At 46.4% G+C, this 57,671-nt stretch carries 54 protein-coding genes (2 of these 54 cut by a window edge); 30 read left to right on the forward strand and 24 right to left on the reverse strand.

The features are described from left to right. Both M2470_RS02340 and M2470_RS02345 read right to left on the reverse strand, forming a co-directional pair. Window positions 1-258: the 5' portion of a SufE family protein gene (locus M2470_RS02340; protein WP_280743579.1), read on the reverse strand. Its footprint begins 171 nt before the window's first position; 258 of the gene's 429 nt are visible here — the first part of the coding sequence; its start codon is at window positions 256-258; its stop codon lies beyond the left edge, outside the window. A 4-nt stretch (window positions 259-262) separates the two neighbouring features. Further along, window positions 263-1,249, reverse strand: coding sequence for a M28 family peptidase (locus M2470_RS02345; protein ID WP_280743662.1), 987 nt, complete (start codon window positions 1,247-1,249; stop codon window positions 263-265). 414 nt (window positions 1,250-1,663) lie between these two features. Between M2470_RS02345 and ilvD the strand changes: the two genes are divergently transcribed. From ilvD to leuB, 13 genes are all read left to right on the forward strand, one after another. After that, window positions 1,664-3,493 (forward strand): dihydroxy-acid dehydratase, encoded by a 1,830-nt coding sequence (gene ilvD / locus M2470_RS02350; protein ID WP_280743578.1) that lies wholly within the window; start codon window positions 1,664-1,666, stop codon window positions 3,491-3,493. Window positions 3,494-3,520: 27 nt separating this feature from the next. Further along, window positions 3,521-5,218: a biosynthetic-type acetolactate synthase large subunit gene (ilvB, locus tag M2470_RS02355; protein ID WP_280743577.1), complete on the forward strand. Its 1,698-nt coding sequence runs from the start codon at window positions 3,521-3,523 to the stop codon at window positions 5,216-5,218. A 27-nt stretch (window positions 5,219-5,245) separates the two neighbouring features. Beyond that, window positions 5,246-5,812, forward strand: coding sequence for an acetolactate synthase small subunit (ilvN, locus tag M2470_RS02360; protein ID WP_280743576.1), 567 nt, complete (start codon window positions 5,246-5,248; stop codon window positions 5,810-5,812). Continuing rightward, window positions 5,793-6,530: an acyl-ACP thioesterase domain-containing protein gene (locus tag M2470_RS02365; protein ID WP_280743575.1), complete on the forward strand. Its 738-nt coding sequence runs from the start codon at window positions 5,793-5,795 to the stop codon at window positions 6,528-6,530. Before ilvN ends, M2470_RS02365 begins: the two co-directional genes overlap by 20 nt. Before the next feature lie 21 nt (window positions 6,531-6,551). Continuing rightward, entirely contained in the window at window positions 6,552-7,598 is a 1,047-nt protein-coding gene (gene ilvC, locus M2470_RS02370) for a ketol-acid reductoisomerase (RefSeq protein ID WP_280743574.1), read from the forward strand. Between the two features lie 139 nt (window positions 7,599-7,737). Beyond that, the gene (locus M2470_RS02375; protein ID WP_280743573.1) at window positions 7,738-8,427 is read left to right on the forward strand and encodes an AIM24 family protein; all 690 of its coding nucleotides are present in this window, start codon (window positions 7,738-7,740) and stop codon (window positions 8,425-8,427) included. Between the two features lie 10 nt (window positions 8,428-8,437). After that, window positions 8,438-10,267: a formylglycine-generating enzyme family protein gene (locus M2470_RS02380; protein WP_280743572.1), complete on the forward strand. Its 1,830-nt coding sequence runs from the start codon at window positions 8,438-8,440 to the stop codon at window positions 10,265-10,267. 307 nt (window positions 10,268-10,574) lie between these two features. Then, entirely contained in the window at window positions 10,575-12,071 is a 1,497-nt protein-coding gene (locus tag M2470_RS02385) for a 2-isopropylmalate synthase (RefSeq protein ID WP_280743571.1), read from the forward strand. Further along, on the forward strand, window positions 12,072-13,472 hold the full coding sequence (leuC, locus tag M2470_RS02390) for a 3-isopropylmalate dehydratase large subunit (protein WP_280743570.1): 1,401 nt from the start codon (window positions 12,072-12,074) through the stop codon (window positions 13,470-13,472). A gap of 6 nt (window positions 13,473-13,478) precedes the next feature. Further along, a complete protein-coding gene (leuD, locus tag M2470_RS02395; RefSeq protein WP_280743569.1) occupies window positions 13,479-14,072 on the forward strand; it encodes a 3-isopropylmalate dehydratase small subunit in 594 nt (197 codons plus the stop codon). A 15-nt stretch (window positions 14,073-14,087) separates the two neighbouring features. Beyond that, window positions 14,088-15,605 carry an alpha-isopropylmalate synthase regulatory domain-containing protein gene (locus tag M2470_RS02400; protein ID WP_280743568.1) on the forward strand — a complete coding sequence of 506 codons (1,518 nt, stop codon included), beginning with the start codon at window positions 14,088-14,090 and terminating at the stop codon, window positions 15,603-15,605. A gap of 2 nt (window positions 15,606-15,607) precedes the next feature. After that, window positions 15,608-16,060 (forward strand): methylglyoxal synthase, encoded by a 453-nt coding sequence (locus M2470_RS02405; RefSeq protein ID WP_280743567.1) that lies wholly within the window; start codon window positions 15,608-15,610, stop codon window positions 16,058-16,060. Between the two features lie 12 nt (window positions 16,061-16,072). Further along, window positions 16,073-17,140, forward strand: a complete 1,068-nt coding sequence (leuB, locus tag M2470_RS02410) for a 3-isopropylmalate dehydrogenase (protein WP_280743566.1) — start codon at window positions 16,073-16,075, stop codon at window positions 17,138-17,140. Here the strand turns inward: leuB and M2470_RS02415 are convergent. The 6 genes from M2470_RS02415 to M2470_RS02440 all read right to left on the reverse strand — a co-directional run bounded on the left by M2470_RS02415 (window position 17,125) and on the right by M2470_RS02440 (window position 23,317). Beyond that, window positions 17,125-18,150 (reverse strand): Gfo/Idh/MocA family oxidoreductase, encoded by a 1,026-nt coding sequence (locus tag M2470_RS02415; protein ID WP_280743565.1) that lies wholly within the window; start codon window positions 18,148-18,150, stop codon window positions 17,125-17,127. The genes leuB and M2470_RS02415 overlap by 16 nt on opposite strands. Window position 18,151: 1 nt before the next feature. Next, a complete protein-coding gene (gene nagB, locus M2470_RS02420; RefSeq protein ID WP_280743564.1) occupies window positions 18,152-18,961 on the reverse strand; it encodes a glucosamine-6-phosphate deaminase in 810 nt (269 codons plus the stop codon). Between the two features lie 45 nt (window positions 18,962-19,006). Continuing rightward, window positions 19,007-20,203 carry an FprA family A-type flavoprotein gene (locus M2470_RS02425; protein WP_280743563.1) on the reverse strand — a complete coding sequence of 399 codons (1,197 nt, stop codon included), beginning with the start codon at window positions 20,201-20,203 and terminating at the stop codon, window positions 19,007-19,009. 15 nt (window positions 20,204-20,218) lie between these two features. Then, window positions 20,219-21,037, reverse strand: coding sequence for a prolipoprotein diacylglyceryl transferase (gene lgt / locus M2470_RS02430; RefSeq protein ID WP_280743562.1), 819 nt, complete (start codon window positions 21,035-21,037; stop codon window positions 20,219-20,221). A gap of 75 nt (window positions 21,038-21,112) precedes the next feature. After that, window positions 21,113-22,009 carry a diaminopimelate dehydrogenase gene (locus M2470_RS02435; RefSeq protein WP_280743561.1) on the reverse strand — a complete coding sequence of 299 codons (897 nt, stop codon included), beginning with the start codon at window positions 22,007-22,009 and terminating at the stop codon, window positions 21,113-21,115. A 315-nt stretch (window positions 22,010-22,324) separates the two neighbouring features. Beyond that, window positions 22,325-23,317 (reverse strand): sugar phosphate isomerase/epimerase family protein, encoded by a 993-nt coding sequence (locus M2470_RS02440; protein ID WP_280743560.1) that lies wholly within the window; start codon window positions 23,315-23,317, stop codon window positions 22,325-22,327. Window positions 23,318-23,601: 284 nt separating this feature from the next. On the opposite strand from M2470_RS02440, the gene pfkA reads away from it, so the two are divergent. The 8 genes from pfkA (at window position 23,602) to M2470_RS02480 (ending at window position 31,245) form a co-directional block, all read left to right on the forward strand. Beyond that, entirely contained in the window at window positions 23,602-24,582 is a 981-nt protein-coding gene (pfkA, locus tag M2470_RS02445) for a 6-phosphofructokinase (RefSeq protein WP_280743559.1), read from the forward strand. Between the two features lie 11 nt (window positions 24,583-24,593). Next, window positions 24,594-25,625 (forward strand): iron ABC transporter permease, encoded by a 1,032-nt coding sequence (locus M2470_RS02450; RefSeq protein ID WP_280743558.1) that lies wholly within the window; start codon window positions 24,594-24,596, stop codon window positions 25,623-25,625. 8 nt (window positions 25,626-25,633) lie between these two features. Next, window positions 25,634-26,650 (forward strand): ABC transporter ATP-binding protein, encoded by a 1,017-nt coding sequence (locus M2470_RS02455; protein ID WP_280743557.1) that lies wholly within the window; start codon window positions 25,634-25,636, stop codon window positions 26,648-26,650. Further along, the gene (locus M2470_RS02460) at window positions 26,647-27,990 is read left to right on the forward strand and encodes an MATE family efflux transporter (RefSeq protein ID WP_280743556.1); all 1,344 of its coding nucleotides are present in this window, start codon (window positions 26,647-26,649) and stop codon (window positions 27,988-27,990) included. Before M2470_RS02455 ends, M2470_RS02460 begins: the two co-directional genes overlap by 4 nt. A gap of 101 nt (window positions 27,991-28,091) precedes the next feature. Beyond that, window positions 28,092-28,475 carry a co-chaperone GroES family protein gene (locus M2470_RS02465; protein ID WP_280743555.1) on the forward strand — a complete coding sequence of 128 codons (384 nt, stop codon included), beginning with the start codon at window positions 28,092-28,094 and terminating at the stop codon, window positions 28,473-28,475. 48 nt (window positions 28,476-28,523) lie between these two features. Further along, window positions 28,524-29,318 (forward strand): sulfide/dihydroorotate dehydrogenase-like FAD/NAD-binding protein, encoded by a 795-nt coding sequence (locus tag M2470_RS02470; protein ID WP_280743554.1) that lies wholly within the window; start codon window positions 28,524-28,526, stop codon window positions 29,316-29,318. Window position 29,319: 1 nt separating this feature from the next. Further along, the gene (gene gltA / locus M2470_RS02475; protein ID WP_280743553.1) at window positions 29,320-30,783 is read left to right on the forward strand and encodes an NADPH-dependent glutamate synthase; all 1,464 of its coding nucleotides are present in this window, start codon (window positions 29,320-29,322) and stop codon (window positions 30,781-30,783) included. A 168-nt stretch (window positions 30,784-30,951) separates the two neighbouring features. Then, window positions 30,952-31,245, forward strand: coding sequence for a hypothetical protein (locus M2470_RS02480; RefSeq protein ID WP_280743552.1), 294 nt, complete (start codon window positions 30,952-30,954; stop codon window positions 31,243-31,245). A 78-nt stretch (window positions 31,246-31,323) separates the two neighbouring features. On the opposite strand, the gene sufD is transcribed toward M2470_RS02480, so the two are convergent. From sufD to M2470_RS02520, 8 genes are all read right to left on the reverse strand, one after another. Next, window positions 31,324-32,667: a Fe-S cluster assembly protein SufD gene (gene sufD / locus M2470_RS02485; RefSeq protein ID WP_280743551.1), complete on the reverse strand. Its 1,344-nt coding sequence runs from the start codon at window positions 32,665-32,667 to the stop codon at window positions 31,324-31,326. A 1-nt stretch (window position 32,668) separates the two neighbouring features. Continuing rightward, window positions 32,669-33,421 carry a Fe-S cluster assembly ATPase SufC gene (sufC, locus tag M2470_RS02490; protein ID WP_280743550.1) on the reverse strand — a complete coding sequence of 251 codons (753 nt, stop codon included), beginning with the start codon at window positions 33,419-33,421 and terminating at the stop codon, window positions 32,669-32,671. 11 nt (window positions 33,422-33,432) lie between these two features. Beyond that, window positions 33,433-34,878: a Fe-S cluster assembly protein SufB gene (gene sufB, locus M2470_RS02495; RefSeq protein WP_280743549.1), complete on the reverse strand. Its 1,446-nt coding sequence runs from the start codon at window positions 34,876-34,878 to the stop codon at window positions 33,433-33,435. Between the two features lie 26 nt (window positions 34,879-34,904). Then, on the reverse strand, window positions 34,905-35,396 hold the full coding sequence (locus tag M2470_RS02500) for a CvpA family protein (protein WP_348524201.1): 492 nt from the start codon (window positions 35,394-35,396) through the stop codon (window positions 34,905-34,907). Window positions 35,397-35,404: 8 nt separating this feature from the next. Next, window positions 35,405-38,326, reverse strand: a complete 2,922-nt coding sequence (gene infB, locus M2470_RS02505; protein WP_280743547.1) for a translation initiation factor IF-2 — start codon at window positions 38,324-38,326, stop codon at window positions 35,405-35,407. A 24-nt stretch (window positions 38,327-38,350) separates the two neighbouring features. Next, the gene (gene nusA, locus M2470_RS02510; protein ID WP_280743546.1) at window positions 38,351-39,622 is read right to left on the reverse strand and encodes a transcription termination factor NusA; all 1,272 of its coding nucleotides are present in this window, start codon (window positions 39,620-39,622) and stop codon (window positions 38,351-38,353) included. A gap of 7 nt (window positions 39,623-39,629) precedes the next feature. Beyond that, window positions 39,630-40,097, reverse strand: a complete 468-nt coding sequence (gene rimP, locus M2470_RS02515) for a ribosome assembly cofactor RimP (RefSeq protein WP_280743545.1) — start codon at window positions 40,095-40,097, stop codon at window positions 39,630-39,632. A gap of 338 nt (window positions 40,098-40,435) precedes the next feature. Next, entirely contained in the window at window positions 40,436-42,091 is a 1,656-nt protein-coding gene (locus M2470_RS02520; protein WP_280743544.1) for an RNA-binding domain-containing protein, read from the reverse strand. A 285-nt stretch (window positions 42,092-42,376) separates the two neighbouring features. Here M2470_RS02520 and M2470_RS02525 point away from each other — a divergent pair, with 285 nt between their 5' ends. The 6 genes from M2470_RS02525 (at window position 42,377) to trpS (ending at window position 47,537) form a co-directional block, all read left to right on the forward strand. Then, window positions 42,377-42,979, forward strand: a complete 603-nt coding sequence (locus M2470_RS02525) for an HU family DNA-binding protein (protein WP_280743543.1) — start codon at window positions 42,377-42,379, stop codon at window positions 42,977-42,979. A 57-nt stretch (window positions 42,980-43,036) separates the two neighbouring features. Further along, the gene (locus tag M2470_RS02530; protein ID WP_280743542.1) at window positions 43,037-43,768 is read left to right on the forward strand and encodes a DUF1080 domain-containing protein; all 732 of its coding nucleotides are present in this window, start codon (window positions 43,037-43,039) and stop codon (window positions 43,766-43,768) included. Between the two features lie 14 nt (window positions 43,769-43,782). Continuing rightward, a complete protein-coding gene (locus tag M2470_RS02535) occupies window positions 43,783-44,652 on the forward strand; it encodes a nitroreductase family protein (protein WP_280743541.1) in 870 nt (289 codons plus the stop codon). A 38-nt stretch (window positions 44,653-44,690) separates the two neighbouring features. Beyond that, the gene (locus M2470_RS02540) at window positions 44,691-45,575 is read left to right on the forward strand and encodes a TIM barrel protein (protein ID WP_280743540.1); all 885 of its coding nucleotides are present in this window, start codon (window positions 44,691-44,693) and stop codon (window positions 45,573-45,575) included. Between the two features lie 13 nt (window positions 45,576-45,588). Next, window positions 45,589-46,437, forward strand: coding sequence for a sugar phosphate isomerase/epimerase family protein (locus M2470_RS02545; protein ID WP_280743539.1), 849 nt, complete (start codon window positions 45,589-45,591; stop codon window positions 46,435-46,437). 113 nt (window positions 46,438-46,550) lie between these two features. Further along, window positions 46,551-47,537, forward strand: coding sequence for a tryptophan--tRNA ligase (gene trpS / locus M2470_RS02550; RefSeq protein ID WP_280743538.1), 987 nt, complete (start codon window positions 46,551-46,553; stop codon window positions 47,535-47,537). 18 nt (window positions 47,538-47,555) lie between these two features. Here the strand turns inward: trpS and M2470_RS02555 are convergent, their stop codons facing one another. From M2470_RS02555 to M2470_RS02590, 8 genes are all read right to left on the reverse strand, one after another. Next, window positions 47,556-49,343, reverse strand: a complete 1,788-nt coding sequence (locus M2470_RS02555) for a 4-hydroxy-3-methylbut-2-en-1-yl diphosphate synthase (RefSeq protein ID WP_280743537.1) — start codon at window positions 49,341-49,343, stop codon at window positions 47,556-47,558. Continuing rightward, on the reverse strand, window positions 49,343-49,849 hold the full coding sequence (purE, locus tag M2470_RS02560) for a 5-(carboxyamino)imidazole ribonucleotide mutase (protein ID WP_280743536.1): 507 nt from the start codon (window positions 49,847-49,849) through the stop codon (window positions 49,343-49,345). The genes M2470_RS02555 and purE overlap by 1 nt, the downstream gene beginning before the upstream one ends. Before the next feature lie 86 nt (window positions 49,850-49,935). Continuing rightward, on the reverse strand, window positions 49,936-50,316 hold the full coding sequence (gene gcvH / locus M2470_RS02565) for a glycine cleavage system protein GcvH (protein ID WP_280743535.1): 381 nt from the start codon (window positions 50,314-50,316) through the stop codon (window positions 49,936-49,938). A gap of 16 nt (window positions 50,317-50,332) precedes the next feature. Continuing rightward, complete coding sequence (locus tag M2470_RS02570; RefSeq protein ID WP_280743534.1) at window positions 50,333-50,953, reverse strand: hypothetical protein; 621 nt, start codon at window positions 50,951-50,953, stop codon at window positions 50,333-50,335. Between the two features lie 12 nt (window positions 50,954-50,965). Beyond that, window positions 50,966-52,423: an RNA polymerase factor sigma-54 gene (gene rpoN, locus M2470_RS02575; protein ID WP_280743533.1), complete on the reverse strand. Its 1,458-nt coding sequence runs from the start codon at window positions 52,421-52,423 to the stop codon at window positions 50,966-50,968. An 81-nt stretch (window positions 52,424-52,504) separates the two neighbouring features. Beyond that, a complete protein-coding gene (locus M2470_RS02580) occupies window positions 52,505-53,194 on the reverse strand; it encodes an ATP-binding cassette domain-containing protein (protein WP_280743532.1) in 690 nt (229 codons plus the stop codon). Beyond that, window positions 53,181-54,113 (reverse strand): hypothetical protein, encoded by a 933-nt coding sequence (locus M2470_RS02585; RefSeq protein WP_280743531.1) that lies wholly within the window; start codon window positions 54,111-54,113, stop codon window positions 53,181-53,183. The genes M2470_RS02580 and M2470_RS02585 overlap by 14 nt, the downstream gene beginning before the upstream one ends. Before the next feature lie 340 nt (window positions 54,114-54,453). Continuing rightward, the gene (locus M2470_RS02590) at window positions 54,454-54,702 is read right to left on the reverse strand and encodes a hypothetical protein (RefSeq protein WP_280743530.1); all 249 of its coding nucleotides are present in this window, start codon (window positions 54,700-54,702) and stop codon (window positions 54,454-54,456) included. 130 nt (window positions 54,703-54,832) lie between these two features. On the opposite strand from M2470_RS02590, the gene ruvB reads away from it, so the two are divergent. The 3 genes in view from ruvB to M2470_RS02605 are tightly spaced (at most 40 nt apart) and all read left to right on the forward strand, a layout consistent with a single transcriptional unit that may run on beyond the window. Next, window positions 54,833-55,858, forward strand: coding sequence for a Holliday junction branch migration DNA helicase RuvB (gene ruvB, locus M2470_RS02595; protein ID WP_280743661.1), 1,026 nt, complete (start codon window positions 54,833-54,835; stop codon window positions 55,856-55,858). Between the two features lie 3 nt (window positions 55,859-55,861). Further along, window positions 55,862-57,361 (forward strand): oligosaccharide flippase family protein, encoded by a 1,500-nt coding sequence (locus tag M2470_RS02600; protein ID WP_280743529.1) that lies wholly within the window; start codon window positions 55,862-55,864, stop codon window positions 57,359-57,361. A 40-nt stretch (window positions 57,362-57,401) separates the two neighbouring features. Then, window positions 57,402-57,671, forward strand: partial view of a S46 family peptidase gene (locus tag M2470_RS02605; RefSeq protein ID WP_348524181.1) — the beginning only. 1,863 nt of this gene lie beyond the right edge of the window; only the first 270 of its 2,133 coding nucleotides appear in the window; it begins with the start codon at window positions 57,402-57,404; its stop codon lies off the right edge, out of view.

Raw genomic sequence — 57,671 nt, forward strand, 5'->3', positions numbered from 1 at the left:
CAGCAGAGATACGATGCCCTTAACGATCAAGGCGTCGCTTTCCGCCTGGAAGTACACCAGCCCGTCTGTGTAGTCGGCTTGCAGCCACACCCGGCTTTGGCAGCCTTCAATCAGGTTGCTCTCGGTTTTGTACTTGTCGTCGAGGTCGGGCAGCATGTTTCCCAGATCTATCAGGAGGGCGTACTTGTCCATCCAGTCCTCGAAGGTAGAAAACTCCTCTATTATCTCGTCTTGCAGTTGCTTGATTGTTTGTGTCATGATGTTACTTTGAATAGATTACTTCCAGCACCGTTTGGCCAACGGCTTGTAGTGTCTCGCGGTTGATATTCTCCATTGTATCGTTATGCGTATGCCAATAAGAGCCGAAACCATGCGTGTTGTCGAGGTTGGTATGGATGATGTCGATGCAAGGAATGTTTCGTCCGGCAATCACAGGACCGTGATCATCGGTAATATAGCTTCCGTTGGCATTGATGAAGAACTTGCCGTAGCCCAGATCGCGTGCGGTGCTCCAAACTTTCTCTACGATATGGGGAGCATATTGCATGGAGAAGCCTTCTTTGTAGAAACTGGCTCCCTTGGCGCCTACCATGTCCAGGAGGATGCCGTATTCTGCCTTATAGTTGGGAACGTGCGGCTTTTTTGCCCAGAATTGAGAGCCCAAACACCATGAGTTCTGCACGTATTGGTGCTCTTTATCGAAGGTGGGGACGCCATAGTCCTCAGCATCGAAGAAAATAATGTCGATACCTTTGTCCGGGGCGTTTTCTCCCAACAGGCGAGCAATCTCGAGCAGGACGCCCACTCCGCTGGCTCCGTCGTCAGCTCCGTCGATAGGCATACGCTGCCTGGCAGGGTCGGGATCATAGTCGGCGTACGGACGGCTATCCCAATGGGCGAAAAGAAGAATGCGCTTACTGCTCTCCGGCTTATAAGATCCGATGATGTTACGGGCCTGCAGGCGCTCGCCGTTGTAAGCCGTCAGCGTCATTTCCTGTACGTAGAGCTCGGCGCCCATTCGCTTCAGCTCGGCAGCCAGATAGTCGCCACACGCCTGGTGAGGTTTCGAGTTGGGAACTCTCGGGCCAAACGCCACCTGAGCGGCAACGTACGCGTACGCACTGTCGGCATTAAAATGAGGTGTAGTACTGCTTGCATTCACTGCTGCTTTGCTTTCCGTCTCTACCGCCCCCTTGTTTCCGCAGGAAAAAAGGATCAGCGACAAGATCGTCAGGGTAATCTTAAACATCTCCATACATTGTATATAGGTAAGAACCCCACAAAGATAATGGAAAATAATAAAAGAGGCATGGTGAACGATGAATGATAAATGTGGGATGAGGAATTTTCCCTTTGTTACGGCCTATGCGTCTTACAACCTTTAAGCCGGCAAGGTGAATTTATGTGTAATTGAAAGTTTTTTCATGCTTTTTCTATCAAATGTTTTGGTGATTTGGAATATTGTTCTACATTTGCAGCCAAATAATAGAGAACAAGACGTATTTATGACAAACAACAACTTACATATCATCATTTCTGTGGTCCTTCTAGTCATTGGCTGGTAAGCGGAGAAGGTGTGTAAGAAGTTAATAGGTCGAAATGATATTTCTGAAGCCCCTTTCTCCCGCGAGAAGGGGGCTTTTCTATTTACAACACGGAATATATGAAGCACGAATTACGAAGTTTAAGCAGTACACAGGGAAGAAGGATGGCCGGAGCACGTGCCCTATGGCGCGCCAACGGTATGAAGGATGAACAAATGGGCAAACCCATCATCGCCATAGTTAATTCCTTTACCCAATTTGTCCCCGGACATGTTCACCTGCACGAAATAGGTCAACTGGTGAAGGCAGAGGTAGAACGCTTTGGTTGTTTTGCCGCCGAGTTCAACACCATCGCGATCGACGACGGGATTGCCATGGGGCACGACGGGATGCTATATTCCCTGCCCTCGCGCGACCTGATAGCCGACAGCGTGGAGTATATGGTGAATGCCCACAAGGCCGATGCGATGATATGCATCAGTAATTGTGACAAAATCACGCCGGGCATGCTGATGGCTGCCATGCGCCTGAACATCCCCGCCGTGTTTGTATCCGGTGGCCCGATGGAGGCCGGGAAGTTAGGCGAGCGCTCGCTCGATTTGATCGACGCCATGATAGAATCGGCAGATGATAGCATCAGCGACGAGCAGATCAATAAGGTAGAGCATGCAGCCTGTCCCACTTGCGGAAGTTGCTCCGGCATGTTCACCGCCAACTCCATGAACTGCCTCAATGAGGCAATAGGACTTGCCCTGCCCGGCAACGGAACCATCGTGGCAACCCACGCCAACCGTATCGCCCTCTTCCGCAAGGCCGCTCGCCTGATCGTTGAGAATGCAAACAAATACTACATGGAGGGTGACGACTCTGTATTACCCCGCAGCATAGCCACCCGCCAGGCGTTCCTGAACGCCATGTCGCTCGATATCGCCATGGGCGGCTCTACCAACACCGTGCTTCACCTGCTGGCCGTAGCGCACGAGGCGGAAGTAGACTTCAGCATGCAGGATATCGACGCCCTCTCGCGAAAAACCCCGGTGCTCTGCAAGGTGGCGCCCAACACGCCCCAGTATCACATCCAAGACGTGAACCGCGCCGGTGGAATCATCGCAATCATGGAAGAATTACTGAAGGGCGGACTGATAGACGGCTCCGTAAAACGGGTAGACGGCCTCACGCTGGCCGAAGCCATCAGTCGCTACAGCCTTTTATCCCCGAACGTAACCGATTCGGCTAAGAATATCTACCTGAGCGCTCCCGCCGGACGCTTCAACTTACAGATGGGCTCGCAGGAGACCTACTATAAGGAGCCCGACACTGATCGCGCCTCAGGTTGCATACGCGATATTGCTCACGCCTACGTAAAAGAGGGAGGCCTCGCCGTATTGTACGGTAACATCGCCCTCGATGGATGCGTGGTAAAGACTGCCGGAGTAGACGAGAGCATCTTCAGCTTCTCGGGCCCCGCCAAAGTGTTCCACTCCCAGGAAGAAGCCTGCAAGGGAATACTGGGCGATGAAGTCGTCGCCGAGGATGTCGTCGTTATCACCTACGAAGGGCCCAAGGGCGGACCGGGCATGCAGGAAATGCTCTACCCCACGTCTTACATCAAGAGTAAACACCTGGGGAAAGCTTGCGCGCTGATCACCGACGGACGATTCAGCGGCGGAACATCCGGCCTTTCCATCGGACACGTCTCTCCCGAGGCAGCAGCCGGAGGAGCCATCGCCCTGGTACAGAATGGCGACATCATCGAGATAGACATCCCCAAGCGGAGCATCCGTTTGATGGTAGATGACAACGAGCTGGAGAAGCGTCGCCGGGCCGAAGAGGCCAAAGGAGCTGCCGCTTTCACCCCCGCCAACCGTCAACGCACCATCTCCAAGGCTCTGCAAGCCTACGCCAAGATGGCTGCCTCAGCCGACAAAGGCGCAGTACGTATAATATAACGAATCACCATTAACAACTTACCATTTATGGACAAGAAAATAACAGGCTCGGAGGCCATGCTCAAGACATTGATAGCCGAAGGCGTTGACACCATCTTTGGCTATCCCGGCGGACAGGTAATCCCCCTGTACGACTCCTTGTACGACTATCAGGACAAACTGAAACATATTCTCGTGCGCCATGAACAAGGCGCTACACACGCTGCCCAGGGATACGCGCGAGTATCGGGCAAGGTAGGCGTAGCGCTGGTTACTTCGGGGCCGGGAGCCACCAATACCATCACCGGCATTGCCGATGCTATGATGGACAGCACGCCCATTGTAGTGATCTCCGGGCAGGTACCTTCGCCATTATTGGGGTCGGATGCCTTTCAGGAGATAGACGTCATCGGCATCACCCAGCCTATCACCAAATGGGCCTATCAGATCCGTAAGCCCGAGGAGATTGCCTGGGCCGTGTCGAGAGCCTTCTACATCGCTTCCAGCGGACGACCCGGACCGGTAGTGCTCGACTTCGCGAAAGACGCGCAGGTAGGTACCTTCGACTATACATACGAAAAGGTAGGCTTCATCCGGAGCTATCAGCCCATACCCGACATAGAAGAGGAGCGGATAGCCGAAGCCGCCGCACTGATCAACCAGGCAAAGAAACCCTTCGCCCTCGTAGGGCAGGGTGTTATCCTGAGTGGCGCCGAGAAGGAGCTGGCCGCCTTCCTTGAAAAGGCAGATATACCCGCCGGCTCTACCACGCTGGGACTCTCCGCCATGCCGTCAGACTACCGCCTGAACAAAGGCATGCTGGGTATGCACGGAAACGTAGGGCCGAACCGCAAGACCAACGAATGCGACGTATTGATCGCCATCGGTATGCGCTTCGACGACCGGGTAACCGGCAATTTACAGACCTACGCCCGCCAGGCCAAGATTATCCACCTCGATATAGACCTCTCCGAGATTGGCAAGAACGTACCCGTGCATGTACCCGTTCTGGGAGATGCCAAGCAGACCCTTGCTGCCCTCACCGAGCAGCTGAATCCGGCCAGGCACACCGAGTGGATCGCCTCATTCGAGCCCGATGAAAAGGAAGAGTACACGAAAGTAATTGAGCGAGAGGTATTCCCGGCTGACGACCGCCTGTTGCAGATGGGTGAAATCATCCGCCGCGTTTCCGAAGCTACCGACAACAAGGCGGTATTGGTTACCGACGTTGGGCAGAACCAGATGATGGGCGTGAGATACTTCAAATACAGTCAGACCCGCAGTGTCGTTACCTCGGGAGGCTTGGGTACCATGGGCTTCGGCCTGCCCGCCGCCATAGGCGCCAAGTTCGGCGCTCCCGACCGCACGGTTTGCCTCTTTGTTGGCGACGGCGGCCTGCAGATGACTCTTCAGGAGCTGGGAACAATCATGCAGGAGAAGCTAGACGTGAAGATCATCGTCTTGAACAACCACTTCCTCGGTATGGTACGCCAGTGGCAGGAGTTATTCTTCGATAAACGATACTCCGGTACCTCGATGGACAACCCGGACTTTGTGGCCATTGCCCGAGCCTACGGAATGGGGAGCCGCGTTATAGAGACACGCAGCCAATTAGACGCTGCCATTGCCGAAATGCTGGCGCACAAAGGCCCATACGTATTAGTGGCCAATGTAGAAACTCACGGCATGGTTTACCCCATGGTGCCCGCCGGAGGAAGCATTACCGATATCATCATGGGCGAGTAAAACACCTTAATAACAAAGTACAGAACGATGGATACGAAGACATTATATACAGTGATCATCTTTTCCGAGAACACAGTGGGGCTGCTTAACCAGATAACCATTATCTTTACGCGCCGACAGTTGAATATCGAGACCTTGTCTGTCTCCCCCTCGGCTATCAAGGGGGTACACAAGTTTACGATCACCACCTTCGCCACCGAAGACATGATAGACAAGGTGGTAAAACAGATAGACAAACGCGTAGACATCCTGAAGGCCTACTATAACACCGACGAAGACTTAGTGTATCAGGAAATCGCCTTGTATAAAGTGAGCACCGAGAAGTTCCTCGGCCTGGACGCGGTGGAATCATTGATCCGCAAGTACAACGCCAGGGTGCTCGACATGAATGAATCCTGCATCGTGTTGGAAAAGAGCGGTCATTACGAAGAAACACAGGCCCTGTTCAACGAGTTGAGCCATTCCATCGGCGTGTTGCAATTCATCCGCTCCGGCCGCGTGGCTATCACCAAGAGCAAGGTAGAGCGCCTCAGTGATATGCTGTCTTCCATGAAGAAAAAACTAGACATTAAGAATGGAGACGAAGAAAACTAAGCTGGGAGAATTCCCATTCGTAACTGAATCGTACCTGCTGGACTTTCGGGGACAGCTAACAATCCCTATGATTGGTACTTATTTGCTGCATGCAGCGTCTATCCACGCAGCGCAGAGAGGTTTTGGCTTTGCAGACATGAACAACAGGCGGACCGCCTGGGTATTGTCTCGCCTGGCCATAGAGATGTATCGCTATCCCGGAATGTCCGAGCACATCACCCTTTACACCTGGATAGAAGACGTAGGGCGCTTGTTCACCTCCAGGTGCTTTGAGCTGGTAGACGCCTCGGGAGTTCCCTTGGGCTATGCACGCTCTATCTGGGCGGCCATTGACGTAGACTCGCGAAAGCCCACGCCACTCGACGTAGAGGCACTCAGCGAGTATATCACCCAGCGCGATTGCCCCATCGAGAAGCCCGGCAAGATACAAGCCGTGGAACAAGAAACAGGCGGCGTTCCCTACCGGGTGAGATACAGCGACCTCGACGTGAACGGCCATCTCAACAGCATCAAATACATGGAGCATATGCTCGACCTGTTTTCGCTCGACATGTACGATCAAAAAAACATCCGGCGCTTCGAGATCTCCTACCTGTCTGAAGGCCGCTACGATATGGACTTACAGCTTTTCATGGCAGAAACCTCCACCAATAAATACAGCATGGCTATGTGCCATGAAGATAAAGCAATATGCCGCGCTGCGGCCCTGTGGGACTAAACACATTATTTAATAAAGATTATGGCAGAAATGAATTTTGGAGGGGTTACCGAAAACGTAGTAACCCGCGAAGAGTTCTCCTTAGAGAGAGCAAGAGAAGTATTAAGCAGTGAAACAATCGCCGTGATAGGATACGGCGTACAAGGCCCCGGCCAGAGTCTCAACCTGAAAGACAATGGCTTCAACGTAATCGTGGGCCAGCGCAAGGGCGGCAAAACCTGGGATAAGGCCGTAGCCGACGGATGGGTGTCGGGCGAAACCCTGTTCGACATCGAAGAGGCCTGTAGCAAGGCAACTATCATTCAGTATCTTCTTTCAGACGCTGCGCAGATCGAAGTATGGCCCCGCATTCAGAAGTACCTCACCCCGGGCAAGGCCCTGTACTTCTCGCACGGATTCGGCGTTACCTATAAAGAGCGCACAAACATTATCCCTCCGGCTGATGTAGACGTAATCCTGGTAGCTCCCAAGGGCTCGGGTACCAGCCTCAGACGGATGTTCCTACAGGGAAGAGGGCTCAATTCCAGCTTCGCCATCTATCAGGACGCAACCGGCAAGGCCTGGGATCGCGTGGTAGCACTTGGCATAGGCGTAGGATCGGGCTATCTGTTCGAGACAACCTTCAAGAAAGAAGTTTACTCCGACCTTACCGGCGAGCGCGGAACTTTGATGGGTGCCATCCAGGGATTGCTGTTAGCCCAGTATGAAGTGTTGCGTGAAAACGGGCACACTCCCTCCGAGGCCTTTAACGAGACCGTAGAAGAGCTCACCCAATCACTGATGCCCCTATTTGCCGAGAACGGCATGGACTGGATGTATGCCAACTGCTCTACCACCGCCCAGCGAGGTGCCCTAGACTGGATGACTCCCTTCCACGACGCCACAAAACCGGTGTTCGAGAAGCTGTATAAAGAAGTAGCCTGTGGTAACGAAGCCCAACGCTCTATCGATACAAACAGCAAACCTGATTATCGCGAGAAACTGGAAGCCGAACTGAAGGAACTACGCGAAAGCGAAATGTGGCGAGCCGGTGCGGTAGTCCGCAAACTTCGTCCGGAGAATAACTAAAACTTACTGTTACCCCTCGCACTGCCACGCGAGGGGTGCCTAGAGCTTGTGACACTTCTTTCATCGCCTTGGAAGGGGTGTCATTATTTTTTTTCCTATATTTGTTGAACATTTACTAATCATATTAATTTTAATTATCATGGAAAAGTACTCCATTCAGTCTTTTATTAAAGAAACCGTGCAGGATGATGCAAAAAATGGCCTCTTCGAGTTGGAGAAGGACTATATCCTGGAATTAAACATCAAGAATCAGTCTATCATGATCAAGAAAGGTGCAATGATCGCCTACGATGGAGCTGTGAAGTTCGAGCGTGAGGGCATTTTAAGCAAGGGCATTGGCAATTTGCTGAAGAAAGCCGTAAGTGGAGAGGGAACCTCAATGATGGTGGCCTCCGGTACGGGAAGAATCTATGTGGCAGACTTGGCAAAGAAGGTTCGCGTGTTGTATTTAGAGAACGAATCAATCAACGTAAATGGTAACGATATCCTGGCACACGAGGAATCGTTGCAGTCTGACGTGAAATTGATGAAAAGCGTGGCAGGAATCATGGGCGGTGGCCTCTTCCAGGCAAGTATTAAGGGTACCGGACACGTGGCTATCACCACACACGGCGATCCGCTGACTCTTTTGGTGAAGCCCGGACAGCCCGTCTTTACCGATCCGAATGCCACAGTAGCGTGGTCGGGTAACCTTACACCCACTTTCAAAACCGACATTTCTCTTAAGACGCTCATCGGACGTGGTAGTGGCGAAAGCTTCCAGATGCAGTTTGAAGGCGACGGTTGGGTAATTGTTCAGCCTTACGAAGAAGTCTACGGAGCTGAATAACGATTAGATAATGAGACCGTCCATAAAGCCTACCATCGTTTTACTGATGTTTCTCCTGCTGCAGGCAACGCTCACGGCTCGGGAACCCGCGAACATTGCTGCCGGACAATATGTCATCAAGGCGAACATCCGGGATGTGAAGAGCGGGACGGTCTTTTTCCTCAAAGTCTTTGAGACGCAGCGTATCATCCACTCGATGTCTATCGAGAAAGGTACGTTTACAATGCGTGGCAACCTGTCCGACACACCGCAACACCTGTGGCTTTGCACCACTATAGAGGATGAGTTCTATTACTGCGACCTGCTACTCGACAGTGATACATTATATATAGAAGGAAGCATCAAAGACTTTCCTTATTACCTCAGCTACCGGGGCGAGAATACCCCCATGAAACACTATGCCGAATACCTTGGCCTTGTAGAGCATCAAAACCGTCAGCGAGACAGTTTACAACATGTCTCTGAGCTATACCACAGCGTAGGAGCCTGGACAGAAGCCGGTGGATACTCCAGCGGAGTAGGAGCCCTCGTAAAAAAGTTCAGCAAGAAGAAGAAACAAGAGGCTGAGCAGCCTAAACGCATCGGTCTGGACGTAGATTGGGAGCTGAAACAGGTAGAACACGAGCGGGATTCGATCCGTTTCGAGTTTGTTTACAGCCACATGGATACATATGCAGGGCAATTCTTGCTTACGCGCTTCATGAAATTGATATCGATAGACTCGCTCCGGCAATTCTACCGCCTGATTCCCGTAGAAATGAAGAAGACGAAGTTTGCCCGCATGCTGAGCAACCAGATAAATCCCTACGCCGACAATGTGATCCGCCAGGCCGACAACCTGCTTTCTATCACCGACGCTACCGACGCCGAAAAAATCACCTACGCCGGCGAGGCCTTCAGCCTGTACGAACAGGGCGTGCGCCTCGACCCCGAGCGTACCGACGGATACATCGCTTTGGCGACTATGTACGAGCGCCTGCTGCCGCTGAAAGGCATCGAGGCCTACGATATCTCCTCGCACTATTGGGACATGTTTATGGCCGACACCAACATCCGCGAGACTGAGCGCACAGAGGCCCAGAAGCGCAAAGCCGAAGTGCTCTACCGTAAGCACCTCGCCACTAATACCATCCCCGAGATGGTGGACGTAAAAGGAGGCAGCTTCGAGATGGGCTCTATCTATAAGGAAGACAATAACGAGCCCCATCGCGTAACGGTGGGAGACTTCCGCATGAGCAAGTACGAGATAACCAACCATCAGTTTGCCGCCTTCCTGGAAGCCTACGGTAGTAATACCATCACAAGCGGCCCCGATGAAGGCCAGCTTCTCTATTACGAATGCAACTGGGGGATCGAACAAGGCCGTCCTGCCAAAGGATATGAGTCTCACCCGGCCATTTACATCACCTGGTACGGTGCGCAAGCCTATTGTCAGTGGGCCGGAGGCCGTCTTCCTACCGAAGAAGAGTGGGAGTACGCCGCCCGAGGCGGAAAATACGGCAAACACTCCAATCTCTATAGCGGCGGAATGAATCTGGACAGCTTAGGCTGGTATGCCGGAAACGCCGAAGGCAAGCCGCATCCTGTTGGCCTGAAAGTTCCCAATGAACTGGGTCTGCATGACATGAGCGGTAACGTTTGGGAGTGGTGCGCAGATACATTTTATAAAGATGATCGCCTATATGCTCCCGTCCGAGGCGGCTCTTGGTTTATCGAGAGGGCTTTGTGCCGTCCTACCTGCCGTTATTCGATCTATCCCGGCAGTAAACACTTCAACAATGGCTTCCGTTTGGTAAAAGATATAGCTTCTATTAGCATCATAAAGGTGCCGGGAGACTAAATATGTTCACAATAAATACGGTTTATCTTTCATTTTATAAGAAAAACCCCGTAAAAAATATCGTTTTATATTTGGGCGTGTCAAAAAAGGCTGTATATTTGCAGCCGATAAACAATATCACAATGAAAAGAAACATCGCAAATAGTCTCATTATTTCTATTATTATTCTACTCTGGGAACAGGATAGGAAGTGAGATAGTTGTGCGTATTCAGTATAGGAAATTTAGGCCTCTCTCACTTCCAGGTGAGGGAGGTTTTTTGTTTATAGGACGAAATGAATAGAATAGATACATAAAAAGCGAAGAAGATGTCTGACAGATTGTTTATTTTTGATACAACATTGAGAGACGGTGAGCAAGTGCCCGGCTGTCAGTTGAACAGCATTGAGAAGATAGAAGTAGCCCGCGAGCTGGAAGGCTTGGGTGTAGATGTGATAGAGGCCGGCTTTCCGGTTTCATCGCCCGGCGACTTCAATAGCGTAGTAGAGATAGCGAAGGCTGTTACCTGGCCTGTCATCTGTGCCCTCACACGCGCCGTAGAGAAGGACATAGACGTTGCTGCCGAAGCCCTCAAGTATGCCAAGCGTGGACGCATCCACACAGGCATCGGCACATCCGACTATCACATCCGCCACAAATTCAACTCCAACCCGGACGAGATACTACAGCGTGCCATCGCCTGTGTAAAGTACGCCAAGCGCTATGTAGAGGATGTAGAGTTCTACGCCGAAGATGCCGGACGTACCGATAACGAATATCTGGCTCGCGTGATAGAGGCCGTGATCAAGGCTGGGGCTACTGTTGTAAACATCCCCGACACCACAGGCTATTGTCTGCCCGATGAATACGGTGCGAAGATCAAATATCTGATGGAGAACGTAACAGGCATACATAAGGCGATCATCTCCACCCATTGCCACAATGATTTAGGGATGGCGACAGCCAATACGATACAGGGTGTGCTGAACGGAGCCCGTCAGGTAGAAGTAACCATCAACGGTATAGGCGAACGAGCCGGCAATACCTCGCTCGAAGAGGTGGCGATGATCTTCAGGAGCCATAAGGAAGCAGGGATCGAGACCAATATCAACAGTCAGCGTATCTATGACATGAGTCGCATGGTATCGCGCTTGATGAATATGCCGGTGCAACCCAACAAAGCGATTGTAGGACGCAATGCCTTCGCCCATTCCTCGGGTATCCACCAAGACGGCGTATTGAAAAACCGCGAAAGTTACGAAATCATCGACCCGAAAGACGTGGGCATAGACGATAGCGCCATTGTGCTGACGGCCCGTAGCGGACGTGCTGCCCTTAAGCATCGCCTGCAAGTGCTGGGTGTAAACCTCGAGCAGGACAAACTGGACAAAGCATACGAGGAATTCCTCAAGCTGGCCGACCGCAAGAAAGACATCAACGACGACGACGTACTTATGCTCGTTGGGAAAGACCGCACCGCCATGCATCGCATCAAACTGGAATACCTACAGGTTACCTCGGGTGTGGGCGTGAAGTCGGTTGCCAGTATTTGCCTCAATATAGCTGGAGAACGCTTCGAAGCCGCTGCCTCGGGCAATGGTCCGGTAGACGCGGCAATCAAAGCAATCAAGTCGATCATCCATCGCACCATGACGATACAGGAGTTTCTGATACAGGCCATCGACAAGGGCAGTGACGACATGGGAAAAGTGCACATGCAAGTGGCCTACGACGGGAATATATACTATGGCTTTGCCGCGAACACCGACATCATCGCTGCATCGGCTGAAGCCTTCATAGACGCAATCAATAAATTCATACAATAAATGGGAAAGACATTATTTGAAAAGATATGGGAGAAGCACGTGGTAGATACGCTGCCCGACGGAACGATACAGTTGTACATCGACAGGCTGTACTGCCATGAAGTAACCAGTCCGCAAGCCTTTGCCGGACTTCGCGAGCGGGGACTCAAGCCCTTCAGGCCGGAGCGCGTAACCTGCATCCCCGACCATAACGTGCCGACACTGCATCAGGATCAGCCCATCGCCGACCCTGTTTCCCGCAATCAGGTAGACACGTTGGAGAAGAATGCCCGGGACTTCGGGCTGACGTATTACGGCCTGCAGCATCCCAAGAACGGCATCATCCATGTGGTAGGCCCCGAGAACGGACTGACGCTACCCGGCATGACTATCGTCTGCGGCGATTCGCACACTTCAACTCACGGAGCAATGGGCGCCATCGCCTTCGGGATCGGCACCAGCGAAGTGGAGATGACGCTGGCCACCCAGTGCATCATGCAGCGCAAGCCCAAAACCATGCGCATCACCATAGACGGGCAGCTAAAACCCGGTGTGACGGCCAAGGACATCGCCCTCTACATCATCAGCCGCATGACAACGGGTGGAGCCACCGGTTACTTTGTAGAGTACGCCGGAGAAGCCATCCGCAACACCACAATGGAAGACCGGCTAACGATTTGTAACCTCTCCATCGAGATGGGTGCCCGTGGCGGCATGATCGCCCCGGACCAGATCACCTTCGACTACCTGAAAGACCGTGAGTTTACTCCTCGCGGCACCGAGTGGGAGAAGTCGCTGGCCTACTGGAAGACACTGTATAGCGATCATGACGCCGTATTCGATAAGGAAGTTACCTTCCACGCAGAAGACATCGAACCAATGCTTACGTACGGAACCAATCCGGGTATGGGCATGGGCATCCGTGAAAATATCCCCTCACTGGAGAGCATCGATGAGGCCGGACGCGTATCGTTCATGAAGGCGCTTGAGTATATGGGTTTCAAGGACGGTGAGCCGATGCTGGGCAAGACGATAGATTACGTCTTTTTAGGTAGTTGTACCAACGGACGTATTGAGGATTTCCGTGCCTTTGCCTCGGTGGTGAAAGGTCGCAAGAAAGCCGACCATGTGACGGCCTGGCTGGTTCCGGGAAGCTGGATGGTAGAGAAGCAGATCCGCGTCGAAGGGATCGACAAGGTGCTGACGGAAGCAGGCTTTGAGCTACGCCAACCGGGTTGCTCCGCCTGCCTGGCCATGAACGATGACAAAGTGCCGCCAGGAAAGTATGCCGTCTCCACCTCCAACCGCAACTTTGAAGGACGCCAGGGACCCGGCGCCCGCACCATACTGGCAGGCCCTTTGGTAGCCGCTGCTGCTGCCGTAACCGGCGTAATCACTGATCCGAGAGAACTAATAAAGTAAAGCAAGATGAAAGAGAAGTTTACTATACTGACATCCACCTGCGTGCCGCTCCCTCTGGAGAATGTGGATACCGATCAGATAATTCCGGCACGTTTCCTGAAGGCAACTACCCGCGAGGGCTTTGGCGACAACCTCTTCCGCGACTGGCGGTATGACAAGGACGGGAAGCCCAATCCTTCCTTCGTACTGAATCAGGATACCTATAAAGGAGACATCCTGGTGGCAGGAAAGAACTTTGGTAGCGGAAGTAGTCGCGAACATGCCGCCTGGGCAATTGCCGGATATGGTTTCCGGGCTGTTGTAAGCAGTTTCTTTGCCGATATCTTCAAGAACAATTCAATGAACAACGGGCTGCTACCGGTAGTGGTCTCTCCCGAGTTCCTGGCAGAGCTGTTCGACTCCTTAAAGAAGAACCCGGCGACAGCTGTAACCATTGATCTCCCTAATCAGACCATCACCAACAATGCGACACACCGCATCGAGTCCTTCGAGATCAATGCCTACAAGAAAGACTGCCTGGTGAATGGCCTCGACGACATCGACTACCTCCTAGCCAACCAGTCCAAAATAGAAACCTACGAACAGTCTTTAGGTTCGTAACAAGATTGAAGTGATATGATAGAAATAATGGATACAACCCTCAGGGATGGGGAACAGACCTCGGGCGTCTCTTTTGCGGCGCATGAGAAGCTCAGCATCGCGCAGATGCTATTGAACGAGTTAGGCGTAGACCGTATCGAGATTGCCTCTGCCCGTGTGTCCGAAGGGGAATTTGAAGGGGTAAAGCGAGTGGCTGCCTGGGCACAACGTACCGGCAATCTCCACAAGCTGGAGGTGCTGGGTTTTGTAGACGGAGACGCTTCTCTGCGTTGGATTGAGCAAGCCGGTTGCCGGGTAGTCAACCTGCTCTGCAAAGGTTCATACAAGCATGTGACCGAGCAACTGCGGAAAACCCCCGAAGAGCACTTCAAGGATATCCGGGGTGTTGTTCTGCTTGCCCAGGAAATGGGCATAGAGGTGAACCTCTACTTGGAAGACTGGTCGAACGGAATGAAGAGTTCGCCCGACTATGTATTCCAGATGATCGATGCTTTACAAGAGTTGCCTATCCGCCGCTTTATGATCCCCGATACTTTGGGTATCCTTAATCCGTTGAATACGTATGAGTATTGCAACCGGATGGTGGAGCGCTATCCTTCTTTGTGGTTCGACTTCCATGCGCATAACGATTACGACCTGGCGGTGGCTAACGTATTCTCTGCTGTCCGAGCCGGTATAAAAGGTCTCCATACCACCGTGAACGGGCTGGGCGAGCGTGCCGGGAATGCTCCGCTTAGCAGTGTGTTGGCTGTTCTCAAGGATCAGCTTGGCGAAGAAACTCATCTGAGGGAAGAGAAGATCAACCGGGTAAGCCGTCTCGTTGAAAGTTACTCCGGTATCCGTGTGGCGCCGAACCGTCCGATTGTCGGAGAGTCTGTCTTCACCCAATGTGCCGGTGTGCATGCCGATGGTGACAATAAGAACTGCTTGTATTATAACGACCTGCTACCGGAACGTTTCGGGCGGGTTCGGGAGTATGCCTTGGGCAAGACATCTGGAAAGTCGAACATCCGCAAGAACCTGGAAGCCCTCGGTATCGATATGGACGACGAGAGCATGAAGAAGGTGACCGAGCGTATCATCGAACTGGGAGATAAGAAGGAGATGGTAACGCAGGAAGACCTGCCTTACATCATCAGCGACTTGCTTAATCAAGATGCAAATACCGAGCAGACCGTCAGGATTCTGAATTATTCCTTATCTTTGGCACAAGGCTTACGACCGGTCGCTACATTGAAGATAGAGATAGATCAGGAAGTGTACGAGGCTTCGGCTTCCGGAGATGGACAATACGACGCATTTATGCGTGCGTTGCGGAAGATCTACTCGGACTTGGGGCAGCCACTGCCGATGTTGACAAACTATTTGGTGTTCATACCTCCCGGAGGACGCACCGATGCCTTTGTGCAAACGATCATCAGCTGGAACTTTGCCGGTGTAGACTTCAAAACACGCGGGCTTGATGCCGACCAGACCGAAGCCGCCATTAAAGCAACCATAAAGATGTTAAATAAAATAGGAGGGATGCATTGATTATGAATAAACAGTTGACAATCGCGCTTGTTGCGCACGACAGACGTAAGGCTGATATGGTAGAGTGGGCAATCCACAATGCCGGTTTCCTTTCTCATCACCATTTGGTATGTACCGGAACAACCGGTGGGTTGATAGCCGATGCTTTTCAGAGTAAGGGTATAAATGCCGAGATTACTCGTATGCATTCGGGACCGCTTGGAGGCGATGCGGAAATTGCCGCTATGGTGGTGCGCAAAGAAATTAATATGGCTATCTTCCTGATAGACGACCTCAACCCGCAGCCACACGAAGCCGACATACAAATGTTGCTCCGCCAGTGCCGCGTGCATAATGTACCTATCGCCTGCAACCGCTACAGCGCCGACCTGATGCTCACCAGCTCACTGTGGGACGACGATGAATACAAGCCAACAGAGCCCCGATATGTTTTATTTAACAGAAACGAAGATTAATCACAAAACAAAATGAAATTAAACATAGCAGTACTCGCGGGCGATGGAATCGGCCCCGAGATTGTAGAACAAGGCATGAAAGCCATCATAGCCGTCAGCCAAAAGTATGGCCACGAACTAAGTTATAAAGAAGCGCTGGTAGGAGCTGCCGCTATTGATGCGACAGGCAATCCCTATCCCGAAGAAACACATCGGATTTGTATGGAGAGCGATGCCGTATTCTTCGGGGCCATTGGTGATCCGAAATACGACAATGATCCATCGGCAAAGGTGCGTCCGGAGCAAGGGCTGTTGGCCATGCGGAAGAAGCTCGGATTGTATGCCAATATCCGCCCGGTTACTACTTTTCCCTCTCTGATACATAAGTCGCCGCTTCGCGCGGATTTGGTGGATGGCGCCGACTTTATGTGTATCCGCGAGCTGACAGGCGGTATGTACTTCGGACGTCCGCAAGGCCGTAGCGAAGACGGTAATACCGCTTACGACACCTGTATCTACACCCGCGAAGAAGTAGAGCGAATCGTGCATCTTGCCTACCAATATGCACAAAAGCGTCGCAAGAAGGTAACAGTTGTAGACAAAGCCAATGTGCTGGCTACTTCCCGCTTGTGGAGGCAAGTGGCAAAAGAAATAGAACAAGCCTATCCCGATGTGGAAACAGAATATATGTTCGTAGATAATGCGGCGATGCGTATCATCCAGTGGCCGAAGAGCTTCGACGTGATGGTGACAGAAAATATGTTCGGAGATATCCTGACGGATGAGGCCTCTGTGATTACCGGCTCTTTGGGGATGCTTCCCTCTGCCTCTATCGGTATTCATACCTCCGTATTTGAGCCGATCCATGGCTCGTATCCGCAGGCAGCAGGCAAGAATATAGCTAATCCGCTAGCAACCATTCTAAGCGCTGCTCTGATGTTTGAATACGCGTTCAATCTGACAGAGGAAGGACAAGCCATTCGCGACGCCGTAACCGCTTCTATGGATGCAGGTATTGTAACTGAAGATATTGCCGAACAAGGCAAAGCCTATACTACCTCGGAAGTAGGGGACTGGATAGCCAATTACTTCAGTGCATAGATGCGTTGAATAATGTCCACAACTTTCATACCCTCCAGCACATTTGTCGTGATGGGTTCGGAAGAGGAACCGGAAAGTACCTGTACTACATTCCGTATCACAAAGTTATGGTTTTGGGCAGAGCCTTTGTAGGCTCCATAGTCATTGCCGGGATTGGTTGGCGCCAGTTCCGGCATCTTGTAGTCTTTTATGTGACAGTATTCTACCTTGTCCATGTATTGCCCGCCTATCTTTACACTTCCGTTTTGGGCAATGATCAATAGGCTGCTTTCCATGTTCTTGTCCCAGACAGAGGTAGAATAATTCAGCGAACCGAGACCTCCGTTCAGGAAGCGGAAGTTTACGATGCCTGAGTCTTCAAAGTCGGTGAGTCCTTTGTGGTTGAAATCAGCAAACTTTGCCTGTATATCACATATATCCCCGAAAAGATAATACATGATGTCGATGAAATGGGAGAATTGGGTAAACAAAGTTCCACCGTCTAAGGCAGCATCCCCGTGCCATCCTCCCACTTTGTAATAGCGTTCGTCCCGGTTCCAATAACAGTTTAGCTGCACCAGGTAGATGTCTCCCAATTTGCCGGAGTCTACCATTTCCTTTATCCAGACGGAAGGGGGAGAATACCTGTTCTGCATCACGCAAAATACTTGCTTCCGGTGCTTGAGGGATGTGTAAACCACCTTCTCTGCGTCGGCTGTATTTAGCGCCATTGGCTTTTCGATGATTACGTGGAAACCTGCTTCGATGGCTTGTATGGCCATCGGAGCATGTAATCCGTTTGGGGTACAAATGCTAACCACATCTATCGGAAGTGCGGCGTTCAGCAAGTCTTCAATGTTTGAAAAGAAAGGGACATCATATGCCTCAATGCCCACTTCTTCACACGGACGGATGTCGCACAAAGCTAGTAATTCGGCGTCTTCGTCGCGTGTAATCATTTCGGCATGGCGTTTGCCGATGTGGCCGCAGCCTACTACGGCAAAGCCGGTTTTCTTCCCTTTCTCTGTCATTTTACAGTAAACTATCCGGGTTCAGATGTTCTTTTTCTATGTCTTTGAAGTAGTTGTAAGTGCCAACTTTCAAATCGGCGCAAGCTGCTTCATCAGCTACAATAATGCCTTTGGGGTGCATTTGCAGAGCTGTAATAGTCCACATCTGGTTGATGGAACCTTCTACGGCCTGCTGCAAGGCGCGCGCTTTGTTGTGTCCGTTTACCATAATCAGCACTTCTTTGGCATCCAGAACGGTACCTACACCTACCGTTACGGAGGTTTTAGGAACCTTGTTCACATCATTGTCGAAGAAGCGTGAATTAGCGATAATCGTATCGGTAGTCAACGTTTTAATACGTGTACGAGACGACAAGGAAGAACCCGGCTCGTTGAACGCGATATGCCCGTCGGGGCCAATGCCTCCCAGGAACAGGTCTACACCTCCCAGTTTCTTCATCTTTGCTTCATAGTCGGCACATTCTTTCTCCAGGTCGGGAGCATTCCCGTTCAGGATATTTACGTTTTCCTTCTTGATGTTGATATGATTGAAGAAGTTCTCCCACATGAAGGTGTAGTAGCTTTGCGGGTGGCTTTGCGGCAAGCCCACATACTCATCCATGTTGAAAGTCACGATATGCTCAAAGGAAACAATCCCCTTTTTGTACAATTCAATCAGGTTCTTGTACATTCCCAGAGGAGAGGATCCGGTAGGTAATCCCAGTATAAATGGTTTCTCAGCCGATGGCTTCGCTTTGTTTATCTTAGCAGCCACATAATTTGCCGCCCACTTGGAGAGCAAGTCATAATTAGGTTCAATAATTAGTCTCATAATATAACGATTAACGTTTAACAATTAATGAATAATATGTTATTTTCAATTTTTAACTTTCAATTGTGCTGCCATAGCAGCGCCTAAGGCCAGGCAGGCTTCGTACTTGTCGGCTTTTAGACCTTGTTTTTGCTCTACAGGCTCGCCTACTACTTCCCAGCCCATCTTTTCTCCGAAAGCTGCCAGGCGCTTTACGGCTGCTCCGGCCCAAGTGAAGGATCCGAAATAGGCAAACAAGCGGTTCTTTATTTCCCTTGTTTCTATCTTGCTCAGGGCAGACTCGATTTCGGGGAACAGTTGGTTGCTGTATGTAGGGCTGCCAACGATCAAACCTTTGTATTTAAAGACGTCTCGCAGGATATATGAGGCATGACTTTTGCTGGCGTTGTGCAGGATGATATTCTTTATCCCGTTGTCAGCCAGTGATGAGGCGATGGCTTCTGCCATTTGTTCGGTATGTCCGTACATCGAACCATATAGGATAACGACTCCTTCTTCGCCTTCATAGCGGCTCAGGCGGTCGTAAATAGATACTGCTTGCTTCAGATGTTCACGCCATACGGGTCCGTGTGTAGAGCAAATGGTTTCTACTTCAATGCTACCCAGCTTTTGAAGCGCCTTCTGTACCGGATTTCCGTATTTACCTACAATGTTGGCATAATAGCGGATCATTTCTTCCCAGAAGTGTTCTACATTCATTTCCGAATCGATTACCCCGCCATCCAATGTGCCGTAGGTTCCGAAAGCATCTGCCGAAAATAAGACTTTGTCTTTCGGGTCATAGGTGAACATTACTTCCGGCCAGTGAACCATTGGTGCCATATAAAACTCCAGTTCCCGGCTGCCGATATTCAGTTTGTCACTTTCTTTTACCTCTACCAGCCCGTCTGTAATACCATGATATCCTTCCAGCATACCATGTGTTTTATTATTGCCTACGATCTGCATCTCAGGGTACATCTGGCGAAGCAGGCGGATACTGCCGGCATGGTCAGGCTCCATGTGATCAACTACCAGATAGTCTACTGGGCGTCCGTTTAGTGCATCCTCTATTTTCTTGAAAAAGATATCTGAATAGCAGATGTCTACTGTGTCTATCAACACCGTTTTCTCATCCAGAATCAGATAAGAGTTATATGATACGCCATGAGGTAATGGCCATAGGTTCTCGAAAAGTGCTTTTTGTCGATCGTTTACTCCGACGTAAATTGTGTTATTTGTTACTTTTTTTAATTTGTACATGTGAAAAAACTTTGTTTAAATCTTCTTGGTTAGTGCTCTCCAGACAAAATAGACGCCTGCGAGGACGAAGGGGATACTGAGTAGTTGCCCCATGTTCAATATCATGTTGGCTTCAAACGCTTCCTGGTCGTTCTTCAGGAACTCAATGAAGAAGCGGGAGCCGAAAATACAAATGAAAAATATGCCGAAGATCAGCCCTTCTTTCTTGTAGGCTTCTTTCTTGAAGTAGAGCCACATACAGAGAAGGAATGTCAGGAAGTAACAGATCGCCTCATATAGTTGAGTGGGATGGCTTGGCGCTGTAAAGATAGGCTCTGCCCCCTGTCTCCAGGCATACATATTATCAATAAAACGGAATCCCCAGGGTTTATCGGTTGCATGTCCGTATATCTCATGGTTCATCAGATTACCTAAACGGATAAAAGCGGCTACCAGACCGGTAGGGACTACCAACTTGTCGAAGGTCCACAGCATGCTTTTATGTGTTACACGTTTGGAATAGAAATAGATGGCAATTACAATACCCAAGGTTCCTCCATGACTGGCCAGTCCGCCTTCCCATACTTTCAGTATCTCCCACGGATTTGCCAGGTAGTGCTCCGGAGCATAGAACAGGCAATGTCCCAAACGGGCTCCGATAACTGTTCCAAGCGCCGTATAGATCAACAGAGAGTCGATCCAGGCGGGATTCAGCTTCTCGTTTTTCCACATCCGGGCTACAATCATGTAACCAATGGCAAAACCGACTGCAAAAGCCAATCCGTACCAACGTATTTCACGTGATCCGATAGTAAATATGGCCGGATCAGCCGTCCAGGTAATGTAACTAAGCATTTTCTTTTATAATTTAAAATTGAAAGTTGAAAGTTGAAAATGGAATATTAATTTCGTTTTCAACTTTCAATTAAATTAAACAAGTCGTTTAATTAAGTCTTCTTTGTCACCGTAAAGCATATCGATAACGGGTAGCTCGATCATGGTGTAAGCTCCGGGTTTCTGCTTGAAGCTGGCGCGAGCTACCGAAATCAATACCTGGGCTGTCAGCGCCGGGTTGTTGATCTTCATGTCGAACTCGATCAGCTGGTTTTGCGTTTGTCCGGATACGCCTTTGCGAACCAGTTTTACGCCATGTCCCATATCCAATAGGTTGTCTACGCTATCTACTTGCATAACATGTGTTTCATCGTGCGCGAAATAGTCGTCAGCCTTGATGGCTGCTGCTACTTGCTTGAAGTCGTATCCTTCTTTTACTTCGATGTATACCATCCGGCGGTGAATACCTGTCCCAACGGGGATTGTCATACTCAGAGCGGCTTTCACACCTTCGATGGCTTTTACAGCTACGGTGTGCCCCATACTCATGCCGGGTCCGAAGTTTGTATAGGTAATTCCTTTCGGAACCATTGCTTCCAATAATGCGCGGACTACGGAATCGCTTCCCGGATCCCATCCCGCCGAGATTACAGCTACTGAATTGTGTGCTTTAGCTACAGCATCCAGCGAACGGCGAAGCTCTACGATTCCTCCGTGGATATCGAAGCTGTCTACTGTATTGATTCCCAATGCCAGTATTTCTTTGGCATGCGCTTCTACACTACGCGTAGGGGTTGCCAGTATAGCAACGTCTACTTTTTCTAATTTGGTGATACTGTCGGTTACCTGATAAGGTTTTAATTCGGCAGGAACATCTGAAGGGTTTCTACGTACAATACCTGCTACTTCAAAATCCGGGGAGGCAAGAATCGCTTCCAGCACATATTTCCCGATATTGCCATATCCTACGATGGCAGCTCTAATTTTTTTCATACTTAAAAGTTATTTCTTTATCAAACAGCGACAAAGATAGGAAAAAAATAGTACCCTTATTCCATTCCATACGTTTAATTCTTATTGTACTTCTATTTGGATGGGAGAGTTTTCTTTTCGTAGAATATTAATGAATATAGAATCACGCCACATATGTAGAACGATCAAACCACATATGTAAAACGATCGAAACACATATGTGAATCGATCGCGCCACATATGTCACGCGATTCTATCGTTTTGAAAAAGTAAGGGCTAAACGGCTTATTTGTAGAGATTAATAGCCGTTTAGCCCCTAAAGATATTTAATCGTATTTATTTCTTTTCAAATACAGAATCGAATGCGTGAGCAGATGGTTGGAAATCAATCCGTTTGGTGAATTCGCAAGACTCGCGTGCTCCGTGTTCGCGATCCATAGCGCTGTCTTCCCATTCGATGGATAAAGGGCCCTGATAGCCGATATGGTTGAGGGCGCGGATGATCTCTTCGAAGTTTATCTTGCCACGTCCTACGCTGCGGAAGTTCCAGAAGCGGCGTGGATCGCCAAATGTAACGTATCCTCCGAATACACCTGCCTGCTTGGGCGTATCGCTCCAGTATACATCCTTCATGTGTACATGGAAAATCCGGTCGGCAAACTCATAAATAAAGCCTACATAGTCTACACCCTGATAGCCGAAGTGGCTGGGATCGTAGTTGAAGCCAAATGCTGGATGATTGTTCAAGGCGTCTAATGCGCGGCGAGCCGTTACGGTATCAAACGCAATTTCGGTAGGATGCACTTCCAGCGCATAGCGGATACCCAGCTTCTGATACTCGTCCAGAATAGGAGTGAAGCGGCGTGCAAAATCCTGGAATCCTTCCTCAATCATAGCTTCGGTAACAGGAGGGAAAGAGTAAAGATATTGCCAGATGGAACTACCGGTAAAGCCAACTACCGTGTCAATACCCAGTGCCTTGGCAGCATGAGCCGTGCGGATTAGTTCTTCAGCCGCTCTTTGACGTACCCCTTCAGGATCCCCATCACCCCAGATATGGTCGGGCAGGATAGCCTTGTGCCGTCCGTCAATATTGTCGCAAACTGCCTGTCCGATCAGGTGAGTAGAAATGGTGCGAAGTTCCATGCCATACTTTGCCAACAAATCTTTGATCCCCTTATAATAAGCAGGATCAGTCTGCCGTACATCCAAATGGTCGGGAAGTCCGATTTCGATACCATCATATCCGAAAGATTTTGCCTTCTGGCATACAGTTTCCAGTGATAAGTCGCCCCACTGTAAAGAGTACAAGGTTACAAGTCGTGCCATAATATTATCATTTAAAGTTGAATAAATTAGTAGTTTTACTTTTTCATACCAGACAAAACTAAAAAAATAACCTTTACAAAACAAAATGCTATCTCTTAATAATTTCTAATTCAGCAATATCACTAAAGAGATATTGTAATATATACCTTTTGGGATAGGGTGAATAATATGGATCAATTTATACCTTTTCAGTACCGGATGTGTTGTTTGTTAATTCTTTGCTTTTGTGTGGGGAACGACAAATAATTCGTATTTTTGTGGCGGATATTTAATTAATAGGTATTATGTCAACAATTAAGAGTATTGGTATTTTGACATCCGGAGGGGATGCGCCGGGAATGAATGCTGCTATTCGTGCAGTAACTCGTTCTGCTATTTATAATGGCATGGCAGTGAAGGGGATCTATAGAGGCTTTAAGGGGTTGATAACCGGGGAGATTGAAGAATTTAAGACACAAAATGTAAGTAATATCATACAACGGGGCGGAACAATCCTTAAAACGGCTCGTTGCGAAGAGTTTAAGACTCCCGAAGGCCGGAAAATGGCTTATGATCGTCTGATAGAGCATGGCATTGATGCACTAGTAGCGATTGGTGGCGACGGAACACTGACCGGAGCTCGTATTTTTGCTCAGGAATTTAATTATCCGATTGTTGGTTTGCCGGGTACGATTGATAACGATTTATTCGGGACAGACGTTACAATTGGTTATGATACAGCTTTAAATACTATTCTGGAATGTGTGGATAAAATCCGTGATACGGCTTCTTCGCATGATCGTTTGTTTTTTATCGAAGTCATGGGGCGTGATGCCGGATTTCTGGCCTTGAATGGTGCGATTGCATCGGGAGCGGAAGCGGCTATTATCCCGGAAATCTCGGTGGAAACGGACCAATTATCCGATATGATAGAAAACGGATTGCGCAAATCTAAAAACAGTAGTATCGTATTAGTGGCTGAAAGTGAAGTAACCGGAGGCGCTATGGGAGTGGCCGAACGTGTGAAGAAGGAATATCCTGCGTTTGATGTTCGTGTAACCATTCTAGGGCACTTGCAGAGAGGAGGTTCTCCTTCGGCACAAGACCGTATCCTGGCTACCCGTATGGGTATTGCGGCTATCGACGCTTTACTCGACGATCAACGAAATGTAATGATCGGTATCCAGAATGACGATATCATTTATATCCCATTTGCAAAAGCCATAAAGAAAGACAAGCCAATTAATCGTGATCTGCTGAAAGTACTTCGCATATCATCCATATAATTAGCTGAAAGGTGAACCGGATATTTTTTTTCTATCCCTTATTGTTTTTTTTTCTGTTGATATTATTTGTCGGCAGTTTGGCGTATGGGGCTGTGTCTATTCCGCTGGGTAGCGTGTTTGACATACTTGTAGGAAAAGAACCGGAACGTATCGCCTGGCAAAATATCGTTTTGCAATCCCGTCTTCCGCAGGCGGTGACTGCTATGTTGGCCGGAGCTTCTTTGGCTGTAAGTGGCTTGTTGTTGCAAACGCTATTCCGCAATCCCCTGGCCGGGCCGTCTATTTTGGGGATCAGTGACGGGGCCAATCTGGGGGTTGCAATTGTTATGCTCTATTTTGGAGGTTCGCTAAGCCAGTTGGCCGATTTACCGGTGAGTGGTTATCCGGCGATTATTTTTGCCGCTTTCATCGGTGCATGCGCTATTTTAGGGGTTATTCTCTACTTTTCATCGAAGGTGAAGAACAATGTAATGCTCCTTATCATCGGGATTATGATCGGATATTTGGCATCTTCTGTCATATCTATTCTTAATTTCTACGCTTCCACCGATAAGGTACATGCCTATGTGATGTGGGGGTTGGGTAATTTTTCCGGGGTTTCGCTGGGGCAACTGCCTTTCTTTATTGCCTGTTCGCTGACGGGGCTTTTCCTGTCTATCTTACTGATCAAGCCTCTGAATGCGTTATTACTGGGAGAGATGTATGCTGCCAATCTGGGGATCAGAATCAAACGGACACGTATGTTTATCCTGCTATGTACAGGTTTGCTAACAGCTGTAACAACAGCATTTTGTGGCCCGGTTTCCTTCATTGGGCTGGCAGTACCGCATATTGCCCGTTTGCTGTTGGGCTCTTCCAATCATAAGATGCTGCTTCCGGTAACACTGCTTACAGGCTCTTGTATAGCTTTATTATGCAATATGCTGATGGTTGTTCCGGGTACCAATACGATCTTGCCTCTGAATGCTGTTACCCCTTTGATAGGGGCTCCTGTTATTATTTATGTGATTGTGAATCGCAAAAATATCCAATACTTTAATTGACCCGTCGGATGAAAGAGTCTCCTGCTATAGAAACAATCGGGTTGAGTATTGGTTACACGCTGAAAAGCGGTAAGCAAAAGCTTGTGCATGACGGCTTGGATCTGAAACTGTATCCGGGAGAAGTTACCTGTTTGTTAGGATTGAACGGAGCCGGGAAGTCTACCTTGTTGCGTACCTTGTGCGGTTTCCAACCACCTTTAAGCGGAGAGATACGTCTGCAAAACAAGCCATTTAATACCTATAACCAAGCAGAGCTCTCCCTTACAATCGGGGTAGTACTGACCGAAAAAACAAATGCCGGAGGTATAACTGTCTATGAACTGGCATCCTTGGGGAGGCATCCTTATACCGGCTTTTTCGGAGTCTTGAAAAAGCGCGACAGGGAGGTGGTAGAACAATCCCTTGAAGCAGCAGGCATTGCTCACAAAGCTCATAATTATGTGTCGGAACTAAGTGACGGGGAACGGCAAAAGGCGATGATAGCCAAAACGCTGGCGCAGGAATGCCCGCTTATCCTGCTGGATGAACCTACCGCTTTTCTGGATGTAACCAGCCGTATCGAAACGATGGTATTACTCCGCAAACTGGCTATCGAACAAGGAAAAACAATTCTGCTGTCTACACACGATATGGATCTGGCTATGCAAATGGGAGATTGTCTCTGGCTATTAGGAAAAGGACGTTCCATGGCTTGTGGTACACCTGAAGATTTGATATTGGAGGGAGAATTTGAAAGCTTTTTCGGGAAAGAAGGAATCGTATTTGATGCTTCTACCGGAAAACTAAGTACCTTATCACCAACCATCCCCATTGGAGTAGAAGGGGATTTCCTGACTTCTTACTGGGTAGGCAATGCCTTGATCCGGAACGGCTGGAAACCATCCCCCGTACACAAGGATTATATTAACATAAATTGTATAAGCAAACAACAAATGATTATTACCTTGCCAAACCAAACACAAGTCAATGTAGCACATGTAAAAGATGTGATCGCCATTATTAAGAAAACAAACTATCAAGTATGACGAGTGAAATTACCAAACGATTAGAACATGAAAAAATAGGCCGTTTACTACTACATTACGCTATTCCTGCTGTAGTTGGTACAATGGTCAACTCCTTGTATAATATTGTAGACCGTGTATTTATCGGACATGGGGTGGGCTCGCTGGCTATTTCCGGTCTGACGCTTACATTCCCTATCCTGTTGTTTCTCCAGGCTTTTGGTATGTTGATCGGTACGGGTACGGCTACCCGTGTATCTATTTTTCTGGGTAGGAAAGAACAAGGAATGGCAGAGCATATCTTGGGTAATGCACTGACACTGACATTTATCATTACTTTTGCTGCAATTCTTCCCAGTATGCTTTTCATGGAAGAAATGCTCTATCTGTTTGGCGGAAGCGAGCAGATCATCCCTTATGCGAAAGACTATCTGAATATAGTTATTCCGGCCAGTATTTTTCCGAATCTGAGTTTCAGTTTCAATGCCGTTATGCGTGCTTCCGGATATCCCCGGAAAGCCATGATAACCATGCTTATAGGAGCCTTTCTGAATATCATTCTCGACCCTATTTTTATTTTCGTTTTTGATATGGGGATACGTGGAGCGGCCATTGCAACAGTGATCTCCATGATAGCCAGCTCTGCCTTTGTTATGCACCATTTTATCAGCAAGGAGAGCTTGATACGCTTTCACAAGAAATACCTTTCGTTAGATAAGCGTTTGGTATGGAGTATCATTACAATAGGTATTTCGCCTTTTGCTATGCAATTAGCCGGAAGTCTGGTGAATGTAGTGATGAACCATGCCCTTCAGTCGAATGGAGGAGATCTGGCTTTGGGAGCCAACGGAATTATCTCTAGTATAGGGATGCTCCTGGTGATGCTCGTTATCGGGCTGGCGCAGGGGATGCAGCCGATTGTAGGCTTCAATTACGGGGCAGGGCATCATCGGCGGGTAATGGAAACGGTTCGCCTGGTGATTATTACCTCTACCTGCATAATGACTATAGGATGGGCTTTTTGTTTCTTTTTCCCCGAAATCATTGTAAAAGGTTTTACTACCGATCCGGAGCTGGTAGCCATTGCGGCTAATGGATTGAAACTGAATCTGGGGCTCTTTATAGTAGTTGGCTCCCAGATTACGATCAGCCAGTTTTTCCAGAGTATAGGTATTGCCTGGAAAGCTATATTCCTTAGTCTGACACGTCAATTTATCTACTTGATTCCTACGATTTTATTCCTTCCTTCCTTGTTTGGTTTGGATGGGGTCTGGTATTCAGGGCCTATATCGGATGGCTTGGCTGCCGTAACGGCCTGGCTATTTTTATGGCAACATGTGAAAAAGGTAAAGCGCGCCTAATAGTATCCTAATATACATTCTATTTGAGCATTTGGTAATCTTATCATTAAGAATCTTAGCATTTTTTCTATATTTGCAGTTCAATTCTAACAAAAAATAATATGCAACTCTCTATTGAGCAGAAAGACATTGATAAATTCCTGATGATAGGAGATAAGGTATTGATAAAACCTAAGAATCCGCAAAGCCAGACTAAATCGGGATTGTATTTACCGCCTACCGTTCAGCAAGGCGAGAAAATACAGAGCGGCTATATAATTAAAGCCGGCCCGGGATATCCTTTGCCTTCACAAATTGAGGAGTCGGAAGTCTGGAAAAAGAAAGAAGATGAGGTGCACTATCTACCCTTGCAAGCGAAGGAGGGAGACTTGGCCGTTTATATACAAAGCGCTACGTATGAGATTAAATTCAATGATGAAACATATATGATTGTTCCTCATTCGGCCATTCTGATGCTCGTTAGGGATGACGGGCTTTTTGAGTAAATCTGAAAATAATAAATAGCAAACGACAAATACAATATAGCGATATCCATGAACAAAATTGTAAGCAAGGAGTATTTTTCCCCTCAGGTGGTGAAACTGGAAGTAGAAGCGCCTTTGATTGCGCGCTCGCGTAAAGCCGGGCATTTCGTCATTGTAAAGGTAGGGAAAAAAGGAGAGCGTATCCCCTTAACAATCGCCGGAGCCGACACGGAAAAAGGGACGATTACATTGGTAATTCAAGCCGTAGGAAATTCTTCCAAGAAGATATGTGAACTGAATGTGGGAGACGAGATTACGGATCTTGTAGGTCCTTTGGGACAGGCTACACATATAGAAAAAGTAGGAACTGTTATCTGTGCAGGAGGAGGAGTAGGCGTAGCCCCCTTATTACCTATTGTGGAAGCCTTCCATAAGGCAGGCAACCGGGTGATAGTAGTTTTGGCTGCCCGTACGAAAGACCTGGTTATCCTGGAAGATCAGATGAAAGCGAATTCCGATGAAGTTGTTATCATGACAGATGATGGCTCTTACGGCACAAAAGGTTTGGTGACAAACGGAATTGAAAATATCATCAACCGGGAGAAAGTTGACCTTTGTGTAACAATAGGTCCTGCCATTATGATGAAGTTCGTTTCTGCCCTTACAAAGAAGTATGAAATACCAACTGTAGCCTCGCTGAATACCATTATGGTAGACGGTACAGGTATGTGTGGAGCTTGCCGTATCACGGTAGGAGGGAAGACTAAGTTTGTCTGCGTAGATGGCCCCGAGTTCGATGCCCATCAGGTAGATTTTGATGAAATGTTAATGCGTCTCAGTGCTTATAAAGAAGTAGAAAAATAAGATGAAAGAACAAATAATAGCCCGCCGTAACGAACCTTGGAGAGACGAATTGCGGAAGAATTTAAAGAATAAAGAACGCGCGGATATCCCACGTGTACACATGAATGAGCTCGATCCGGAGTATCGTAGCCACAATAGCGAAGAAGTAAACCTGGGATTAACAGCTGAGCAGGCAATGCAGGAAGCCAAGCGCTGTCTGGATTGCCCGAATCCGACTTGTATGTCCGGCTGTCCGGTTAGTATTCAGATTCCTACATTCGTTAAATATATAGAAGTTGGTAAATTCCTGGATGCAGCTAAGGTGTTGAAAGAAACCAGTGCTCTTCCGGCAGTATGTGGACGTGTTTGCCCGCAGGAGAAGCAATGTGAAGCACAATGTATTCATCTGAAAATGAAAAAAGATCCTGTAGCTATTGGTTACCTGGAACGTTTCGCTGCCGATTATGAGCGTGAAAGCGGACAGATGTCTGTTCCTGAAATAGCGAAGCCTAACGGTATCAAAATTGCCGTAGTAGGTTCAGGACCTGCCGGATTATCCTTTGCCGGAGATATGGCTAAACGAGGCTATGATATTACCGTTTTTGAAGCTTTACACGAAATTGGCGGTGTGTTGAAATACGGGATTCCGGAATTCCGTTTACCGAATGAGATAGTAGATGTAGAGATAGATATCCTGCGGAAAATGGGTGTGAAATTCCTGAACAACTGTATTGTGGGAAAGACAATCACTTATGAAGATCTGCATGTGGATGGTTTTAAGGGCATTTTCGCAGCCAGTGGAGCCGGATTGCCTAACTTTATGAATATACCGGGCGAAAACCTGATCGGGGTTATGTCTTCTAATGAATACCTGACACGTGTCAACCTGATGGATGCTGCGAACCCAGAAAGCGATACCCCTGTATTGATAGGGAAGAAGGTAGCCGTTATCGGCGGAGGGAATACAGCGATGGATTCTGTACGTACAGCCCGCCGTCTGGGAGCTGAGCGCTCGATGATCGTTTATCGTCGAAGCGAAGAAGAAATGCCGGCTCGTATAGAGGAGGTTAAACATGCCAAGGAAGAAGGTGTGGAGTTCCTTACGCTTCATAATCCGATAGAATATATAGGTGATGAAAGAGGCCGTGTAAAGCAAATGCGCTTGCAAAAAATGGCTTTGGGAGAGCCGGATGCCTCCGGTCGCCGTCGTCCTATAGCCATCGCAGGAGCTATTGATACCATAGATGTAGACGAGGTAATCGTAAGCGTGGGTGTTTCTCCGAACCCCCTTATTCCAAGTACCTTTAAAGGCTTGGATGTAACCAAATGGGGAACCATCATTGTAGACGAATCCACCATGCGTTCCGCATTACCCGATGTATATGCCGGAGGCGACATCGTAAGAGGTGGTGCCACCGTTATCCTAGCCATGGGCGATGGCCGTAAAGCCGCCGCCGCTATGCACCAACAACTATCATCAGACTAAAGAATATTAACCATCAATAACTTTCATTGTATACTAAGGGCTAAACTCATATCGTTTTATTAATAAATCAAATAATCGAGATTTGGAACATTAAAGATGCAAAAAGAACTTTTTTTTGTTCGTTTAATTGCCGATATTTGAAAATGTATAAAACCTAACTGAAACGATATGAAAATTGCATTGTTATTGAGAAGTAAGAAACAGCCTAAGACGGTGAATGATGTTGAACAGGCTGTTGTGTTTGATGTTGAAAAAGACAAGGTAGTTGGTGTTGAAAACGAAACACTACAATCGAAGGATGTAAAAGAGTTGACATCCTGGGCGCTAACGAGAAAGGTGAAGGAGATTTATACTCCTCAGGCTGATGAACAACTCCGTAACTTCTTTAGCTCATTGGGCATAAATATAAGAGGGTACGATGAATTATCAGATAACAGGTTGTTTCAAACCTTCATTTTATAAGAATTAATTAATAGGGAATGTTAAACAAAATGCGGCTATCCGACCTAAGTCAGATAGCCGCTCTTTATTTTGAGACAGTTATCGGCATTTACGGCAACCGGCGCATTGCGCCAACTCGCCTCGGAAACGTTTTTCCACCAAGTGGTGCAAACGTTCTTTTAATCCTTCCAAACGGACATTCTCTACCACATCGGCTGTAAAAGCAACGCTTAACATCATGCGAGCTTCTTCTTGTGGAATACCACGGCTTTGCAGGTAGAATAGCGCGTTCTCGTCCAGTTGTCCGGTCGTCATACCGTGAGAACATTTCACATCGTCAGCGTATATTTCGAGCTGAGGCTTGCTGTACATGCGGGCATCGTTGGTGGTCAACAGATTCCGGTTCGTTTGGAAAGCAGCTGTTTTCTGAGCTCCTTCCTTTACCAGGATACGTCCGCTGAAAGCGCCTACGGAATGATCTTTCAATACATTCTTGAATAATTCATTGCTGGTACAGTGGGGCTTGGCATGGGTAATATGGCTATAAGTGTCTACTTGCTGTTCCATATCCAGAATCGACATGCCGCAAAGGGTAGCCTCTGCATGCTCTCCGTTTAACTCGATATAGTAATTATTACGGGTCAATCCGTTGTTCAGTGTAATACCGTTTACCAACACGTTACTGGAAGCCTCCTGTTGCACATGGAAAGACGCAAAGCGGGTGGTAGACGGAGTGCTTTCCTCCAAGTCGTAGAAATCGAAATAAGCACCTTCTTCTGCAAATATTTCCACGACTTCCGTCGTCAGGAATTTGACATCATCGATGCTATGGTCGCAAACCAGCAATTTAGCCTGCGAATGAGGCTCCATGATCACTAGAATCCGGCGGTTGGCCATGGTGTCCATATCGTTGCGGAAAATGTTTACCAACTGTATAGGACGTTCTACCACGACTCCCTTGGGGACATAAACAACGAATCCATCCTGTGCAAACATGGTGTTCAACGCGATGATTCCGTCTTTACTGCTTGGTGCTGCTTTCCCGTAATATTTTTCGGCAATTTGCGGATGTAGTTCTGTAAAGGCTTTCAAGCCTCCTACGTATACTCCTTCCGGAAGTTCTACCTTAGGCTTCACCTTGTCGTAAAAAGAGTCATTTACGATGAAATAGAGGGCTGTACCCAGATTCGGTACGTCGCAACGGAATACATCATACGGATTAACTGGAATGTTGACCCGTTTCAGGTTGACGCCATAATCAGGCGCAAAGGCTTGTGATACATCGGTGTATTTGTAATCTTCTTCTTTAGTTGAAGGAAATCCCAAACGCTCGAAATCCTTGAAAGCCTCGATCCGGGGCTTATTCAACACCTCAGACGCATGACTTCTTATCAGGTCTTCATATTGTGTGAATAAGTCAATATATTGTTGTTCTGCTTTCATTTTATTCTTCCACTTCTGTTTTTAGCCAGTCGTATCCTTTCTTCTCCAGTTCCAGTGCCAGCTCGGGGCCTCCGGTCTTTACAATGCGTCCGTTGTATAGCACATGTACGATGTCCGGACGGATATAGTCTAACAAACGTTGATAGTGGGTGATGACAATCGTGGAGTTTTCTGGCGTTCTTAGCTCGTTTACGCCCTGTGCGACAATGCGCAAAGCATCAATGTCCAGCCCGCTGTCTGTCTCGTCCAGAATAGCCAATTTGGGCTCCAGCATGGCCATTTGGAATATCTCATTTCGTTTTTTCTCGCCACCGGAGAAGCCTTCGTTTACACTACGTCCAGTCAGCGTACTATCCATTTCTACGATGGCGCGCTTTTCACGCATCAGTTTCAGGAAATCTGTAGCCGGAATTGGTTCCAGGCCTTTATGTTTGCGATGTTCATTCACGGCAGCACGCATAAAGTTTACCATGCTTACGCCGGGGATCTCTACCGGATATTGGAAGCTAAGGAATATGCCTTTGCGACTTCTGTCTTCAGGCGAGAGTTCCAGCAGGTCTTTTCCTTCGTAGAGTACTTCTCCCTCGGTTACTTCAAATGCCGGATTACCTACCAGCACACTGCTCAGTGTACTCTTCCCGGAACCATTCGGCCCCATGATTGCATGTATTTCTCCTTTTTTGACGGAAAGGTTAATCCCTTTTAATATCTCTTTGCCGTTGATGTTGGCATGTAAGTTCTTTATTTCTAACATAATCTTATTATTTATCCTACACTTCCTTCTAATGAAATTGATAATAGCTTTTGGGCTTCTACGGCAAATTCCATCGGAAGCTTATTCATTACTTCTTTGGCGTATCCATTGACGATCAAACCTACAGCTTCTTCAGTTGAGATGCCTCGCTGATTACAATAGAACAACTGTTCTTCGCTGATTTTGCTGGTGGTTGCTTCGTGCTCAATAATGGCTGTTTCATTCTGTATATCTGCATACGGGAATGTATGGGCGCCACAGGTTGAACTAAGTAGCAAACTGTCGCATTGGCTGTGATTTCTGGCTCCTTCTGCCCGGGGAGAAACCTTTACCAGTCCGCGATAGCTGTTTTGGCTGAATCCGGCGGAGATCCCTTTAGACACGATTCGGCTCTTGGTGTTTTTGCCCAGATGAACCATTTTCGTACCGGTATCTGCTTGCTGGTAATTGTTTGTTACAGCTACGGAATAAAACTCGCCTATGGAGTCATCGCCTGCCAGGATACAGCTTGGGTATTTCCAGGTGATGGCTGAGCCGGTTTCTACCTGAGTCCAGGATATTTTGCTGCCGCGTCCTTTACACAACCCGCGTTTTGTCACAAAATTGTAAATACCTCCTTTGCCCTCTTTATCGCCAGGGTACCAGTTTTGAACGGTCGAGTATTTTACTTCGGCCTGTTCTTTTGCCACGATTTCAACGATAGCGGCATGCAGCTGATTTTCATCGCGCATAGGAGCCGTACATCCTTCCAGGTAGCTGACGTACGAATCGTCGTCCGCTACGATCAGGGTACGTTCGAATTGACCGGTATTTTTTGCATTAATACGGAAATAAGTACTCAATTCCATCGGACAGCGAACCCCTTTCGGTATATAAACAAACGAACCATCCGAGAAGACCGCAGAATTAAGTGCTGCGAAGAAATTATCCCGATAGCTGACAACACTTCCCAGATACTTTTGCACCAAGTCCGGTTGATGTTGTACGGCTTCACTGAAAGAAGAAAAGATAATTCCTTTTTCGGCCAGTATATCCTTGAACGTTGTCTTTACGGATACGCTATCCATTACCGCGTCTACTGCCATGCCTGTGAGCTGTTTCTGCTCTTCCAGCGGGATACCCAGTTTGTTGAATGTTTTCAGCAATTCGGGATCTACTTCGTCGAGACTTTTGGGGCCTTCTTTCTTTTTAGGTGCTGCGTAGTAGATGATATCCTGGTAATCGATAGGGGGAATATTGAGGTGAGGCCATGTGGGCATCTTCATCGTTAACCAATGCCGATAGGCTTTCAGCCGGTATTCCAGCAGCCATTCCGGCTCATTCTTCTTGGAAGATATAGTGCGTATTACATCTTCATTCAGTCCTTTGTGAAGTGTTTCTGTATCGATGTCCGTAACAAATCCGTATTTGTAATCACTGTTTGTTACTTCATCGATTATTTTAGTAGAATCTTGCATAATGACGTTTATATTATAAAAACCAATTACTCCTCTTTTAAAAACAAGTTTCCAGGGTAAATAGTTGGAACAATCTGTTTAACGGGATAATAAAAATGAGATTCAACCTTTGTCTGTGCAGAAATAAGCGCAGAATTTCGGTCTACAATTTCCAATAAATTAAGCAATAGGCTGGTGAATAAAACAACGATCAGCAGACCGAATAATCCTCCGGCCAGATGATTTAATATGCTTAGAGGGGTAACATTAACCACCCGGTGAAGTATTTCTCCTACCAATAATAATACGGCTACAATCAGCAGAAAACCTAATATGTAGCTCAGAATAGTTGAACCCTGTTCAGACAGCCATCCCAAAGATAAAACATACCCTTGTAGCCAGCCTGCTACTTTCCCGCAAAAGAAGATGGCAACTACTAAGGCTATAAGCGAAACAACCTGTTTGATGACTCCATCAAACAGGCCTTTCACTATACCTATTCCTGCCAGACACAGCAAAGTGATGTCCAACCAGTTCATGTTCATAATTATAATTTTTGCTTAACTTCTATTTCCTCATAGGATTCGATGATGTCACCTACTTTTATATCATTATATCCTGTGATATTCAGTCCACATTCGTATCCGAAGGCTACTTCTTTTACGTCTTCTTTGAAGCGCTTTAATGAGCCCAGGTCTCCGGAGTAGATAACAATACCATCACGAATCAGGCGGATCTTGTTGCTACGCTTGATCTTGCCTTCTTTCACCATACATCCGGCAACTGTACCCACCTTCGTGATTTTGAATACTTCCCTTACTTCCACCATGGCAGTGATTTCTTCCTTCATTTCAGGAGCAAGCATACCTTCCATAGCGCTCTTCACATCTTCTATTGCGTCATAGATGATAGAGTAAAGGCGGATTTCAACACCATCCTTGTCGGCCTGCCGTCTGGCAGCTACTGAAGGACGTACCTGGAAGCCAATGATGATGGCACTTGAGGCAGCAGCCAATACAATATCCGATTCGGATATTTGTCCTACGGCTTTGTGGATTACATTTACCTGTATCTGTTCTGTAGAGAGGCGGATCAATGAGTCCGACAGCGCTTCTACCGAGCCGTCTACGTCGCCTTTCACAATCACATTCAGTTCCTGGAAGTTACCTACGGCTATACGGCGACCAATATCATCAAGAGTAAGCATCTTCTGGGTACGTAAGCCCAGTTCACGCTGTAACTGTTCACGACGTCCGGCTATTTCACGTGCTTCCTGATCGGTTTCCAATACATTAAATGTATCACCGGCCTGTGGAGCACCGTTTAATCCGAGAATTAATACCGGTTCTGATGGACCTGCCGTTTCTTTTCGCTGATTACGTTCGTTAAACATAGCCTTGATACGTCCGAAATGGGTACCGGCAAGAATAACATCTCCTGTTTTCAGGGTTCCGTTTTCTATCAATACAGTAGAAATATATCCCCGTCCTTTGTCCAAAGACGATTCGATAATAGAACCTGTCGCACGCAGGGTAGGATTTGCTTTTAAGTCAAGCATGTCTGCTTCCAGCAATACCTTTTCCAGTAGCTCTTCTACTCCGACACCTTTTTTGGCAGAGATTTCCTGGCTTTGGTATTTACCTCCCCAGTCTTCCACCAGATAGTTCATGTTGGCCAGTTCTTCCTTGATCTTTTCAGGGTTTGCACTGGGTTTGTCTATCTTGTTAATAGCAAATACGATGGGAACGCCTGCCGCCGAAGCATGGTTAATAGCTTCAATTGTCTGAGGCATCACATTGTCGTCGGCAGCTACTATAATAATTGCAATATCGGTTACTTTGGCTCCACGGGCACGCATAGCCGTAAATGCTTCGTGTCCCGGTGTATCCAGGAAGGTAATCCGGCGTCCACTGGATAGTTTTACATTGTACGCTCCTATATGCTGCGTAATACCTCCGGCTTCTCCGGCGATTACATTCGCACTACGTATATTGTCGAGCAATGAAGTCTTACCATGGTCTACGTGTCCCATTACCGTTACGATAGGAGGTCTTGTAGTCCAGTCTTCTTCATTGTCATCTTCGTCTGTTTTGATTGCTTCAACCACTTCGGCACTTACGTATTCGGTTTTGAATCCGAATTCTTCAGCTACGATGTTGATTGTTTCTGCATCCAGGCGCTGGTTGATAGAAACCATGATGCCGATACTCATACAGGTAGCGATTACCTGGGTAACCGGAATATTCATCATGTTGGCCAAGTCGTTGGCAGTAACAAATTCTGTCAGTTTCAGTACTTTGCTTTCCTGTTCCTCCAGTTCCATCAATTCATGCTCACGTTGTAATGCGGCATCTCGTTTATCCCGGCGGTACTTGGCACCTTTATTACTTTTATTTCCTTTATTGGTCAGGCGGGCAAGTGTTTCTTTGATCTGTTTTTGTACATCTTCTTCACTTACTTCTGCTTTTACCGGCTTACGCAGGCGGCTCTTGCGATCATCCCGCTGTGCACGGCTAAAGTTAGTGCCGAGTGTATTGTTGATGTCAACGCGATCTTTTTTGATCCGTTTCCGTTTTTTCTTGGCATCCTTGTCGCTGTCTGCGCTTTCTTTCCCGGGTGTAGCTGTTTTAGCTGCACCATCTTTCGGACCTTTAAACGGATGAGCTCCGGGTGTTGCCGGCTTGTTCGCATTAAATTTCTCGCGTTTTTCTTCGCGTTCTTTTTTGCGTTCTTCTTTTGTTTTTTTCTTAGGTCGGGTTGACTGGTTAATAGCGGAAAGGTCTATCTTACCGGTCACTTTAATATTCGACTCAATTTTTGGAGTGTTTAGTCTGAAAGGCGTTTTGTCACCTGATTTCACATCTTCTTCCTTTTCATTCGGGGAATCAATGCTTTCAGGTTTATTGAAATCTTTTTCCATCTCCATTACACCTGCATCCTCTATGACTGCCTGCGGGTGTATTTTCTTTTCTTCTTCCACTATGCTTTCTTTTTCTATAAGCTTTTCTTCTTTAGGAACGGCAGGTTTTTCCTTTGCTTCTGTAGGTATAGGGCTGTTGATAATCGGCTCTGTTTCTACAGCAGCAGGTTGCTTTTCCTGTACAGGAGGAACCGGGGGCTTTTCTTTTTTCTTGGGCTCCAGTTCTATTTTCCCTTTTGTTACAAGTTTAGGTTTGTATTCTTCGGGGATTTCTGTTTTTATTTCTGCCGGTTTTTGCTTTTGTTTTTCTTTCTTTTCCGGCACTATTGTTTCTTTCGTTGTGGGTACTTGTGGCTTTGACAGGATACGTTCACGTTCCTGTTCCGATAAATCCTTTCCAAACTCTTTTACGAGCAAAGCAAATTGTTCGTCATTGACCCTTGTGTTGGGGTTACTTTCTACAGCATAGCCATTCTTATGCAGGAATTCCACAACTGTGGAAAGCCCTACATTCAGGTTGCTCATTACTTCTTTTAACTTTATAGGCATATCTAACTTTGTCGTAATACAATTTTAATCATTCGTCTCATCTTCTTCTTCAAACTCGGCTGACAATATACCCAGTACATCATCTACCGTCTGCTCTTCAAGGTCGGCACGTTCTATAATTTCCTCACGGCTTAATGCCAACACATTTTTAGCAGTATAGCAACCGATGTTTTTCAGTGCTTCGATTACCCAAGTATCGATTTCATCCACAAATTCATCCAGATAGATGTCTTCTTCATCCGCACCGTCGATATCACGGAATACGTCTATCGCGTATTCGGTAAGCATACACGCCAACTTTATATTTAAACCTCCTTTTCCGATAGCCAGTGAGACTTCTTCGGGGCGAAGGTAAACTTCCGCTTTCTTTTCTTCTTCGTTTACACGTATAGAAGATATTTTTGCCGGGCTTAATGAGCGCTGGATAAACAAGGAAACGTTCGCTGTGTAGTTGATAACGTCGATGTTTTCGTTTCTCAGCTCACGAACAATCCCGTGAATACGCGATCCCTTCATCCCTACGCAGGCACCTACGGGGTCAATCCGGTCGTCATACGATTCCACCGCTACTTTGGCTCTTTCGCCCGGTATACGTGCAATGGCTTTTATCGTGATCAATCCGTCGTGTATTTCCGGAACTTCCAGTTCAAACAGGCGTTGCAGGAATACTTTATCTGTGCGCGAAAGGATGATCTTCGGATTGTTGTTGAAGTTGTCTACCCGTTGCACAATAGCGCGTACGGTTTCTCCTTTCCGGTAGAAGTCGGTAGGGATCTGTTCCTGTTTCGGCAGAAGCAACTCATTTCCTTCATCGTCGAGTAACAGGATTTCTTTTTTCCATACCTGATAAACGTCGGCGGCAACGATTTGACCGATTTTCTCTTTGTATTTCGTGTATAGATTGTCTTTCTGTAATTCAAGTATTTTGGAAGCCAATGTCTGTCGCAGGTTTAATATGGCGCGACGACCGAAATCGGCAAAATGTACCTCGTCGGTAATTTCTTCGCCTATTTCACTGTCCGGGTCTATTTTGTGAGCCTCGGTCAATGTAATTTGCAGATTCGGGTCTTCCAGTTCATTATCAGCCACAGCAACGCGGTTTCTCCAGATCTCGAAGTCTCCTTTTTCCGGATTGATAATTACGTCGTAATTCTCATCCGTGCCGAACATTTTAGCGATCACATTGCGGAATGATTCTTCCAGAACGCTAATCATCGTATCTTTGTCAATATTCTTTAACTCCTTGAACTCCGCAAGGGTATCAATCATGCTGATTGTTTCCTCTTTCTTGGCCATGTTTTCCTTACTTGAATCTTATTACGTATTTTGTATATTTTATTTCACTGAATGAATATGATTGCTCTTCACTAACGGTTACTTTTCGTTTGGCCCCCTCCGGCTTTACTTTCTTTTCAACGCTTACGGTTATCCCGTTTTCATCGGCCTTTTGTAAAATACCGGTTAGTTTTACACCGCTACTCAGCAATACTTCAACCTCGTTACCGATATTTTTAATGTATTGACGAAGCACTTTAAACGGCGAAGTAATACCGGCAGAGCCAACTTCCAGTTCAAAGTCTTCCACATCCCGGTCGAGTTGCGACTCGAGGTATCGGCTTAATTCCACACAATCATCTATACCTATAGCCTGATCGCTATCTATCTCAACTACGATCAGGTTTCCGGGCTTAATAACTACATCTACCAGATAATGGTCTGATGAAGCCAATTTGTCCTCAATAAGTCCGATGATTTTATCCCGTTCAATCATATTCCAAGTTTATCAGAACAAAAGAAGGGGACTGCCCGCCCCCTCCTCATCTTCTCTTTAATCGGGTGCAAATATATAAATTATAAATAACACTGCAAAATAATCACTTATTTTGTTTTAAATCTTCCATCTATGAGCAGCACGGAACACGCAGTACACAGTACGGAGGAGGGTGGGGAGGTGAGCTTATCTGAATCGGTTTTCGGGTATATTGGTTGTTGTATGTTTCCTAAATTTTATTTCAAGACAACTTTTTTATGAAAGGAAATTGACTAAATGTCAGATGTTTATTTTTTGCTCTTTACTAAATCCTTTACTAAATCTTTACTAATCCTTTGCTAAAAACCCCAATTAGGATTAGTTTTTGTTCCATTATTCACAATTTTATTCTCTGATCTTAATACTGATATCAGATTCCTTACTCTATTTTTCCGTTGATCATCAGTCATCCATTGAGGCAGCTTATCCCAAAGTAACTCATCAATCTCTCTCCGGCTCATACTTCCATGCTCTTTTATAGCTTTTAAGATCAAATCAAGATAATATTGCTTATCAAATGCTTTGTTCTTAGAATAATCAGCTTTGTGCTCTAATTTTTGTGCAACGTCAAGACTCAGGAAATAGTTTGGGCGACGGCCTTCTATCAGTTTTTTCTGGCGAAGGACTTTTTCTTCGTCGCGTGTAATAGCTTTTTTCTTTTGTATCCGATCTAACAGCATTACATCGCTTAAAGATAAATCTTTGCGCTGAGTTAAGAGGCGGGCATAATCTTCATTTATCACTTTTCCAATTAATGTCAGAGAAACCCGTCCGTTTGATAAATTATATTCCGGCATAGGAAAAAGGCGTTCTCGTTGATAATTGAACATCTTTTTGATACCACTTCCAATTGTATCAACCATTTTCAGGTTCAACATAGCTGTAATTAAGAACGGATTCCGATAGAGTTCTTCCGGTGCATCCTCTCGTATGACATTCTCTACCGAACCCGGAATAAATTCTCCCAAATTGGTAAACACCAGTTGGTCGGGCATTTCTACGACATTGATTCTCCCACGTTTTGCGTAATCTTGGTGGGCAATCGCATTATTTATAGCCTCTCGAATAGAGAACGGCTCATATTGATCCATCTCCTCCGGGAAAAGAGTGCCTTCCGGTAAGTAACGATATTTAATATTGCGAATTTTATTATACACCTTATCTACTGCCAGGAGAAATGGACAACCTGCAATCAGGTAATCTACTTCAATACCATGTTCATCTTTTAGTATCCAGCGTATCTTCGCCTCTGCTGGATTAATATAATGCTCCGATTCTTCTTTTCCTAAGAGTATAATTGCTGTTCGGGTGATTTTCCCCCTGATTGTTATTTTAGCTTTGTTTAGAAAAGTAATATCATCCCATTGATCCACTTCTTCCTTTTTATCCGAGTGCTTATTCTTGTAATTTTTTCGAGCTCTCTCAATCGCGTCTTCGTCCAAATCATCGATAGTTGCGTCCTTAATGATTTGTGCGCTCCAATCAATTTGGTTTGCTTGGTTGCGAATACGCTCTATCTCCTCTAAGTTAAGCGGAACTAATTCTTCTCCATCCCTTCCATAATAATGACCGTCAAATGCAATTGGAATGCCCTTTGGCGCGGGAGGTATCTGAAACAGAATTACCCGTCCTTGCTGGGTTGGTAATTCATAAATTTCAATAAATGTGATTCGATTTGTTGTTTTGTTGGCAACTTCTCCTTTAAGGCTGTCTAGATCTTTCCGCAGTGAGCGATAATTTGTCCCTACAATGGTGTGTTTCTTATTCTCAATGCCAAAGACAAGCCAGGCGCACTTTTTTCGTTTAAGATTTGCTTCGTTGCTAAGAGCAGAAAAATATTTTCCGAGTTTGCGAAAGTCGTAGTTCTCTTTGGCTTCCTTAAATTCGACAATCTCCGTTTCAGCATCCAGATCAAGAAGGCTGTTCAGTGTATTATTTAAGTCAAAACTATCCATGAATTGTATATCAAGCACAAAGATAGAAAATATAGTATTCTTTCCCAAAAAACAACCGTATCTTTTGCCGGGAATAGCCTGATAATGCGTATCTTTGCATCGATTCTTTTTGGTTGCCGATAATTGTCGGCAATATTGTCCATAATTATCGGCAGGCTTGCTGACAGATGTCAGCAGAATTGTTGATAATTATCGGCAAACAAAGAGGAGCAATGTTTTTTAGATGATCACCGGGTGAAAATCCAGGGTCATTTGTATTTATTTATTCATTTAACAACCAACACTATGGAAGTGAAATTTAGCGTTTATACAACGCCAAAACCAAAAGACCGTAAGGGGAGAGCGTCGTCTCATGCACGCTTACAGGCAAAAGGAACCAAGCGGATTAATGACATCTGCGAGTATATCAGAAATGCATCATCGATGAGTCCGGCTGACGTTAAAGGGGTGCTGGAAAGCCTTTTTCAGTATGTTGCTCTGCAACTGGAAGACGGGTATAATGTGGAGGTGGAAAACTTTGGCCACTTCTCGGTGGCATTGCGCAGCCGAAGTGTTATTAACAATGCCGGAAGAAAGGTCGGACGGGTGCAAATAGACGGTGTGAATTTTCGCTGTTCTGCGCGTTTGAAAGAACATTTGTTTCACAAAGCCCGTTTGCAGAGAGTGAGAAAGCCTGCCATGCCGTTTCCGTCTTTGGAGGACCGGAAAAAACGGATGGTTGCCTATCTGGAAGAGAACGGTTCTATCAATAAAAGCCTTTATGCTCAGCTAAATGTCTGTACACGCTATTGTGCAAATAATGATATCCGATCTTTTGTGCAGGAAGGGCTGATATTGCCCTCGGGAGGAGGAACACATAAGGTGTATTTATTGACAGATGGAAAATAAAAATAATATTATACCTTTGTCTGGTCCTTTTGTGTTTAACTTAATAAATTTATGATCATGAAAAAAGGTGTATTATTCTCAATGCTTCTGATTGTTGTTTGTTCTGTTCCTGCTTTGGCCCAGAAAAACAACACGCTTACTTCAAAGGAAAAGAAAGAGGGCTGGACGCTCTTGTTTGATGGAAAGAATTTTGATGGATGGCGTAAATGTAATTCAACGGAAATGGCTGCTAACTGGTCTATTAACGAGGATGCTATGAAAGTAGCCCGGGGCGAAAGAGCCGGTTATGGACAGGGTGGCGACATCTTGTTTGGCAGCAAGAAGTACAGCAACTTTGAGCTTTCTATCGATTGGAAGATCGAAAAAGAAGGTAACTCGGGTATTTTCTATTATATCGTAGAATATCCTGATAAGCCGATCTATTATGCCGCGCCTGAAATTCAGGTGTTGGATAACTGGTATGCCGGCGACAATAAACTGACGAATCACCTGGCGGGATCTCTTTACGACTTGCTTCCGGCTCTTCCTCAGAATGCCAAACCGGCAGGCGAATGGAATACGATTGTAGTACGTGTGAAAGACGGCCATGTGACACATACCCAGAATGGCGTAAAGGTGGTAGAATATACCCTTTGGACGCCGGAATGGTACGACCTTGTTTCGAAAAGCAAATTCAAAGATTGGCCCGGATTTAAAGAAGGCCCAGCCAAAGAAGGCTATATCGGACTACAGGATCACGGCTACGATTGCTGGTTCAGAAACATCAAAATACGCGAACTGTATACGTAAATAAGGAATACGGAATGAATACAAAGATTCATATAGACATTGATAGGGAAACTTGCATCAAATGTGGAAAATGTGTCCGGATATGCCCGGCCTCTATTTTTGTGCAAGAAACGCCACAGAGTGAAATTGCTTTACAACATATTCAAACCTGTATCAAATGCGGGCACTGTATGGGAGTATGTCCTACTTCTTCTGTCCTTCATTCCGTATTTCCTCAAGATAAGGTACATCCGATTCGCCGGGACGAACTACCGTCGCCCGAACAGACAATGTTACTGATAAAGTCTCGTCGTTCCAACCGGGCATTTTCCAAGAAACCGGTTCCTGGCGAAATGCTCGATCAGATACTGGAAGCCGCCCATCGTGCCCCTACGGCGAGCAATATGCAGCAGGTAGGGTTTACATTGGTAACCGATCAGCAAATGGTTCAAAAGGTTATCGACTTAACGTTTGATATCTTTTTGGGACTGGCAAAAAAGTTGCAGAATCCGTTTGTAAAGCCTGTTATGAAACTGATTATCCCCGAGGCCTATAAGTACCTGAAGCATGTGCGTCACATGAAAGAGAAACGGGATAAAGGCGGCGATCCGATCTTACGGGAAGCAACCACTTTGCTTCTTATTCATACCCCTAAGGATAACCGATTTGGGCCTGCGGATGCGAACCTGGCCTATCAGAATGCTTCTTTAATGGCTGAAAGTCTTGGTGTAAGCCAGTTCTATACCGGCTTCCTCTGTGTGGCTTTGAAACTGGATAAAAAAGCTCGTATTCCTGCCCTGCTGGGTATCAGCGAAACAATACATGCCGGCATGGGACTGGGAATGCCCGCCTTTTCGTTCAAGAACTATATCGATAAAAAGGAGATCCGGGTAAACCGGATCTAAAACAGATTATAATTCTACATTCATAAAATTTAATACACATGAAAAACATTTCAAGAAGAACGGCCATCAAGACGGCTTTGGCTGGTGGGGCAGTAGCGGCTGTTTCGGGGATATCCCAAGCAAGTCCTCTAATTAACCAACCAACGGGAACGGCTGCAAAGCTAAAAGGGAATATTCGTCACTCTGTAAGTAAATGGTGTTTCGGAGATATCGAACTGAATGAGTTTTGTGAGATCTGCAAGAAAATCGGTATAGAATCGATCGAATTGCTCGACCCGCAAGACTGGCCGGTAGTGAAGAAACATGGACTTACGGTAGCTATGGCGCAGGGAGCCGGACTGGGTATAGACCGGGGCTTCAACGATCCGAAGTTGCATGACGAACTGGTAGCCAGCTACGAGAAGGTAATCCCGATGGTTGCCGAAGCCGGACTTACCAACCTGATTTGCTTCTCCGGAAGACGAAACGGTGTAACCGATCTGCAAGGATGGGAAAACTGCGAAAAGGGACTGAAACGCATTACTCCTATTGCCGAGAAATACAATGTAGTACTGACAATGGAACTGCTGAACAGCATCGGTCATAAAGACTACCTGTGCGACCATACCGTTTGGGGTGCCGAGCTTTGCAGAAGGGTAGGTTCTCCCAACTTAAAACTGCTGTATGATATCTATCACATGCAGATCATGGAAGGAGATATCATCAATAACATTCGTACATATCACGAATATTTCTCTCACATACATACCGGAGGAAATCCCGGACGTAACGAAATAGACGAAACACAGGAACTCTATTACCCGGCTATTATGCAGGCGCTTGTAGACGTTGGCTATAAGGGTTTTGTAGGCCAGGAATTTGTTCCTAAACAGAAAGATAAAATAGCTTCGCTGGAGAAGTGTATTTTATTATGTGACGTGTAATAAACCTAATAAAATGAAACAAAATAGAAGATCTTTTTTAAAACAAGGAATGGCCGGAGCCCTGTTGCTGGGTACACCGGCTATTGGCATGGCTGCCGCCAATCAGGTGCAGTCTGAAAGCGCTGCAAAAGCAAACCCCTTCCGCCTGGGAGTGGCCGGATATACATTTGTGAATTTCGATTTGGAAACAACATTGAAAACCTTGCAGCAACTGGACATACATTACCTTTGCATCAAGGATTTCCATTTGCCGTTCAATAGTACGGATGAGCAAATCAAAGCATTTCATGCAAAATGTGCATCTTATGGCGTGACCGGTTACGGAGTAGGGCCGATTTACATGAAGACGGAAGAAGAAATAGACAAAGGTTTTGCATACGCCAAAAGGGTAGGAGTGAAGCTGATTGTAGGAGTGCCGAACGTAGAGCTACTTCCGTATGTAGACAAGAAAGTAAAGGAATACGACTTTCACTATGCCATACACCTGCACGGACCCGACATCGACTTGTATCCGGATGCCGAAGACGTATGGAAGCATACCAAAGACTTGGATCCGCGTATCGGTATGTGCCTTGATATCGGCCATGACCTGAGAAACGGGAAAGACCCGGTAGCCGACCTGAAAAGATATCAGTCTCGTGTATTCGACGTACATATCAAAGACGTGACAGACTCGTCGAGAGCCGGAACAGGCATCGAAATGGGTCGCGGCAAGATAGACCTTCCCGCCTTCGTAAAGATGCTGCGCAAAGTAAACTATACCGGCGTTTGCAGTCTGGAATACGAAAAAGATATGAAAGATCCTTTCTTAGGCATCGCCGAGTCTATCGGCTACTTCAAATGCCTGATGAACAACGTATAATGATTAATGATTAATGGTTAATGGTTAATGGGGGAGGTATTAATCATTAATCATTAACCGTTAATCGTTAAATTATTGCTATTTTTGCAGCCATTGTAAAATTAGAAATTAGTATGGAAACAGTATTAAGCGGTATCAGGCCTACGGGCAATCTACATTTAGGGAATTATTTTGGTGCAGTGCAGAGTTTTGTAAAAATGCAGCACGAATATAAATGTTTTTTCTTTATTGCCGACTGGCACTCGCTTACTACGCATCCCCACCCCGACAATATCCGTAACAGCGTAAAGGTAATCCTGTCTGAATACCTGGCTTGCGGTATCGACCCGGAAAAGGCTACCATCTACATACAGAGTGACGTTCGCGAAGTAGCCGAGCTATATCTCTACCTGAATATGAATGCCTACCTGGGCGAGCTGGAACGGGTTACTTCCTTTAAAGACAAAGTGCGTTCGCAGCCCAACAATGTAAATGCCGGCCTGCTGACCTATCCTTCGCTGATGGCTTCCGACATCATCATTCACAAAGCCAATAAAGTACCTGTAGGAAAAGACCAGGAGCAGAATATGGAAATGGCGCGTAAGTTTGCCCGCCGCTTCAACACCATCTATGGCGTAGAGTATTTCCCCGAGCCGGAATCGTTCCACATGACAGATAAAGCTCTGAAAGTACCCGGACTGGACGGCTCCGGAAAGATGGGAAAAAGCGAAGGAAACGCTATCTACCTGATCGACGATGAAAAGACAATCAAGAAGAAAGTAATGAAAGCCGTTACCGATTCGGGTCCCACAGAACCAAACAGCGAAAAGCCGGAATCAATCGTCAACTTGTTTACCTTATTGGAAATCGTTTCTACAAAAGATACGTATGACTACTTTAACGATAAATACAACAGTTGCGAGATCCGTTATGGAGATCTGAAGAAACAACTGGCAGAAGATATCAACGCTTTCTGCGCTCCGATTCGCGAACGTATACTGGCCATCTCATCGGATACCGCTTACCTGGAGAAGGTTGCCTTGGCCGGAGCGGAAAGAGCCCGCGAGAGCGCCTCTAAAACCCTTCGTGAAGTACGTGAAATTATTGGTTTCCGTCCTTGATAGAAGGGCGGTTTTCAACTATTCATCTTTCCAATCCCCGTTGTCTTTGATTAGCTGAACGAGGCGTTCTACCGCTTCGGCTTCGGGGATGTTCTTATGGATACAGGTTTTCCCTTTGTACAGGTCGATTTTTCCGCGTCCGGAGCCCACATAGCCGTAATCGGCATCTGCCATTTCACCGGGACCGTTCACAATACAACCCATTATTCCGATCTTGAGCCCTTTCAGGTGCGAAGTAGCTTCTTTTACCTTTGCTACTGTTGTTTGCAGGTCGTATAAGGTGCGTCCGCAACCGGGACAGGAAATGTATTCGGTTTTACTGATGCGGGTACGGCTTGCCTGCAGAATCCCGAACATGATATTGTCGGAAGCTACAGGGTCTCCTTCTTCGTTGTGAAGCATGATTCCGTCGCCGAAACCATCCAGCAAAAGCGTACCGAAATCAACAGCCGATTTGATTTGAAGACTTTCGGCATCAACCTCGTTGTAATCCCGGTGCAGGACAACGGGGATATCACAGCCGGCTTTCATCAACTGATGAATCGCCGCCCGCATCTCGCCTGTTCCGTTTCGGTGAGAAGTGCTTAATATTACTACTGCCTGCCGGTCTTTGGATAATACGTTGATAACAGACTCGCTCAGGTCGTTCAGCGTAAGGCGAATAAACTTTAGGGGAGAATCATAGCTTCTCAGCTCGTCAATCTCTGGAGCAATGAAATAAGGGAAAGCGTTTGGTTTAGGTTTCCAAAACTGCGCGTCAACCAATAATTGCAAGTTGTCGGGGAAGTTGTCGGGGTTTTCTTTTCCGATGTAAATATAATCAGGAGGAGAAGCATAATTGAACTCAAAACTACCTTGTCTCCTGTCGGATATAACAACAGGCACATGGCCTCCTCCTATGTTGTGAGTCAAACGACTAAGTCTTCTTTCTACGATGAAAGGATCATAATCAGGGGCTACCGACATGTCGATGGATTCGTGTCCTTTTCGTTCAAGGATATAATCTACCAGTTTGCGGGCTACCGGAATTTCTGCTTCCGGTTCTTCGCTGAGTGATACACGGATGGTGTCACCAATCCCGTCTGACAATAATGCTCCGATACCAACGGCACTTTTAATTCGCCCGTCTTCCCCGTCTCCGGCTTCGGTTACCCCTAAATGCAAGGGATAGTGCATATCTTCAGCTTCCATTGTTTTAACCAACAAACGGGCCGATTTCACCATGACAACCGTATTGGAGGCTTTCATGGAGATAACTACATCTGTGAAGTTCTCTTCCCTACAGATGCGCAGAAACTCCATACAAGAGGCTACCATGCCTTCCGGCGTGTCGCCATGTTGGTTCATGATTCGCTCGGAAAGCGAGCCATGGTTCACACCGATGCGGACAGCTGTTTTATGCGTTTTACAAATGTTGAGGAAAGCTGTGAAACGTTCCCGGATTGTTTCGGGGTCTGAAGCATAGTTTCCGGGATTGACCCGGACTTTCTCTACCTCCTTTGCTGCAACATCTGCTGCTTTGGGATTGAAGTGGATATCTGCAATCAATGGGGTAGTATAACCTCGTGCCTGTAAGGCATTACGTATCTCTCCCAGGTTGCGGGCTTCCCGTTCGCCCTGAGCGGTAAAACGCACATACTCCGCACCTGCTTCAATCATACGAATGGCTTGTTCTACACAGGCCTCTGTATCCATTGTAGAGACATTGGCCATGGATTGGATGCGGATAGGATTGTCTCCCCCCAGAGGTGTTTCTCCTATGTGGGTGACAGAGGATTTGCGGCGGCTGTAATTGAAAGGTTCCATTAGTTCGTCTTAAACTTAAAGCGAACATCTGCCAATTCTGTATTGGCTTTTACGATTTTTTTCTTGAGATCTTCTTTGTATGCAGCCAGCTTTTCCTGTAATTTTTCGTCTCCTGTAGAAAGGATTTGGACAGCCAAGATTCCGGCATTCAGGGCGCCGTTGATGCCTACTGTAGCTACGGGTATTCCGGGAGGCATTTGTACAATGGCCAATAGAGCATCCATTCCGTCGAGAGTGGAGTTGATAGGGACACCAATTACCGGTAGGGTAGTCATGGAAGCAATTACTCCGCATAAATGAGCTGCCATCCCGGCGGCGGCAATGATTACCTTGATTCCCCGGCCTTTCGCCCCTTTGGCAAAGGCTTCTACTTCAGCCGGTGTACGATGGGCGGAAAGCGCATGCATCTCAAACGGAATCTCCATTTCATCGAGAAACTTTGCTGCTTTTTCCATAACAGGCAGATCCGAAGTGCTGCCCATGATTATACTAACGATAGGAGTCATCTTTTTAATGGTTAATGATTAACGATTAACGATTAACAGATTGGATATTAATCGTTAATCATTAACCGTTAATCGTTAGGAATAAATTATTTTCCGATCAGCTGCTGATAGTCGGTGGCAGATAATAATTCGCTTAATTCTGATTCGTTGCTTACGGCAACTTTAATCAGCCATCCTTCTCCATAAGGATCGCTATTTACCAGTTCAGGTTTTTCTTCTAACTCAGCGTTTACTTCCAATACTTTGCCGCTTATAGGCATGAAGAGGTCGGATACGGTTTTAACAGCTTCGATAGAACCGAATGTCTCTTCTTTTTCCAGGGTTTCGCCTTCAGTAGCAATATCAACGAATACGATTTCACCCAGTTCGCTTTGAGCATAATCCGTGATGCCAACGAAAGCTTCGTTTCCTTCTACACGTATCCACTCGTGATCTTTCGTGTACTTCAATTCAGCAGGAAAATTCATACTTTAGTGTTTTAAATTAGATTAATAAATAAATAAAGTTCATAAATGAGGCGCCAAAGGTGCAGATAAACCCTAGTCCGTAACCGGCATAGGTCTGCATCGGCGTATGTTTCTCTAAAATAATGCGTGAGGTACAAACCAATCCACTTGCCAGAATAATCCAAATAAACATCCAGAAAGGATTGATCATCTGAATTTGGGCGGCTCCCATTACAGCTCCCAATAGTCCGCCTATGCCAATGGCATGAACGCTGATTTTCCAAAAGAAATTAACACATAGGGCGACGAATAATGCAAGGCAAATCCCGATAAACATCGAGAGTATCCAGAAAGGCATTTGCAGTTTAGACAGATAAAACATACAAACCATGTTGGCTGTAATAAAGATCAGATAAGGAACTGCTCGCTCTCTTCGGTCGCTTAACTCCATGTCAGTGGCCGCTCCACCCTTGATCATCAGCAGAATTAGAAGACCCGGTATGATGGCCGAACATAAGAGTGCCCCGCCTGCCAGGTATAACTTCATGGTAAACGGGTAGATGGCCAGATACGTAAAGTTCAGAGCCAGCAATACCCCGTAAGTCACCATTAATAAAGGATGAAATAGGATAGATGTTATATTTGCGAATAGTTTCATATCTCTGCAAATTTATATTTCTTTTCTGAGGCGGGCAACCGGTATTTCCATTTGCTCGCGATATTTGGCAACCGTACGTCGGGCAATGACATACCCCTTCTCTTTCAGAATGGAAGCTAACTCTTCATCTGTGAGGGGCTTTCGTTTATCTTCGCTGTCGATATGATCTTTCATGATCTTTTTTACTTCACGGGTGGAAACTTCTTCGCCACTGTCTGTCGACATTGATTCGGAGAAGAAATACTTCAGCGAATAGATGCCAAAATAGGTTTGCACATATTTGCTGTTGCTTACCCTTGATATGGTTGAGATATCATACCCGGCCCGTTCGGCTACATCCTTCAGTATCATTGGGCGAAGGGTGGATTCGTCTCCTGTCAGGAAAAAGTCTCTTTGCAGAGAAATGATCGTTTCCATCGTACGCTGTAAGGTTTCCTGTCGCTGTTTGATAGCATCGATAAACCATTGGGCGGAATCCAGCTTCTGCTTTACAAACTGTATTGCATTGCGCATCTGAGATGATGACTGTCCGTTTTTGCTTGAAGTATAACTTTGGAACATCTCCTGATAGTCGCGATTGATGTGCAAATCCGGAACGCCCCGGTTATTCATGCTCAGAAAGAGCTCTCCGTTATGTACTTCAACGATAAAGTCGGGTGTGATCTGTCTCATGACAGACTCCATTGAACTTTCCCAACTACCGCCGGGCTTGGGATTCAGAAGAGTGATCTCCTGGATGGCTTTTTTTAGTTCGGCCTCATCAATATTGAGGGCTCGAAGGATCTTATCATAATGCTTTCGCGAGAACCCATCAAAATACTCTTTCAGTATGCGGATAGCTAGCTTTACATCAGGCGTTTGTTCCTTCTTTTCCAGTTGAAGAAGCAGGCATTCCTGCAAGTTGCGGGCACAAATGCCGGGCGGGTCAAAATCCTGTATAATCTTTAAAACGGCTTCTATTTCCTGATCGTCCACTTCTTGTCCGGCCAGGAATATCAGGTCGTCACCAATAGCCGACAGATCCCGTCTCAGATAGCCGTCATCATCAATATTACCAATGATATACTCGGCAATTTTCATTTCTTTTTCCGGCAGATCACGCAAACCTAATTGTTGCAGCAGATATTCGTTCAGCGATTGTCCTACGGAGAAGGGGATATCTTCTTTCTGCTCGGCCCGTTCCCGTATTTCGCGTAGCTTGTAATCCGGGATATCGTCTTCCGTCAGGTAATCCCCCAGTGAAAGATCAACATCTGTTTCATTTGCCGATAGTTCATCCCCGGAATCATCTATTGTTTGCTCCGGGTCGTCGGGGATATCCTGTCCTTCTTCCAGCGCAGGGTTCTCTTCCAACTCATGCTTCACCCTTTCTTCCAACTCAATAGTAGGAAGTTCCAGAAGCCTGATCAGTTGTATCTGCTGAGGAGAAAGCTTTTGTTGTAACTTTTGCTGTAACTGTTGTTTCAACATAAAAATGACATCTCTTACAAATTAAAACATTGCAAATATAAGTTTTTCCCGCTATCTGCTCCGGTAATAAAACATAATTTCTTATAAGAGTCCCTTTATCAATTGGCCCGATTGTTGTTCTATAACTGATTGGAGTTCTTTTTGGAGGAGGGGGAATTCTTCTTTGGGGTAGGAGTGTGGGATGACTCCGTCGGACAGGTAATGAATGTAGTCGCAGCAGCCGGTGAGGGATTCGTAGATGTGTGAGGTGATCAGGATGGTCTTGCCTTTGCTTTGCAGTTGGGCGATAATCATGGCTAATAGGTGGGTGCTTTCCAGGTCTAGGCCGTTGAAGGGTTCGTCTAATATCATGACTGGTTTGTCGGGTTTTAATACTGCTAGCAGAGCTAGCTTTTTTCGCATGCCGGTGGAATAGTTGTCGATTATTTCGTCTAGAGGAAGGGAGAATAGCTGTTGCCAGCCTTCCATGTCGAATGTCTTGTTGGCAGTAGGGAAGAGGCTTAGGTATTCTCGTCCTGTCATGTAGGGGTAGAAGTAGTTTTCGGCTTCCAGGTAGGCGATGTCTTTCCTTTTCAGCGGCTCTTCCTTGTAGAATATCTCTCCTGCCTGTTGCGTGATGAATTGGTAGATTGTGTTGAGTAAGGTAGTCTTTCCAGCCCCGTTAAAACCGGCTAGCCCATGCACTTTTCCCGTTTCCATCGAAAGAGATAAGCCTTTCAATACTTCCTTTTCTTTCTTGTATGAAACATGTAAGTTGTTAATGATAAGCATATAAGTAAGAGTTTAAGTTGCGGTGAGCTTTTATATAATATCGTGTCAGGAGTAATAGGGGCAATGGAGCCAGAAAAGGCACTAATATAGAGAAGACAGACAAACCCAGGGAGATTTGTGTGTTTGCATCCCTTTTGTTGGGCTCATAAACTGCATATTTGGCAACAATAAACAAGGCTACGTTCAGGGATGCCAATACAAGAAATCCCAATGCCAGCCACCAATCGCCAGGGCGAATCAATGTGTAAAACAGGCAGACCGGAACAATCGTAATCAGGTAGAGGCGAAGGTTTAGTCCTATCTTATTGCGCAAAAAGGCTCCAGCTGGTTTTTCTGATACGTTTAGTATAGCTATCGACTCACAATCTCCGAATGAAGCAAGGAAGAAAATCGTGTAAAACCAAAGGCAGGCTAACGATGCGTATGGGAAGAAAAGTCCGGCATATGCACTGGCATATAGCAGCATAAGCCATCCGCCATATCTTCTGATGTTTGCCCTGATTTCAAAGGCATTGTGAGGGATTATGCCAGGAACCGGAAATCCTTTTACATTTCGATGAAAAGGCTGTTTCAAAAAGCTGATAGCCAAACAACCTACTATAATCCCAACAGAAATAAACCAAAATCCCTGCATTATTTCCAATATCAATATGGGAAAAGACAGCAAAAGATAATCCATAAAAAACACTTGCCAGGGATGTTCGGAAGCCAGAAAAATAAAATGAAAGTCTTTCCGGCGAAAGTGAATAAGACACACCACTCCAAGCAATACACCTCCACAAATCAAACCTTTGCCAATATCCTGTATAAACAAATGAAGCGCATACAAGCCAATCCCTACAATCCCCAACAAAAGCAACAAGTAAGGAAACGGCATATCCCGCACAAACTTCCCTCCCTGCACCAATCGAAACTTCAAAAACCTCGTATTTAATGTATGTTTATACATAGACACAAAGATATGAAATAATGATTAACGATTAATTGGTTAGGTACGTAGTGACATATAATCGCTATGCGATTGTTTGAATCAAAATGATGCTAAAAACGCTTATGTCTGTACAAATTTTTAACAATCAAGGTTTTTTACTAACGATGCTTTGTTCTCAAATCGACAAAAAATGGGTCTTTTTGGAGTAAAAAACGTTGTTTTACCTCTGCTTGAGCACGGTCGAGCATTTTGATTTGTGTGGTTATTATTGAAAATTACCGCAGATCCGTTTTTAGGTGAGCGTGCTCAAACAAGGGTCGACAGATTTTTAGGCTCTATTTCGAGTGGATTTTCTGTCAATATACATCTCAAAAGGCCTGATTTGATAGATTTTTGCCCTAAAAAGGGAGGGGATAGCTGTTCTTTTTGGAGTGGCAAAAAGATAGTTGCTCAATGAAGAATGTGGAATGATGAATGACGAATATTTTAAAATGCGTTCTGCGTGTTCCGTTCTGCGTTCTGCTGCTTGCAAAACGATAAAGCTAAACCTCCAAATTAAGGCTTTCTTTGCAAGCATGCTCTGCTTTGGTTTCAAATGAAGGCTGTATGTGGAGGGTTCATTATCAAAATGCTATTAAATAGAAACGTGCGGGTTGTGGATGATTGACATTTGACGGATATTTGTATCTTTGCAGGTCATGGATAATATGGAAGATGATTTTGACATAAGGGATACTCGTTTGCCGGAGAGCGAGAGTGAATATCAGAATGCGTTGAGGCCGCTTTCTTTCCGCGATTTCAGCGGACAGGCGAAGGTGGTGGAGAACCTGAAGATATTCGTTACGGCTGCCCGGATGCGGAAGGAGGCCTTGGATCATGTGCTGTTGCATGGCCCTCCCGGACTGGGTAAGACTACCTTGTCAAACATCATTGCCAATGAGTTGGGAGTGGGCTTTAAGGTTACTTCCGGGCCGGTACTGGATAAGCCGGGAGATCTAGCCGGGGTGCTGACTTCACTGGAGAAAGACGATGTGCTTTTTATCGATGAAATTCATCGTCTAAGCCCTGTAGTAGAAGAGTATCTGTATTCGGCAATGGAAGACTACCGGATTGATATCATGATAGATAAGGGTCCGAGTGCCCGCTCTATACAGATTGAACTTTCTCCGTTTACTCTTGTAGGAGCTACTACGCGTAGCGGTTTGTTGACCAGTCCGTTGCGTGCCCGTTTCGGTATTAATATGCACCTGGAATACTATGAAGTAGATACGTTGACCAAGATTTTGCTACGTAGCGCTAATATACTGAATGTGAAATGTGACACAAATGCTGCTGTAGAGATTGCTTCCCGCAGCAGAGGTACGCCCCGTATTGCCAACTCGCTGTTGCGCAGAGTGCGTGATTTTGCCCAGGTAAAAGGTTCCGGTGATATTGATAAGGCCATTGCCTGCTTCGCCCTTGAAGCGCTGAATATCGACCGGTATGGGCTGGACCAGATAGATAACAAACTACTCACTACAATTATTGACAAGTTCAAAGGTGGACCGGTTGGGCTGACTACCATTGCCACGGCTTTGGGTGAAGACCCCGGCACCCTGGAAGAGGTATACGAACCGTTTTTGATAAAAGAAGGCTTTATCAAGCGGACGCCGCGTGGACGCGAAGTAACCGACCTGGCTTATACCCACCTCGGACGCAAACGAGGGGGCGAATTGGGATTCTTATTTGATTAGGAGATGGCAAAAGAAATGAAGCGGCTGGCAAAGGATACCGCCGTATATGGGTTGAGCAGTATTATCGGACGGTTTCTGAACTGGCTGCTGGTTCCCATGTACACGCGCGTCCTCTCCGGTCCCGGTGAATTCGGCATTTATACCAATTTGTATGCTTGGGTTGCCCTCTTGCTGGTTCTTCTCACGTATGGGATGGAAACGGGCTTTTTCCGCTTCATCAATAAGAAAGAAGAAACAGAGCCCCTGCGGGTGTATGGTACAACACTTTTCAGTCTGGGGACTACTTCTTTGCTGTTTATCCTGCTATCATTCCTGTTGCTTACTCCCTCCAGCCGCTTGTTGGGCTATGAAGACCATCCGGAGTATCTGGCTATGATGCTGGGTATTGTGGCGGTAGATGCCTTTTGCTCGATACCCTTTGCATACCTTCGTTATCAGGGGCGGGCCTATCGTTTTGCGGGTATAAAACTGCTGAGTATTTTCCTCAATATCATATTGAATATCTTTTTCCTGATCGTATGCCCCTGGCTGTATAAGCAAGCGCCCCAGGTGATAGACTGGTTCTATGTTCCCAACTATGGCGTGGGCTATGTGTTTGTTGCCAATGTGGCTACTACATTGGTTACGTTCCTGATACTGCTTCCCGATATGCTTCCGGGTTTCCGGCATAAGCCTGATTTCCCTTTGTTGAAGCAGATTCTGTACTATTCATTCCCCATCCTTATTCTGGGTATTGCAGGGGTATTTAACCAAACAGCCGACAAGATTATTTTCCCCTTCTTGTTTGAAGACAAAGAATATGCCAATGAGCAGTTGGGCATCTATGGTGCCTGCTTTAAGATTGCTGTTGTTATGGTGATGTTTATACAGGCATTTCGCTATGCCTATGAGCCTTTTATCTTTGCCCGGCACAAAAGCGGGGAGGATAATACCCGGGCATATTCCGAGGCGATGAAGTATTTCATCATCTTTGCTTTGCTTATCTTCCTGGGTGTTATGTTCTATATCGATATCCTGAAGTTGTTTGTGGCGCCGGATTACTACCCCGGGCTCAAGGTGGTTCCGATTGTTATGCTTGGAGAACTGTTCTTCGGCATCTATTTCAACCTGTCGCTTTGGTATAAACTGAGCGATCAGACGCAATGGGGCGCCTACTTCTCTCTTGCCGGATGTGTGGCTACAGTTCTTATTATCATACTGTTTGCTCCTGTTTATGGTTTTATGGCTTGTGCATGGGCTTCGTTTGTTTGTAACTTGTGCATGATGCTATTATCTTACTTTGTGGGGCAAAAGAAATTCCCGATTCCCTATGATTTAAGGTCAGCTTTTATTTACTTTGCGCTGGCTACGGTTTTATTTATTGCCGGAATGTTACCCTCAATCGAGAACGAGATACTCAGATTGGCCTATCGTACAGCCTTGTTGTTATTGTTTATAGTATTCATGATACGACGAGATCTTCCGCTTAGAGAATTACCATATATCGGCCGCTTTTTCAACTGAAACAGATTATTTTAAATAGATAAACACGAATATGAACTTAATGAAAAAAGTATGTGTGGGAGCTATGTTGTTAATGGCTACTGCACCATTATATGCCGATGAAGGCATGTGGGTACTGAAGGAACTGAACAAGCAGAACCTGGAGAGAATGAAAGAACTGGGATTTACCCCTTCTTATGAACAGTTATACAGTGAAACAGATCCGAGTGTAAGCAATGCCGTTGTTATTTTTGGCGGAGGCTGTACCGGTATTACCGTTTCGGCAGAAGGACTGATCTTTACCAACCATCATTGCGGCTATGGCGCTATC

It is taken from the genome of Parabacteroides sp. PH5-46, from assembly GCF_029892785.1.
In the GTDB taxonomy this organism is placed as follows: Bacteria; Bacteroidota; Bacteroidia; order Bacteroidales; family Tannerellaceae; genus DFXE01.

Excerpts from the sequence above, each read along its gene's own strand:
- M2470_RS02375 (WP_280743573.1), top strand. The coding sequence starts at position 7,738 with ATGGAAAAGTACTCCATTCAGTCTTTTATTAAAGAAACCGTGCAGGAT.
- M2470_RS02590 (WP_280743530.1), bottom strand. The coding sequence starts at position 54,702 with ATGCTTGCAAAGAAAGCCTTAATTTGGAGGTTTAGCTTTATCGTTTTG.
- ilvD (WP_280743578.1), top strand. The coding sequence starts at position 1,664 with ATGAAGCACGAATTACGAAGTTTAAGCAGTACACAGGGAAGAAGGATG.
- M2470_RS02525 (WP_280743543.1), top strand. The coding sequence starts at position 42,377 with ATGGAAGTGAAATTTAGCGTTTATACAACGCCAAAACCAAAAGACCGT.
- M2470_RS02365 (WP_280743575.1), top strand. The coding sequence starts at position 5,793 with ATGGAGACGAAGAAAACTAAGCTGGGAGAATTCCCATTCGTAACTGAA.
- M2470_RS02400 (WP_280743568.1), top strand. The coding sequence starts at position 14,088 with ATGATAGAAATAATGGATACAACCCTCAGGGATGGGGAACAGACCTCG.
- sufD (WP_280743551.1), bottom strand. The coding sequence starts at position 32,667 with ATGAAAGCAGAACAACAATATATTGACTTATTCACACAATATGAAGAC.
- M2470_RS02500 (WP_348524201.1), bottom strand. The coding sequence starts at position 35,396 with ATGAACTGGTTGGACATCACTTTGCTGTGTCTGGCAGGAATAGGTATA.
- M2470_RS02465 (WP_280743555.1), top strand. The coding sequence starts at position 28,092 with ATGCAACTCTCTATTGAGCAGAAAGACATTGATAAATTCCTGATGATA.
- M2470_RS02455 (WP_280743557.1), top strand. The coding sequence starts at position 25,634 with ATGAAAGAGTCTCCTGCTATAGAAACAATCGGGTTGAGTATTGGTTAC.
- M2470_RS02600 (WP_280743529.1), top strand. The coding sequence starts at position 55,862 with ATGGCAAAAGAAATGAAGCGGCTGGCAAAGGATACCGCCGTATATGGG.
- M2470_RS02570 (WP_280743534.1), bottom strand. The coding sequence starts at position 50,953 with ATGAAACTATTCGCAAATATAACATCTATCCTATTTCATCCTTTATTA.
- M2470_RS02435 (WP_280743561.1), bottom strand. The coding sequence starts at position 22,009 with ATGAAAAAAATTAGAGCTGCCATCGTAGGATATGGCAATATCGGGAAA.
- pfkA (WP_280743559.1), top strand. The coding sequence starts at position 23,602 with ATGTCAACAATTAAGAGTATTGGTATTTTGACATCCGGAGGGGATGCG.
- rpoN (WP_280743533.1), bottom strand. The coding sequence starts at position 52,423 with ATGTTGAAACAACAGTTACAGCAAAAGTTACAACAAAAGCTTTCTCCT.
- M2470_RS02555 (WP_280743537.1), bottom strand. The coding sequence starts at position 49,343 with ATGGAACCTTTCAATTACAGCCGCCGCAAATCCTCTGTCACCCACATA.
- M2470_RS02380 (WP_280743572.1), top strand. The coding sequence starts at position 8,438 with ATGAGACCGTCCATAAAGCCTACCATCGTTTTACTGATGTTTCTCCTG.
- M2470_RS02405 (WP_280743567.1), top strand. The coding sequence starts at position 15,608 with ATGAATAAACAGTTGACAATCGCGCTTGTTGCGCACGACAGACGTAAG.
- lgt (WP_280743562.1), bottom strand. The coding sequence starts at position 21,037 with ATGCTTAGTTACATTACCTGGACGGCTGATCCGGCCATATTTACTATC.
- M2470_RS02385 (WP_280743571.1), top strand. The coding sequence starts at position 10,575 with ATGTCTGACAGATTGTTTATTTTTGATACAACATTGAGAGACGGTGAG.
- M2470_RS02535 (WP_280743541.1), top strand. The coding sequence starts at position 43,783 with ATGAATACAAAGATTCATATAGACATTGATAGGGAAACTTGCATCAAA.
- M2470_RS02540 (WP_280743540.1), top strand. The coding sequence starts at position 44,691 with ATGAAAAACATTTCAAGAAGAACGGCCATCAAGACGGCTTTGGCTGGT.
- nagB (WP_280743564.1), bottom strand. The coding sequence starts at position 18,961 with ATGAGACTAATTATTGAACCTAATTATGACTTGCTCTCCAAGTGGGCG.
- sufC (WP_280743550.1), bottom strand. The coding sequence starts at position 33,421 with ATGTTAGAAATAAAGAACTTACATGCCAACATCAACGGCAAAGAGATA.
- M2470_RS02460 (WP_280743556.1), top strand. The coding sequence starts at position 26,647 with ATGACGAGTGAAATTACCAAACGATTAGAACATGAAAAAATAGGCCGT.
- trpS (WP_280743538.1), top strand. The coding sequence starts at position 46,551 with ATGGAAACAGTATTAAGCGGTATCAGGCCTACGGGCAATCTACATTTA.
- ilvB (WP_280743577.1), top strand. The coding sequence starts at position 3,521 with ATGGACAAGAAAATAACAGGCTCGGAGGCCATGCTCAAGACATTGATA.
- gcvH (WP_280743535.1), bottom strand. The coding sequence starts at position 50,316 with ATGAATTTTCCTGCTGAATTGAAGTACACGAAAGATCACGAGTGGATA.
- purE (WP_280743536.1), bottom strand. The coding sequence starts at position 49,849 with ATGACTCCTATCGTTAGTATAATCATGGGCAGCACTTCGGATCTGCCT.
- M2470_RS02545 (WP_280743539.1), top strand. The coding sequence starts at position 45,589 with ATGAAACAAAATAGAAGATCTTTTTTAAAACAAGGAATGGCCGGAGCC.
- infB (WP_280743547.1), bottom strand. The coding sequence starts at position 38,326 with ATGCCTATAAAGTTAAAAGAAGTAATGAGCAACCTGAATGTAGGGCTT.
- leuB (WP_280743566.1), top strand. The coding sequence starts at position 16,073 with ATGAAATTAAACATAGCAGTACTCGCGGGCGATGGAATCGGCCCCGAG.
- nusA (WP_280743546.1), bottom strand. The coding sequence starts at position 39,622 with ATGGCCAAGAAAGAGGAAACAATCAGCATGATTGATACCCTTGCGGAG.
- M2470_RS02470 (WP_280743554.1), top strand. The coding sequence starts at position 28,524 with ATGAACAAAATTGTAAGCAAGGAGTATTTTTCCCCTCAGGTGGTGAAA.
- ruvB (WP_280743661.1), top strand. The coding sequence starts at position 54,833 with ATGGAAGATGATTTTGACATAAGGGATACTCGTTTGCCGGAGAGCGAG.
- M2470_RS02580 (WP_280743532.1), bottom strand. The coding sequence starts at position 53,194 with ATGCTTATCATTAACAACTTACATGTTTCATACAAGAAAGAAAAGGAA.
- M2470_RS02530 (WP_280743542.1), top strand. The coding sequence starts at position 43,037 with ATGAAAAAAGGTGTATTATTCTCAATGCTTCTGATTGTTGTTTGTTCT.
- M2470_RS02440 (WP_280743560.1), bottom strand. The coding sequence starts at position 23,317 with ATGGCACGACTTGTAACCTTGTACTCTTTACAGTGGGGCGACTTATCA.
- M2470_RS02520 (WP_280743544.1), bottom strand. The coding sequence starts at position 42,091 with ATGGATAGTTTTGACTTAAATAATACACTGAACAGCCTTCTTGATCTG.
- ilvN (WP_280743576.1), top strand. The coding sequence starts at position 5,246 with ATGGATACGAAGACATTATATACAGTGATCATCTTTTCCGAGAACACA.
- gltA (WP_280743553.1), top strand. The coding sequence starts at position 29,320 with ATGAAAGAACAAATAATAGCCCGCCGTAACGAACCTTGGAGAGACGAA.
- M2470_RS02480 (WP_280743552.1), top strand. The coding sequence starts at position 30,952 with ATGAAAATTGCATTGTTATTGAGAAGTAAGAAACAGCCTAAGACGGTG.
- rimP (WP_280743545.1), bottom strand. The coding sequence starts at position 40,097 with ATGATTGAACGGGATAAAATCATCGGACTTATTGAGGACAAATTGGCT.
- M2470_RS02415 (WP_280743565.1), bottom strand. The coding sequence starts at position 18,150 with ATGACAGAGAAAGGGAAGAAAACCGGCTTTGCCGTAGTAGGCTGCGGC.
- leuD (WP_280743569.1), top strand. The coding sequence starts at position 13,479 with ATGAAAGAGAAGTTTACTATACTGACATCCACCTGCGTGCCGCTCCCT.
- leuC (WP_280743570.1), top strand. The coding sequence starts at position 12,072 with ATGGGAAAGACATTATTTGAAAAGATATGGGAGAAGCACGTGGTAGAT.
- M2470_RS02425 (WP_280743563.1), bottom strand. The coding sequence starts at position 20,203 with ATGTACAAATTAAAAAAAGTAACAAATAACACAATTTACGTCGGAGTA.
- sufB (WP_280743549.1), bottom strand. The coding sequence starts at position 34,878 with ATGCAAGATTCTACTAAAATAATCGATGAAGTAACAAACAGTGATTAC.
- ilvC (WP_280743574.1), top strand. The coding sequence starts at position 6,552 with ATGGCAGAAATGAATTTTGGAGGGGTTACCGAAAACGTAGTAACCCGC.
- M2470_RS02345 (WP_280743662.1), bottom strand. The coding sequence starts at position 1,249 with ATGTTTAAGATTACCCTGACGATCTTGTCGCTGATCCTTTTTTCCTGC.